Genomic DNA, 57,671 nt, shown 5'->3' with positions numbered 1-57,671 from the left:
TTGATCCGGTCCAGCGGTTCGGTGGTCCGGGCGTCGATGGTGGTGACGGCGTCCATCGGCCGGCTGTTGTTGCCGTGATAGGTCAGTCCGATGTCGTACGAGAGGACGTCGTATCCGGGGTTGCCGAGATGAGGGAAGAGCCGGTCGCCGATGCCGAGCGGCACGGGCGACGGGAGGGCGGCAGCGACGAGGGCGGCCGACGCGGCGGCCAGCAGAGCGGCCCGCGCACGGCGGGAGATGAACGGCATGGACTACCGCTATCAGCGACGTCCGGGCGAGCAGGCGCGGCACGCGCCGCACCACTCGAACGAGGTCTCCGCGGCGCGGCGCAGGAATCAGACGGCGCCCGCGGGGTGCCGGGCGCGGCTCACGTCGTACACCCCCGCTACGTCGCGCATCGCGCGCATCAGCGCCGGAAGTCCGGCGGCGTCGGGGAGTTCGAGCGTGTAGGTGTGCCGGACGCGCTGCTCGCTGGGGGGTTCCACGGTGGCGGACACGACGGCTGCCCCCGCCGTCGCGATCGCCTCGGTGAGGTCGGCGAGCAGCCGGGGGCGCCCGAACGACTCGGCGACCAGCGTGACCCGGCACGCGGCCGCCTCGCCCCAGCGGACGCCGACCGGTGTCCGGCCGGTGGACCGCATCCGGGCCGCCCCGGGGCACTCCCGCCGGTGCACGGTGACCGTGCCGCCGCGGACGACGAAGCCGGTGACGTCGTCGGGGGGCACGGGCGTGCAGCAGCCCGCGAGGCGCACGGTGGCGTCCGGCCGGTCCACCACGGCGCCCGCGGTCGCAGGGGTCTCCTGGGGCTGCGGTTCGGGCCTGGGCCCGGACGACCGGCCGCCGTGCGGTCCCTGGGGAGGCTCGGGGTGGGCTTCCAGCCAGCCGGTGATGGCGATCCGGGCCGCGGGGGTCCGGGCATGGCCGAGCCAGGCGCGCGAGGGGCCGGAACCGGCGTCCTCGGCGAGCAGCGGCTGCACCGTGTCGCCGTCGCTCAGCACGGTGCCGAGGGTGGCGAGCCGGCCGTTGACCCGGGCACCGACGCAGTTGTGCGCCCGGTCCCCGTACTGCGCGTAGGCGGCGTCGACGCAGCTGGCTCCGGCGGGCAGTCCGAGCGTGCCACCGTCGGTGCGGAAGACCGTGATCTCCCGGTCCTGGGCGAGGTCGGCGCGGAGCGTGGTCCAGAACGTGTCGGGGTCCGGTGCCGACTGCTGCCATTGCAGGAGCCTGGACAGCCAGCCGGGCCGGGTCGGGTCGGCGCGTTCCCCGTCCGCGGGTTCGGCGGCCTGGGGTCCGGAGCCGCCGTCCGCCGCGTACGGGTTGCCGAGGGCGATGACGCCGGCTTCGGCCACCTTGTGCATCCGATGCGTGCGGATGAGGACTTCGGCGACCGCGCCCTCGGGGCCGACGACCGCGGTATGCAGCGACTGGTAGAGGTTGAACTTGGGCGCGGCGACGAAGTCCTTGAACTCGGAGATCACCGGGGTGAAGCAGGTGTGCAGTTCGCCGAGCACGGCGTAGCAGTCGGCGTCCTCGCCGACGAGGACCAGCAGGCGTCCGAAGTCGGTACCGCTCAGTTCGCCGCGTTTGATCCTGACCCGGTGCACGGAGAAGTGGTGGCGCGGTCTGATGAGGACCTCGGCGGGGATGCCCGCCTCCCGCAGCACCGCCGCGACGTTCTCGGCGATCGGCGCGAGCGGGTCGGGTCCGGCGGCGGCGATCAGCTCCCGGGTCCGTTCGTACTCCTCGGGGTGGAGGATCGCGAAGACGAGGTCTTCGAGTTCGGTCTTGAGCACCTGCACGCCGAGCCGTTCGGCGAGCGGGATCAGCACGTCACGGGTGACCCGGGCGATCCTGGCCTGCTTCTCCGGGCGCATCACGCCGAGGGTCCGCATGTTGTGGAGCCGGTCGGCGAGCTTGATCGACATCACCCGGACGTCGTCGCCGGTGGCCACGAGCATCTTGCGGAAGGTCTCGGGTTCGGCCGCCGCGCCGTAGTCGACCTTCTCCAGTTTGGTGACGCCGTCGACGAGGTAGCAGACCTCCTTGCCGAACTGCTCCCGCACCTGATCGAGCGTCACTTCGGTGTCCTCGACGGTGTCGTGGAGCAGTGAGGCGGTCAGTGTCGTGGTCTCGGCGCCGAGTTCGGCGAGGATCAGGGTGACGGCGAGGGGGTGCGTGATGTACGGCTCGCCGCTCTTGCGCATCTGTCCGCGGTGCGAGGACTCCGCGAGCAGATAGGCGCGGTGCAGGATGGAGAGGTCGGCATCGGGGTGATGGGCGCGGTGCGCCTCGGCGACATGGCCGATCGCGTCGGGCAGTCGGTCACGCGGAACGGAGCCGAGGAGCGCGACGCGGCCGAGCCTGCGGAGGTCGATCCGGGGGCGGCCCCGCCTGCGGATGGGAGTACCAGGGTTGGCGGCCTCTGCGCTCATGGGGGGTACCTCCGGCGACGTCGACCGGCAGGGGGAAGGCGCGGTCGCACCTCCGGGCCGGTGCTTGATGCTACCGAGCCCACCACGTGGCGGAGTCCCCCTCTTGCCCAGCGTGAAACGGATCACCCATTCGAGCGAAGCCTTGGGCCTTGCCGTTCCGGGTCATGTCAGGCATCGCCCGTACGCGACCACCCGGCCGGTGCGGGGCGGTGGCGCCCGCTCGGGCCGCTACGCGGGCCGGGCGGCGAGCCAAGCCGGATCGATGACGCCCTCGGCGACGATCACGGCGGGGCCGGTCATCTCGATCTCGCCGTCCGGGTGCTCGGTGATGACGAGGGTGCCGCCGGGCAGGTCGACCGTGTACGTGACCGGGGTGCCGGTCCGCGCGGGGTCGACGCCGTCCCTGCGGGCCGTGGCGACGGCGACGGCGCAGGCGCCCGTGCCGCAGGAGCGGGTCTCCCCCGAGCCGCGCTCGTGGACCCGCATGGCCACATGGCGGGGACCCCGGTCGACGACGAACTCGATGTTGACGCCGTCGGGGTAGACGGCCGCGGGGCTGTAGGACGGGGTGGCCAGCAGGGTGCCGGCGTGCTCCAGTTCGTCGACGAAGACGACGGCGTGCGGATTGCCCATGTTCACGTTGCGGGCGTCCCAGCCGCGGCCGTCCACGGTGACCGTGACCCCGTCCTCCGGCAGGGTCGCGCGTCCCATGGAGACGGTGATGTCGCCCTCCTTGGCGATGTGCACCTTCTTGACGCCGCCCCGGGTGGCTACGGCGAGGTCGCCCGCCTCGACGTGTCCGGCGCGCTGCAGATAACGGGCGAAGACGCGTACGCCGTTGCCGCACATCTCGGCGACGGAGCCGTCGGCATTGCGGTAGTCCATGAACCACTCGGCCTCGTCCGCCATGGCACGCGCCTCGGGATGCGCGGCGGACCGTACGACGTGCAGCAGCCCGTCCCCGCCGATACCGGCCCGGCGGTCGCACAGCCGGGCGACGACCGCGGGGGGCAGGTCCACGGCGTCGTCCGGGTCGGGAACGATCACGAAGTCGTTCTCGGTGCCGTGGCCCTTGAGGAAGGTGATCTGCGAGGTGCTCACAGGGCAACTGTACGAGGCGGCGGCGAGGCCCGCCGAAACCGGGCCGGGCGGAGCGCCGGGGTGGGGCGGGCACGGGACGCGGCCGGTCGCCGGGCACGCCGTCGGGCAGCGCCGGAGGGGCCGTCGGAGCAGGTCAGCGGAGCCGGGCCACGCGCCCGACGGCCAGGGCGACCAGGACGAGGCAGACGGCGACGTACAGGGCGACCACCCGCCAGTCGGGCCGCTCGCCCGTACCCCGCTGCGGCAGTCCGGGCCAGGTGTAGCCGACGCGGCGGGCGGCCATCATGCCCCAGCCCGCGGCACAGCCGCTGATCAGCAGGCCCAGCATGGCGACGACCGCGCCGCCGTCTCCGAACTCGAAGGCGAGCGGGAAGGCGAACATCAGCGAGCCCACGGCGGCGAGCGCGACGATCGGCGCGAGCTGCCAGATGCGCATCCGCCGGGCGGGCCGCAGCTCGACCTCGACCTCGGCGGGCACGTCGAGTTCGTCGGGCCCGTCGGGGCTCAGACGCCCCGGTTCGTGGCCCGTCCCATGCGCCGTCGCGCGACCCTCGTCGTGCGCGGGCGCGTGTCGCGTGTCCGGTGCGTCGTCTTCCGTGTCGCGAGGGCCGGCCTCCATCGCCACGCGCCCTCCCAACTCGGACTCCACTGATCGATCGATGCTCGATGATGGCACGCCCCGAGGCACCGGAATGACGGGCGGGGCGTCCCGATGCCATCACGTGATCAGGCTGTGACCGCTCGTTCGACCAACGCCAGAGCCCGGTGCGGGAGTTCCCCGCGGTCCTCGGCGGCACCGCTCAGCCAGTGGACCCGCGGGTCGCGGCGGAACCACGAGTCCTGACGGCGCGCGAATCGTTTGGTGGCGCGGATCGTCTCGGCGCGCGCCTCCTCCTCAGTGCATTCCCCGGCCAGCGCGGCCAGCACCTGCTGGTAGCCGAGCGCCCGGGAGGCGGTCAGTCCGTCGCGCAGACCTCGTGCCTCCAGATCGCGCACCTCGTCGACGAGTCCGGCCTCCCACATCCGGTCCACCCGCAGGGCGATGCGTTCGTCGAGTTCGGGCCGGGCCACGTCGACGCCGATCTGGACGGTGTCGTACACCGCATCGTTACCCGGAAGGTTGGCGGTGAAGGGTCTGCCGGTGATCTCGATGACTTCGAGGGCCCGGACGATCCTCCGGCCGTTGCTCGGCAGGATGGCCCGGCCCGCCTCCGGGTCGGCGGCGGCGAGCCGGGCGTGCAGCGCCCCGGGGCCGCGCTCGGTCAGCTCCTCCTCCAGCCTGGCCCGCACCTCCGGGTCCGTGCCGGGGAACTCCAGTGCGTCGATGGCGCCCTTCACGTAGAGGCCGGAGCCGCCGACCAGGACGGGGGTGCGCCCCGCCGCGAGCAGTCGGTCGATCTCCCCGCGGGCCAGTCGCTGGTACTCGGCGACGCTGGCGGTCTCCGTGACGTCCCAGATGTCCAGCAGGTGGTGCGGCACGTCCCCGCGCTCGGGGAGCGTCAGCTTCGCGGTGCCGATGTCCATGCCCCGGTAGAGCTGCATGGAGTCGGCGTTGACCACTTCGCCGTCGAGCCGCTGAGCGAGGAACACCCCCAGATCGGACTTTCCGGCAGCGGTGGGGCCGACGACGGTGATGACCCGCGGTGCGGGAGCTGAGCTTGTCACCGCCCCAGTCTCGCAAACCTTCCGCCCTGTTCCCGAACGAGTACGGCGGCCCGGGGCGGGCGCCGGTCCTGCGACGCCGAGCGGAGCGAATCCTCGCTCAAACCAGTAGAATTTATACGTGAATACGGGCGTTTTTCACGGTTTGGAATGCGACTGCGAAGCCGGTGGGCGAAGCGGTCGGCGGCCGGACCGGACAGGACGCCCGGCCATGGTTTCTTCCAGCAGGGAAGGTGCCCGATGGGCTTCCTGGACACTTTGAAGGCCAAGCTGAGCCCCGCCAGGGAAAAGGTCGGCGAACTCGCGCATCAGCACGGGGACAGGATCGACCACGGCCTCGACAAGGCGGCACGGACGGTCGACGAAAAGACCAAGGGCAAGTACAGCGAGAAGATCGAGTCCGGCACGAGAAAGGCCAAGGAAGCGGTCGAACGCCTGTCCCACAAGCACGAGGACGGTGCGCCCGAGCGCGGGGACGACACGCCGCCGAGCGCGCCACCGCCCGCTTCGTGACACTCGGCCGCTCGGTGGCGTCACGCCGACCGGGACGTCCGGCGGAACGGGAGAACCGCGCCGACGGGCGGCCGCGCAGTGCGAAGACCGCACGGCCGCCCGCCGTACGCGTGTCTCCGTGCGGTGCCCTCCCGGTACGGCTCCCGGGGCCTGGCGGACGGCTCCCGTACGGGTCTCAGGACCAGGCGGCGACCATGTAGCCGACGCCGTACGGGGCGTCGTCGTAGAGCAGCCGTCCGCGCAGGTCGGCCCCTTCGGCCGCGCCCGCGAGGACCTGCCAGGGCGCGCGGCCGGCCGCCTTCAGTTCGTGTGCGAGCGACGCGTCCAATGCGACCAGGGCACCGGGATCGGCCGCGCCCAGGGCGCGCGCGGCGGCGGCGTCGAACGCTTCTGCACGCTCGTCCAGGTAGCCGGGGGCCTTGAGCGTGCGGCAGGCGCTGCCGTCGCCCATCACCAGCAGCGCCACCCGGTCCGCCCGGGCGGCCAGGTCCCGCCCCGAGCTCACGCAGCGTTCGGTCTCCAGGGGCTCCCCCACGCCGAGACCTTCGACGGGTGCATCCGACCAGCCTGCATCGGCGAGCAGCCAGGCGCCCACGGCCAGGGACGGCGGCAGCGGACGGTCCGCCACCCGTCCCAGGTCGCGCCCGAGCCGTACGCCGAGGTCGACGCCGAAGCCCCGGAACGTGGCGGTGGCACCCTCGGAGTGCGGTCCCCGGCCCGCTCGGGCGGCGGGCCCGACCACGATCAACAGGTCGGGCCGGGCGGTGGCGAGCACGTCCACGGCATCAGTGCACGCCTTCCGCAGCGCGTCGAGCTCGGGCGCGGCACCGGCGGCGACCTCGGGTACCAGCAGGGGCGGACAGGGGCAGACAGCGGCGGCGACAAGCATGGTCGGCAGCGTACTGCGTGAGCACACGACTCCGGCCGACCGTTACCGCCCCGCGGCCGGTCCGCCGTCATCGCCGGAGCGGGCGGGCGCCGGGCTCAGAGCCTGTCGGGTGGCCTTCGACCGGAAAGCGGACGCGACATGGTGCGTGCGGTTCCAAGGCGCCGGGATGTCCGCGCAGTGGAGTTGCGTGGACATTTCGGCAACGCCGGAAGCGTGCGTGCCAGGGCATGACCGCCCGGTCGGAGGTCGCCCGACAGGCTCTCAGTCGCAGCCGCAGCCGGGGGCCGCCGCGGCCGGCAGCGGGGCCGGGGCGCCGATGCCGGGCAGCCCCAGCATCACTCCGGCCGGCTTGGCCGCCTCGGCGGCGTTGCGCTTCTCCCAGGCGTCCCCGGCCCGGGTCCGCCGCACGCCCACCGCGGGTCCCTCGGCGAGCAGGTGGTGCGGGGCCGCGTACGTGACCTCCACCGTCACCACGTCGCCCGGACGCACCTCCTCGTCGGGCTTGGTGAAGTGGACCAGGCGGTTGTCGGGGGCGCGGCCGGAGAGGCGGTGCGTAGCGCCGTCCTTGCGGCCCTCGCCCTCCGCGACCATGATCTCCAGCGTCCGGCCGACCTGCTTCTTGTTCTCCTCCCAGGAGATCTCCTCCTGAAGGGCGGACAGGCGCATGTAGCGCTCCTGGACCACCTCCTTGGGGATCTGCCCCTCCATCTCGGCGGCCGGGGTCCCGGGGCGCTTGGAGTACTGGAAAGTGAAGGCGTTGGCGAAACGCGCCTCGCGGACCACGTGCAGGGTCTGCTCGAAGTCCTCCTCGGTCTCGCCGGGGAAGCCCACGATGATGTCGGTGGAGATGGCGGCGTCCGGCATCGCGTCGCGCACCTTCTCGATGATGCCGAGGAAGCGCTCCTGGCGGTACGAGCGGCGCATCGCCCTGAGCACGGTGTCCGAGCCGGACTGCAGCGGCATGTGCAGCTGGGGCATCACGTTGGGCGTCTCGGCCATGGCCGCGATCACGTCGTCCGTGAAGTCGCGCGGGTGCGGGGAGGTGAAGCGGACCCGTTCCAGGCCCTCGATCGTCCCGCAGGCGCGCAGCAGCTTGGAGAACGCCTCCCGGTCGCCGATGTCCGAGCCGTACGCGTTCACGTTCTGGCCGAGCAGGGTGATCTCCGAGACGCCCTCGGCGACCAGTGCCTCGATCTCGGCGAGGATGTCGCCGGTGCGGCGGTCCTTCTCCTTGCCGCGCAGCGCCGGGACGATGCAGAAGGTGCAGGTGTTGTTGCAGCCGACGGAGATGGAGACCCACGCCGCGTAGGCGGACTCGCGCCGCGTGGGCAGGGTGGAGGGAAACGCCTCCAGGGACTCGGCGATCTCGATCTGGGCCTCCTCCTGGACGCGGGCGCGCTCCAGCAGCACCGGCAGCTTGCCGATGTTGTGCGTGCCGAAGACGACGTCCACCCAGGGGGCCCGCTCGACGATCGTGGCCCGGTCCTTCTGCGCCAGGCAGCCGCCGACGGCGATCTGCATGCCAGGGCGCCTGGCCTTCATCGGGGCGAGCCTGCCGAGGTTGCCGTAGAGCTTGTTGTCGGCGTTCTCCCGCACCGCGCACGTGTTGAAGACGACCACGTCGGCGTCCCCGTCGGAGCCCTCGGCGGCCCGCACGTAACCCGCGCCCTCCAGCAGACCGGACAACCGCTCGGAGTCGTGGACGTTCATCTGGCACCCGTAGGTGCGGATTTCGTAGCTCTTGGGTGCTTGGACGTCCACTGCGAGGCTCCGGTCGCTGCTGCTGGTCATCCCTCAAGGGTAGGCGGTCCCGGGAGCGCCTCCCGCTCCGGAGCCCCGGCCCTGGTCATCGCGGGGACGGGCTGGCAGGATCGCCGCCATGCTCCAGGCGCTCTCCCGTATCGGCCGCCGGCGCGCCCTCCGGGTGGGTGCCGTCCTCGTCGTCGTGCTCGGGCTGTTGCTGTGGTGGCTGCTGCCGCTCGGGAAGCCGGCGCCGAGCGGGACGCTGACGTTCAGCACCGGGGTGCGCAGCGGGGTCTACCAGCGCTACGGCGAGCGGCTGATGGGCGACCTCGCCAGGGACCTGCCGCAGGTGTCGATCCGGCTGCGGACCAGTGAGGGTTCCCAGCAGAACATCGCGCGGGTGGCGACCGGGAAGGCCGACTTCACCATCGCCACCGCCGACGCCCTCGCCACCTATCTGCACGACCGCGGTCCGGGCGCCGACCGGCTGCGGGGCTGCGTGCGGCTGTACGACGACTACATCCAGCTGGTGGTGCCCCGGGGCTCGCCGGTGCGCCAGGTCTCCGACCTGCGCGGCCTGCGCATCGGGGTGGGGCAGCCGGGATCGGGGGTGCGGCTGGTCGCCGACCGCGTGATGGAGGCCGCCGGACTGGACCCGAACGACGACGTGACACCGGTGCCCGACGGCATCGACACCATGCCGAGGCAGCTGGAGACCGGTCGGCTCGACGCCTTCTTCTGGTCGGGCGGACTGCCCACCTCCGCCGTGCAGGAGCTGTCGGACCGGTTCGCGGTACGGCTGGTGCCGATGGAGGCGTCGCTGGTCAAGGAGCTTCAGGCGGTGGGCGGGGCCGCCCGCCACTACCGGTCGGCCGTGATGCCCGCCGACGCCTACCGCAACGCGCAGCAGGGTCAGGCGGTGCCGACATTGGCGATCGCCAATGTCCTGGTGACCACCGACCGCACGGATCCGTCGATGACCGCGGCGTTCACCCGGACCGTGATCGACAGCCGGGACCGGATCGGACGCGAGGTGCACGCGGCCCAACTGGTGGACCTGCGGACGGCGATCTACACCGATCCGTTGCCGTTGCACGAGGGTGCCAAGCGGTACTACCGCTCGGTCAAGCCATGACCGGTGATGCACAGGGCGTGGTCCGTGGTCCGTGCCCCTCGGTCCGTGACGCGCGCCGGCCCGTACACGGGTCCCGCCCGGCGGCGACCCGGTCGTACCCGGCCGCCCGGCCGGGCCGTGACCGCGCACGCGGTACGGCCGCTCAGCCCTGCGGGCCGTTGCGCGGCACCGTCACCGTCACGCGCAGCCCGTGCGGTTCGTTGGCCGTGTAGTCGAGGGAGCCGCCGCCCGCGGCCAGGAGGGCCTTGGAGATGGAGAGTCCGAGACCCGATCCCTTCACGTTCTGGTGCTGCGCGCTGCGCCAGAACCGGTCCCCGACGCGTTCCAGCTCCTGCGGGGTGAGGCCGGGGCCGTGGTCGGCGACGACCACCGTGACGTCGTCGCGTCCGGAACCGACCATAACCAGGACCTCCTCCCCGGCGGGGGTGAACTTGAGGGCGTTGTCGATGACGGCGTCGAGGGCGCTCGACAGCGCGATGGGGTCCGTCCAGGCCGTCACCGCGGTCGGTCCGTCCGACCGGAGCCGTACCCCCTTGTCGTCGGCGACCGGGCGCCAGGAGGCGACGCGTTCCTCGGTGAGCGCGCCGATGTCCGTGAGTCGCAGGTCGGCCGCGGCGTGCTCGGCGAGCGCCAGGTCGAGCAGGTCGTCCAGGACCTGCGCGAGGCGCTTGCCCTCCGTGCGCACGGAAGCGATCTCCTCGTTGCCCTCGGGGAGTTCGAGCGCGAGGAGCTCGATCCGCAGCAACAACGCGGAGAGAGGGTTGCGCAGTTGGTGCGAGGCGTCGGCGACGAAGGCGCGCTGCTGCTCCAGCACGTTCTCGACGTTGTCGGCCATCTCGTTGAACGAGCGGGCCAGACGTCTGAGTTCGGGCGGGCCGCCGGAGGCCGCGACCCTCGATCTCATCCGGCCGCTGGCGATGTCGTGGGTGGCCGCGTCCAGGGTCCGTACCGGCAGCAGCACCCAGCCGGTGAGTCTGATCGCGGCTCCGACCGCCACCAGCATGGCGATCGCCTCGCCCGCGGCGATCAGCAGCCAGCCGCGCAGCGTGCGCGCGCGCATCCCGGACGTGGGCGAGTCGATGACCACGACGGCGACGACATCGCCGTCCCGCACGACGGGCGAGGCGATGACGATCCTGCCCCGTTGCCAGGGCCAGACCTGCTGCGGATCGTGGCTGCGGCGCCCGAGGAGCGCCTCCTGGAACGCCTCCCGCCCCTCCCCGTCCAAGGGCAGCTGCCAGTCCGCCGGGGCCTTGGCCATGGCGCTGTCGTCGCGGTAGAGGACGCCGGCGTGGATGCCGTACACCGAGTCGTAGGTGTCGAGTTCGCCCCTCAGGGTGTCGCGTCGCTCCTCGTAGCCGGGAGTGCGTTCGGCGACGAACTGGGCGAGCGCGGCGAACCGCGCGGCGTCGTCGATGCGGTCGATGACGACACGCTGCTGCTCGGCGTTGGCCACGCTCACGGCCAGCGGGAAGCCGAGGGCGAGCAGCACGCTCGCCATGAGCACGATAAGAAGGGGAAGCAGCCGGGTGCGCACCTGGGACGTATGCCTCTGTTCGTCTCCGCCGCCGCTACGCGGCCGGGTCGACGAGACGGTAGCCGACCCCGCGCACCGTCTCGATCAGTGCGGGCAGCCGCAGCTTGGAACGCAGGGACGCGACGTGCACTTCGAGCGTGCGGCCCGTGCCCTCCCAACTCGTGCGCCACACCTCGCTGATGATCTGCTCCCTGCGGAAGACCACACCGGGCCGCTGGGCCAGCAGCGCGAGCAGGTCGAACTCCTTGCGGGTGAGCTGGATCTCCGAACCGTCCACACTGACCCGGCGGGTCGGCAGCTCGATCCGGACGTTCCCCAGGCGGAGCGCGGCGACCGGTGTGGACACGGTGTCCTCGCCGGCCGACGTGCGCCGGCTGACGGCGTGGATGCGGGCGAGGAGTTCGCCGGTGTCGTACGGCTTCACCACGTAGTCGTCTGCCCCGAGGTTGAGGCCGTGGATCCGCGAACGGACATCGGCGCGGGCGGTCACCATGATGACCGGTGTGGACGTGCGCTTGCGGATCTTCCCGCACACCTCGTAGCCGTCCTGGTCGGGCAGGCCGAGGTCGAGGAGCACGACGCCGAAGGGTTCCGTGTCCGCGGGCAACAGCGCCTGGAGCGCGTCCTCGCCGGTGCGTGCGTGCACGACCTGGAAGCCGTGCCGGGCGAGTATCGCGGAGAGCGCGGCCGCGACGTGGTTGTCGTCCTCGACGAGCAGCAGTCTCATGCGCCCTCCTTCCGTGGTGCGATGGTGCGGTGCCGGTCGCCGCGGGCTGCCCGCGGCCAGGGGGTCCGCGCGGCGCGCGTGCGAAAGCCCGTGCCGCTCCCGGTGTCGTGTTTCGTACGCCTCTGGTCACTTCCCCGTACGGAGGTGTTTCGCGTGATGGCGTACCAGGGCATCCACTCCGATGAGCGGTACGCCAGTCAAGAGCCCGCCCGTCGCATCGGGCCATCTGTTATCCACCCGGTACGCCCGGGGTGTCCCGTCCGCATCCCCGGTCACAGGGCGTGTCCGGGCGCCACCGGATCGTTATCCTCAATTCTCGCTCAGATGTGATGACGCTGGTCGCACCGCAACCCTAGGGTCCTTCCCAACCGAGGAGGACGGAGCAAGAAGCCGATGAGCGGAGTTTCAGTGACCAAGGGCGCCGAGGACGCCGCACCCGCGGCGAACGACCTTGTCGTACTGAGCAACGTCAACAAGCACTTCGGCGCGCTGCATGTGCTCCAGGACATCGACCTGACCATCGCCCGCGGCGAGGTCGTGGTCGTCATCGGACCCTCCGGGTCCGGGAAGTCCACGCTGTGCCGCACGATCAACCGCTTGGAGACGATCGACTCGGGCGACATCTCGATCGACGGCAAGCCGCTGCCGCCGGAGGGCCGGGAGCTGGCACGGCTGCGCGCCGATGTCGGGATGGTTTTCCAGTCGTTCAATCTCTTCGCGCACAAGACGGTGCTCGAAAATGTGATGCTGGGTCAGATCAAGGTCCGCAAGACCGACAAAAAGGCCGCCGAGGACAAGGCCCGTTCGCTGCTGGAGCGGGTGGGAGTCGCGACGCAGGCCGACAAGTACCCGGCCCAGCTCTCCGGCGGTCAGCAGCAACGCGTGGCCATCGCCCGGGCGTTGGCGATGGATCCCAAGGTGATCCTCTTCGACGAGCCGACCTCCGCGCTCGACCCGGAGATGATCAACGAGGTGCTGGACGTCATGCAGCAGCTCGCCCGGGAGGGCATGACGATGGTCGTGGTCACGCACGAGATGGGCTTCGCGCGTTCGGCCGCGAACCGGGTCGTCTTCATGGCGGACGGGAAAATCGTCGAAGAGGCCGCGCCCGACCAGTTCTTCAGCAACCCGCGCAGCGACCGGGCCAAGGACTTCCTCTCGAAGATCCTTCACCACTGATCGGAACCGATCGACCGGAATCGATCGGCCCGAGCCGATCGATTCCTCACCGCCGGTCCGTGAACCGGTCGGTCTCCCGCATCGCGTCAACTCTAGGGAATGTCATCATGCAGCTTCGTAAGGTCACCGCCGCCTCGGCCGCCGTGCTCGCTCTCGCCCTGACCGCCACCGCCTGTGGTTCCGACAAGAAGGACGGCGGTTCGGACGGTTCGGGCAGCGGCAAGATCACCATCGGCATCAAGATCGACCAGCCCGGTCTGGGGCTGAAGACGCCGGACGGCAAGTTCACCGGCTTCGATGTCGACGTCGCCACGTACGTCGCCAAGGAACTCGGCTACGACGCCAAGGACATCGTCTTCAAGGAGACCAAGAGCGCCGACCGCGAGACGGCGATCGAGCGCGGCGACGTGAAGTTCATCGCCGCTTCCTACTCGATCAACGACGAGCGGCTGCAGAAGGTCGACTTCGCGGGCCCGTACCTGCTGGCGCACCAGGACATCCTGGTCCGCGCCGACGACGACTCCATCAAGTCGCCGGAGGACCTGAACAGCAAGAAGCTGTGTTCGGTCGCCGGTTCCACCTCGGCGCAGAACGTCAAGGACAAGCTGGCCCCGAAGGCGCAGCTCCAGACCTACGGTGGCTACTCGGAGTGCCTGACCGGCCTGGAGAACAAGGTCATCGACGCCCTGACCACCGATGACGACATTCTTGCGGGCTACGCCTCGCAGAAGGAGTTCCAGGGGAAGTTCAAGCTGGCCGGCTTCAAGATGACCAACGAGAACTACGGCATCGGCCTGAAGAAGGGCGACGCCGACCTCAAGAAGAAGATCAACGACGCTCTCACCAAGATGGTCTCGGACGGTTCCTGGGACAAGGCCGTGAAGGACAACTTCGGCCCGGCGAACTACAAGAACGAGCCCGCCCCGAAGATCGGCAACGTCGTCAAGTGAAGCAGGGCTGACCGGGCGCGCCGTCCATGAACGGCGGCGCGCCGTGCCCTCCCTCCGACACGCGGAAGCGCGGGAGATCGTGTTCGACTTTCTTGAAGGTTACGACCTGCTGGGGGCCTTCTGGGTGACGGTGCAGCTCACCGTCTACTCCGCCCTCGGCTCCCTCATATGGGGAACGCTACTGGCCGGCATGAGGGTCAGCCCGGTCCCCCTGATGCGCGGCTTCGCCACCGCGTACGTCAATGTGGTCCGGAACATTCCGCTGACCGTGATCATCGTGTTCTCGTCGCTGGGTCTGTACCAGACGCTGGGCATCATGCTCGGTGCCGAGGTCATCGACGACATCAACTTCCGTCTGGCGGTGCTCGCCCTGGTCGCCTACACCGCGGCCTTCGTGTGCGAGGCGCTGCGCTCCGGCATCAACACGGTGCCGGTCGGCCAGGCCGAGGCGGCGCGTGCGCTCGGGCTGAGCTTCACGCAGGTGCTGCGGCTGATCATCCTTCCCCAGGCGTTCCGTGCGGTGGTCAACCCGTTGTCCAACGTGCTGATCGCGCTGACGAAGAACACCACGGTCGCCTCCGCGATCGGTGTCATCGAGGCCTCGTACCTGATGAAGGACATGATCGAGGCCGAGGCCCAGCTGATCCTGATCGCGCTGGTCTTCGCGTTCGGCTTCGTCGTCCTGACCCTCCCGACCGGCCTGATCCTCGGCTGGGTGAGCAAGAAGGTGGCGGTGAAGCGATGAGTTCCTCGGTCCTCTACGACGCCCAGGGACCGCGCGCCAAGCAGCGGAACATCCTGTACACGGTGTTGTTCGTCCTGGGCGCCGCGGCCGTGGTGTGGTGGGTGTACGACGGCCTGGCCGAGAAGCACCAGCTCGACTGGATCAAGTGGGAGCCCTTCTTCACCAGCATCCAGCCATGGGAGACGTACATCTGGCCGGGTCTCCAGAACACGCTCAAGGCGGCGTTCTTCGCCCTGATCATCGCGCTGCCGCTGGGTGCCCTGTTCGGTATCGGCAGAATGTCGGACCACCGCTGGGTGCGGATGCCGGCCGGTTTCGTCGTGGAGCTCTTCCGCGCCGTCCCCGTGCTGATCCTGATGATCACCGCGAACGCGGTGTACGCGGAGTACACCACCATCGACACCGATGTGCGTCCGCTGTACGCCGTGGTGACCGGTCTGGTGCTGTACAACTTCTCGGTGCTCGCCGAGATCGTGCGGGCCGGCATCGAGTCCCTGCCGAAGGGCCAGGCGGAGGCGGCCAAGGCGCTCGGCATGCGCAAGAGCCAGGTCATGGTGTTCGTACTGCTGCCGCAGGCGGTGACGGCCATGCTGCCGGCGATCGTCAGCCAGCTCGTCGTCATCGTGAAGGACACCGCGCTCGGCGGCGCCATGATGACCTTCCCCGAACTGCTGGCGTCGGTCCGTCCGATGAGCGCCAACTACGGCGCCAACACCATCGCGTGCTTCACCGTCATTGCCGTGATCTTCGTGGCGCTGAACTTCGCGCTCACCTCGTTCGCGAGCTGGCTGGAGCGGTGGCTGCGGCGCAACAAGAAGAGCAAGGGAACCACGCCGGGGGGCGCACCGGAGACCGTCGGTGAGCCGGCGCTCGTCGTCGACGACGGGCGCGCCGTCTGACGGTTCGTCGCATCGTGTGCCCGAGGGGCGGTGGCTGATCAGCCACCGCCCCTCGCCGTCGCCCGGCGTCGCTTGACGCGGGCACCGGCAGTAGGTTGCATACGTTCTGTGATCGCGCCCCCTGCACCCTTCGCCGCCACACCTCCTCCAGGCCCTGTCACAGTGCCGGGCCGTGCCTTTCTGCCGCCCGTGTCCGCACCGAGCGCCCCGGTCCGAGGAGTTGCCCCGTGGACCCGGTGATCGTCGTCGGCGCGGGACCGGTCGGTCTGGCGCTGTCGCTCGCCCTCGCCGCCCAGGGTGTGCCCTCCGTCCTCCTCGACGAGGACCAGGGCCGGGACGAGACGCGCCCCGCTCGGACCGTGATCCTGCGCGAGGACACCGCTGACCTGGTCGAACGGCTGGGCTGCACGGCGCTTGGGCACGAGGGCGCGCGGTGGTCCGGGTGGCGGTCCATGCGGCGCAGGCAACTGGTGCGTGAACTGCCCCTGAGCACGGGCGAAGGCCGGGGCCGGGACGAGGACGCAGTCGACGGCGATCCGCCGCCGCCCTCCCCCGTCCACCTGCCGCAGCACACCCTGACCCGCGGACTGCGGGACGCGGTCGCCACGCAGGAACTCGTACGGGTGGTGCCGTACAGCCGGGTCGACCGGCTGGAGCAGGACACCACCGGCGTCACGGTGCACACCAGGGAGCCGAACGCCACGTGGTGGCGCGGGAGTTACGTGGTGGGGTGCGACGGCGCCCGGTCCACCGTGCGCAAGCTCCTCGACATCCGCTTCCCGGGACGCACGGCGGTGGAGCGCCATGCCGTCGCCGCGTTGCGCACCGAACTCCCCTGGCCGGGGCAGGCCGTGCTGCACCGGCTGCCACCGTGGCGCGCCGGCGGCGCCGAGGTGACCGCGCGTCCGCTCCCGGACGGCGTCTGGCGGCTGGACTGGCTGCTGCCGCCGCGCGGCGAACTGGTCACCCCGGACGCTCTGATCACCCGGATCCGGGACACCCTGGCCGGCTGGTGCGGCGAGACGCCGCCGTACGAACTGCTGGACACCGGCGTGTACACGCTGCACCATCGGCTCGCCCTGCGCTGGCGGGCCGACCGGGCCTTCCTGGCCGGGGACGCCGCCCATCTACTGGGCGCGCTGGGCACCCAGGGGCTCGACGAGGGGGTGCGGGACGCCGAGAACCTCGCCTGGAAGCTGGCGCACGCCTGGCACCAGGGCGCCTCGGACGTACTGCTCGACAGCTATCAGGCGGAGCGGCGGGCCGCGGTGGCCGCGCGGCTGCGGGCCGCGGACCAGTCGCTGCCGGTCCTGCGCGGCGGTGGGGGGCTGCGGACCCTGGTCCCGGGGAGCGCACGGGGGCACGACTCCTTGCTCATGGACGGGCATCTGGGCCGGGGCCCCCTCGGCGCGCCCCCTTCGTACTCGCATTCGCCCCTTGCGCCCGCGCATGCCGAGGCGCACACCTCCGTGGGTACGCCCCCCGGTGCGCCGGTCATCGATGTGCGGGTGACGGCGCCCGACGGCACGACCGTACGGCTGCGCGAGCGGCTGGGGCTGGGGAACCTGCTGGTGCTCCTGGTGGCGCCCGGCACCGGGGTGTGGGACCGGCGGCACTGGATGACCGCGGGGGTCATGCCCCGACTCGCCACGGCGGTCGACGCGCTGCCGGTGCGGAGCGAGCTTCTGGTGACGGAGAGCTATCCGGGGGCGTCGGCGCACACCGTCCTGCTGATCAGGCCCGACGGTCATCTCGTGGCGTCGTTCGGCGGGGTGCGGCCCCGGGAGCTCCACGCGGCGGCGGACGCGGTACGCGGCGGGGCGGTACACACCACCGAGCGCTCCGACCGCGACCGGACGGTGGACGTCAATTGACCGCTGCCGGTCCGCGTGGTGTACTCCGGAACGTGACCGACACCGATGTGCGCCTGTGGCGGAGGGTCCATATGGACCTCTTCCGCTATGCGGGCTGCGTGTGTCGCCCGTCCTGCTGACTCGCCCCTCCCTGCCGCGCCGTGCGCTCTTCCGTACGGCGCGCGCCCGCGCGAACCTTCAGGACGGCTCTCCTTGTCTGCTCCTTCCTCATCCTCCGCACCCCTGCCCGCCTCCGCCGGTACCGAGTCCGTTTCCGGCTCGTCGGACCGTACGGGTGCCGTTACGACGGCCACCGGTCCAGGTGCCGTCTCCGGGCCGACGGCCGGTTCCGGTCCGTCGTCCGCCGAACTGCTCGACTTCGTCCGCCGGGTGGCCGCCGACCCCCGCATCGTCGCCTCGCTCCCCCTCGACCCCGAAGGGCGCACCTGGCTCCCGCTCGACGGCCCCGGCGGCAGTGAGGCGTGGCTGATCGGCTGGCCACCGGGCAGCGGCACCGGCTGGCACGACCACGCCGACTCGATCGGCGCCTTCACCACCGCGACCGGCACCCTCAAGGAGTACTCGCTCGCCGCCCGGCTGCCCACCGACGGCTGGAAGACCCTGGAGCTCACCGACGGCATCGACCGTTCCCGCGTGCTGACCGCCGGTCGGGGCAGAGCCTTCGGCCATCACCACGTCCACGAGGTGCTGAACGAGTCCACCACGGAGCATGCCGTCTCCGTCCACGCCTACTTCCCACCGCTGCCCCGGATCCGGCGCTACAGCCGAACCGGTTCCGTGCTCCGCCTCGAACAGGTGGAACGGCCGGAGGACTGGCAGTGAGCGACAGGTGCGCGGCCGGATCCGAACCGGTCGGCCGCGCGAGCGGGTCGGAACCGGTCGATCGCACGAGCGGGTCGGGACCCGTCGGCATCGACGAACTGCTGGAACGTGTCCGGTCCGGGTTCGTCAGGGTCGGTCCGCGGGAGGCCGCCGCCGCGGCCGAGGACGGGGCACTGCTCGTCGACATCCGCTACGCGCAACTGCGGGAGCGGGACGGGCTGATCCCCGGAGCACTGGTCGTCGAACGCAATGAACTGGAGTGGCGGCTGGACCCGTGGGGAAGCCACCGGCTGCCGGAGGCGGTGGGCCACGACCTTCGGATCGTGGTGGTCTGCGACGAGGGCTACGCGTCGAGTCTCGCCGTCGCGTCCCTGCGGCAGCTCGGGCTGCACCGGGCGACGGACCTGATCGGCGGCTTCCAGGCCTGGCGCGCGGCGGGACTTCCCGTGGACGTGTGACGGGCAGGGGCAACGCGGACCGGCACACGGGGGGGCGGAATCACGATCGCCACCGGCGCCGTGTACGTGCGCCGCGTGGGTACGGAACCGTCCGAATCGTCCCGGCCCACGCGCCGCGGGCGGCAGCTCCGTATCCCTCGTCCGTCCCTCGAATCCGTCGCGACACACCCGAACGCCGCACTCCGGTGGAGCGATCTCCGCTCACGGCGGACATTCGGCTCAACGCCGAGAACGACGTGACGGAGGCACCGCGCCCATGCCGACCCCCTTCCCCACCACCCCCGCACCCGCCCTGACCCCCGATCTGCTCGATGCCCAGGTCGTTCGCCTGTACGACACCGAGGCATGGCGGCAGATCGTCTCCGGCTGGGATCTCACGGCTTCCGAGCCGGTGCCCCTGCCCTCCCCCGGGGCTGCGGAGCAGGCGCCGGGACCTGGACCGACGGACTGGCGCGCCCTGCTGTCCGTACCGGTCGACCGGCTCATCAGCGAATCCGTCCGGGCCCTGCCCGCCACCGCGCCGCGCGAGCGGCCCCTTCCCGGGCGGCTGGGCGCGATCCTCCCCGACCGGCTGCACTCCTGGCGCCGCATCGGACAGCCTGATGTGCGGCCCTCCACGCATCTCGCCCACGCGCGAAGGATCCTGACCGAGTGGGGCTGGCAGAACACGCCCTACAAACTTCGCAACGCCCGCGGGGCACGGTGCGTCTGCGGCGCCCTCCTCACCGCACACCGTCTGGGCTACGGCTCCCTGGACACTGTGGACCGGGCGGGCGCCTGGCTCGTCACCGAGCTCCGCTCCCGGGGCTGGACCGGTCTGATCGGTCCGTGGAACCGCCACCCCGACCGTACCGCCGAGGAGGCACTCGCCCTGGTCGACGCCACCATCGCCCGCGCCGTCCGCGCCGGTCAGTGAAGGCGCCCGGTCCACGACGCCGGCCCGGGACACGGAGCCGTGTCCCGGCACAGCCGCTGCGTCACACCCCGGTGCCGCCCGTGGCGAGCAGGGCGTCGACCACGTCGCGCAGCGGGTCTCCGAGGTCTTTCTCGGTGGCCGACGCGAGCGGTTCCAGGCCGCGGGAGGCGCGCAGCACCGTGATGCCGAAGGCCACGGACAGCACCAGTTGCGCGCGCAGGAGCAGTTGGTCGCCGCCGGGGGCGTCGGGCCGCCATCCGGCCGCCGAGGCGAGCCGCTCGCTGAACGTTCGCAGCAGGCCGGTGCGCATCCGCTCGGTGCGCTCGTCACCGGAGGAACGCAGCAGCAGGAGGAGCGCGTCCCTGGGAGCGTCCGAGGCGGGCACACCCGCGGTGTGACCGCTGATGACCTCCGGGATCTGTTCCAGGTCGGCGACCGTGCCCGCCTCGCGGGAGAGTTCGCCGATGACCGCCTTCAGACAGGCTTCGAAGAGACCTTCCTTGGACCGGAAGTAGCGGTTGATGAGCGCGACGTTGACACCGGCGTCGTCGGCGATGTCGCGCACGGTGGTGGCCGCGTATCCGTCGTGCGCGAAGCGGCGACGGGCCGATTCGAGCAGGAGCGCACGGGTCCTGGCGCCGGTGCCCCGCCGGGCCGTCTGCGGCGCACCGGCCGTCGCAGCCAGGGGCGTGGTGCCGGCCGACGACGTGGGACCGGTGGTCGCCGCGGACGGCGCGGGACCGGTCGTCGACGACTCGGGCGAGGGGTCGTCTGGGGAACTGCTGGCTCTCATTGCTGTCCTCTCTCCACCCGAACGGTACGTCCACCGCCATGTAAACAAATGTTGACCGCACGCCCGGGCCTGCTCTAGCGTCCATGTAAGCAGATGTTTACTTATGGCCCCGGCGAGGGAACCGAGCCCGGCGGCCCCTCACTTCCTGGAGTCCCGAATGGACGCCCCCCAGCCCACGGCCCGCACCGGTGGTGTGGTCGCCACGCTGGCCCTCGCCGGCATCACCGCCGCGGTCATGCAGACCCTGGTCACACCGCTCATCGCGGAGCTGCCCGAGATCCTGCACACCACGTCGTCGAACGCGGCATGGGTGATCACCGTCACCCTGCTGGCGGGAGCGATCTGCGTACCGATCTCCGGACGGCTCGGCGACCTGATCGGCAAGCGCCGCATGCTCCTCGCGTGCTCCGTACCGCTGGCGGTCGGCTCACTGGTGTGCGCCCTCGCCGCCTCCGTCGTGCCGATGATCATCGGACGCGGGCTGCAGGGGATGGGCATGGGCATGGTGCCGCTCGGCATCGCCCTGCTGCGCGACGTGGTCCCCGCGGAGAAGCTCAGCTCCGCCATCGCGCTGGTGAGCGCCTCCATGGGGATCGGCGGCGGGCTCGGTCTGCCGATCGCGGCGGCGGTGGCCCAGTACGCCGACTGGCGGGTGCTGTTCTGGGGCTCCACCGTCCTGGCCGTACTGATCGGCGCGGCAATCTGGTTCCTCATCCCCGAGGTCCCCGCCGGGGCCAGGGGTCAGCGCTTCGACGTCCCCGGGGCGGTCGGGCTCGCCGCCGGACTGGTCTGCCTGCTGCTCGCCGTGTCGAAGGGCGCCGATTGGGGCTGGACCTCCGCGACCACCCTCGGGCTGTTCGCCGCGGCCGTCGTGGTCCTGCCCGCCTGGGGCGCCTGGGAGCTGCGCACCAGGGATCCGCTGGTCGACCTGCGCACCACGGCCCGCCCGCGTGTGCTGCTCACCAACGTCGCCTCCGTCTTCGTCGGCTTCGGCATGTACGCGAGCATGCTGGTCGTGCCGCAGCTGCTCCAGTTCCCGGAGGCCACCGGCTACGGACTGGGCCAGTCGATGCTCGCCGCCGGTCTGTGGATGGCGCCCGGAGGCATCATGATGATGATCGTCTCGCCGTTCGGCGGGAAGCTCACCGACGCCCGCGGCCCGAAGTTCACCCTGATCTGCGGCGTTCTGGTACTGGCCGTCGGGTACGGCCTGTCGCTCGTGCTCATGAGCTCCGCATGGGGCCTCATGCTCGCCCTCGTGGTCATCAACAGCGGAGTGGGGCTCGCGTACGGCTCGATGCCCGCACTGATCATGAGCTCGGTCCCGCTCGCCGAGACCGCCGCCGCCAACGGCTTCAACGCCCTCATGCGTTCACTGGGCACCTCGGTCGGCGCCGCCGTGATGGGCGTGGTCCTCTCGCAAATGACCGTCACCATCGGCGGCCACACCTTCACCTCCGAGAGCGGCTTCCGTTCCGGCCTGGTCATCGGCTGCGGCATCGCGCTCGTCGCCGCGCTCATCGCCGGTGTCATCCCGGCCGCCCGTGCCGTCCCCCGCACCGGAGGCGAAGCCACACCCGCCGCACCCGAGCACACCGCCCCCGGGCAGGCCGCAACCGGGCACGCCACAGCCACACGGACCGCACCGCTCCCCCAGGACGCGCAGAGCGCCCAGGTCACGCGGGCCGAGGTCTGACGGGACGACCTCCTCCCGTTCGGCAACCGCCGCGCCGTGGTGCCGACACGCCGGAGCGCCGCAGTGGCCACACGCCTCTTCCGGTGCCCCGCTGTCGGCACCCTGCACGCCTCAACCGCCGACTGCCGTCACATGCGGACCTCTCGGAACCCCACATCACCCACCACCGTCCGGCGCCGATCAGAACGGCTCGTCCAGCCCCTCCGTGTCCTCCCCCTCCTCCTCCAGCGCCTGACGCACCACGCGCAGCGCCATGCCCTCCCCGTACCCCTTGCGAGCGAGCATGCCCGCGAGGCGACGCAGCCGTCTGTCACGGTCCAGCCCGCGAGTCGAACGCAGTTTGCGCGCCACCAGTTCACGGGCCGTCGCCTCCTCCCGCTCCGCGTCGAGCTGCCCGACCGCCTCGTCGATCACGGCCGAGTCCACCCCCTTGGTGCGCAGCTCACGGACGAGCGCCCGGCGGGCGAGCCCCCGGCCGTGGTGCCGGGACTCCACCCAGGCATCCGCGAAGGCGGCGTCGTCGATCAGACCCACGTCCTCGAAGCGGGACAGCACCTGCTCGGCCGCCTCGTCCGGGATCTCCCGCTTGCGCAAGGCATCCGCGAGCTGCTTCCGGGTGCGTGGGGTCCCGGTGAGCAACCGCAGGCATATGTTGCGGGCCTGCTCGACCGGATCTCGCGGTTCCCCCTTCTCGGCCCTCGACGAGGAGGGGGAACCGCTGCTTCTGGAACGGGAGCGGACACGACGCGCCGCCCCCTCGCCGGAACCCGAGGCCGAACCGGGTCCCGGGCCCGGACCATGGCTGCCCCCAGCCTCCGGCCCGTACGTTTCCTCGTACCCGTACGCGCTTTCGTACCCGTGCTCGTCCTCGCACCCGGCGAGATGCCCGACGGCGAACCCGGAACCGGGGTCGGCGCCCGGCTCCGTGGCGCCGACCGGCCACTCCGTACGACGCGTCATGGGTCAGCTCTTGGCCGCCGCGGCCTTGGCAGGCTTGGTCTTGCCGGCCGGAGCAGGCACCGCCTTCGCGCTCTCCGCCGGAGCCGCGGCGCCGCCTCCCGAGCCGGTCTCGGCGACGTTGTCCTCCGCCCTGACGCCGACACCCAGCTTCTCGAGGATCTTCTTCTCGATCTCATTGGCGAGGTCGGGGTTGTCCTTGAGGAAGTTACGAGCGTTCTCCTTGCCCTGGCCGAGCTGGTCGCCCTCGTAGGTGTACCAGGCACCGGCCTTGCGGACGAAGCCGTGTTCCACACCCATGTCGATCAGACCGCCCTCGCGACTGATGCCCTGCCCGTAGAGGATGTCGAACTCGGCCTGCTTGAAGGGCGGCGAGACCTTGTTCTTCACGACCTTGACGCGGGTGCGGTTGCCGACGGCCTCGGTGCCGTCCTTCAGCGTCTCGATCCTGCGGATGTCGAGGCGCACCGAGGCGTAGAACTTCAGCGCCCGGCCACCGGTCGTGGTCTCGGGGGAGCCGAACATCACACCGATCTTCTCGCGCAGCTGGTTGATGAAGATCGCCGTGGTCTTGGACTGGTTGAGCGCGCTGGTGATCTTGCGGAGCGCCTGGCTCATCAGGCGGGCCTGGAGACCCACGTGCGAGTCGCCCATCTCGCCCTCGATCTCGGCGCGTGGCACGAGCGCGGCGACGGAGTCGATGACGATCAGGTCGAGAGCGCCGGAGCGGACCAGCATGTCCACGATCTCGAGGGCCTGCTCACCGTTGTCCGGCTGGGACAGGATGAGGTTGTCGATGTCGACGCCGAGCTTCTTCGCGTACTCGGGGTCGAGGGCGTGCTCCGCGTCGATGAAGGCCACCGAGCCGCCCTGCTTCTGCGCGTTCGCCACGGCGTGCAGTGTCAGCGTCGTCTTGCCGGAGGACTCCGGCCCGTACACCTCCACCACACGGCCGCGCGGCAGACCACCGACGCCAAGGGCCACGTCGAGAGCAGTGGACCCGGTGGGGATCACCTCGACGGGCTCGTTCGGCCGCTCGCCGAGGCGCATGACCGCGCCCTTGCCGAATTGCCGTTCAATCTGTGCGAGCGCGGCGTCCAGCGCCTTCTCGCGGTCGGTTCCTGCCATGGGTTCCACCCGATTTGCTTGTGTCGATCGCTTCACGTCAAAGACGCTAACCCCTGCCACTGACAATGGGCCTCGACGTCCTCCCGGCCTGTGGATAACTCCACGGTCGGGCCCGGGAAAACGCGGCCGGAATCCCATAAGAATGGATGTTCGATTTCAGTGTCAAGCGCACCGCGCCGGACCGGGCCACCTCCTGTGACGACCTCTGTCGTCGTGCCCCGTCCCCTGCCGTCGAGGGCCGATCGCGGACGTTCGCGATGCCCCCACCGGCCAGGACGCGAGTTCGTCTTCCTGACACGACGTCCGTGACCTCCGGTGATCCGGGTGCCGGTCTCCGGCTCCGGCCCGGAGGCTCGCGCAGCCGGGAAGGCGTGATCGGTCCGCGCAGCGGCAACGTGCCCGGCCGGGACCGCCGGGCGCCCGCGCGGCCGCGCCGTCACGCACCCCGGGGCACTTCCGGGCCTCCCGGCGCCCCCTTCCCCGGTCAGGCGCCCTCCGGACTCTCCGCCTCCCCGGCACCGGCCCGGGCGTCGTGGCCCGTGTCGTTCTCGTCCGTCCGCCAGAAGCGGCGCAGCCGGGTGAACGGCGCCTCACCGCGTCGCCGACGGGAGCCGTGCACCCGGGGGTCGTCCGTCACGTCGTACCGCTTCACATACGCGCCGAGGAACGCCTGGAGGGTGGCGACGGCCGGGATCGCGATCAACGCGCCCACAGCGCCCATCAGCGCGGTACCCGCGATGACCGATCCGAACGCGACGGCCGGATGAATGTCGACGGTCTTGGAGGTGAGCTTGGGCTGCAGGCCGTAGTTCTCGAACTGCTGGTAGACCACGACGAAGCCGAGCACCCACACCGCGTACCAGGGGTCCACGGTGAACGCGATCAGCATCGGCAGGGCTCCCGCCAGATAGGTGCCGATCGTGGGTATGAACTGGGAGACCAGGCCGACCCAGATGGCGAGCGCCGGCGCGTAGGGAACGCCGAGGATCACCAGCACGATGTAGTGCGCGATTCCGGAGACGAGTGCCATCAGGCCGCGCGAGTAGAGGTAACCGCCCGTCTTGTCGACCGCGATCTCCCAGGCCCGCAGGACCTCCGCCTGTCTGGCGGGCGGCAGGACCGAGCACAGGGCGCGCCGCAGCCTGGGGCCGTCGGCGGCGAAGTAGAACGAGAACAGGAAGACCGTCAGGAGGCGGAAGAGCCCGCCGAGCACGGTGGTGGAGACGTCGAGCACTCCGCTCGCGCTGTTCTGGACGTACTTCTGCAACCAGTCGGAGTGCAGCAGGCTGTCCTGGACCTCGACCCGGGACAGCTCGGTGTGGAAGTTCTGGTTGACCCAGTTGATCACCGAGTCCAGGTACTTCGGGAACTCCTCGACCATGTCGACGATCTGGCCGGCGAGCATCGAGCCGAGCAGCACGACGAAGCCGGTGGAGGCTATCAGCACGGCGAGGAAGACCAGGAAGGTGGCGACGCCGCGGCGCATTCCACGTGCGGACATGCGACTCACCGCGGGCTCGATGGCGAGCGCCAGGAAGAACGCGATCAGTACGTTGATCAGCAGCCCGACGAGTTGGTCGAACGCCCAGCTGCCGAGCCGGAAGCAGGCGTAGAGCGCCAGGGCGAGCACCATGGCGCGCGGCAGCCACACAGGCATACGGGTCGTCGGTCGGTGGCCGGCCGACGCCACCGACGGGTCCGACGGAGCGGTCCGGGTGTGGGGCGCCGCCTGGGGCTGAGCCGTCGGGCCTGTGGCGACTGTCTGGGTTGTCTGGGCTGTCTCGTCTGCAGATGGCACCGCTCCAGTCTCACCCACCACGGTGACAAACGGCGGTCCGCCCCGCGCAACGGCCACAGGTCCGGCGCCTGATGGGGAGGAATCAGCGCTTGTCGGCGGGGATGCCGACCGCCGCGCAGACCCCTCGCCAGACGTCCTTCGCCTCCCAGCCGGCGGCCAGCGCCTGGTGCACCGTCTGCCCGTCGAGTTCGGACATCACATGATCGCGTGCGAAGGAGTCGGCGTACCCCGCGCCGAAGTGGTCCGCCATCCGTTCCCAGAAAATCGTCAACCGCATGACCTCAGTATCCCGCTCCTGAGGGTGCAGCCCGACCGCTACGGCTTGCCGAGAGCGCTTACCGCCCTACGGTCGGTCCATGGCTGGAACCGGAACAAGTCCCCTCAACCGTGCCGAGCAGTTCATCTGGCTCACGGCCCGTGTCCTGGAACAGCGGCGGTTCGCCCATCACTTCCTGGGAGGAAGCGCCGACGCCGTGGAGACCGCGCTCACCGCCTACCTGAACGAGGACGGCGGATACGGGCACGCGCTCGAACCGGATCTGCGCGGACCCGTCAGTCAGCCGCTGCACATCGCGCACGCCCTCAACGTCCTCGACTCGGTCGGCCGCTGCGGCGGGCCACGGGTGGAACGGATCTGCCGTTTCCTGACCGATGTGTCGACCAAGGAGGGGGCGTTGCCCGCCCTGCTGCCGACACAGCGCGGCTACCCGGCCGCGCCGTTCATCCCGATCGTCGACGATCCGCCCGCGGAGCTGCTGGCCACCGGCCCCGTGGTCGGGCTCCTGCACCGCAACGCGGTGTGGCACGCCTGGCTGTTCCGGGCCACCGATTTCTGCTGGTCGGCGGTCGAGGCCCTGGACCGGTCGCATCCGTACGAGATCGAGGCGGCGCTCGCCTTCCTGGACGGCGCTCCGGACCGGGCCCGTGCCGAGGCGGCGGCCGACCGGCTGGGGCGGCTGGTGCGGGAACAGCGGCTCGTCGTGCTGAATCCGGAGCGGCGTGCGGACTACCCGGTGGCGGCCGGGTACGCGCCGGGCGAGCAGCACTTCCCGTACGACTACGCCCGGACGCCCGATTCGCTGGCGCGGGCCTGGTTCACCGACGAGGAGCTGGAACGCTCGCTCGACCATCTCGCGGCCGAGCAGCAGACGGACGGCGGTTGGCCGGTGAACTGGCGCCGGTGGGCCCCGGGGACGGCCCTGGAGGGGCGGCCCCTCGTGACCCTCAAGGCACTCCTGACCCTGCGGGCCCACGGGCGCGACATCGGCTGAGAACGCCCGGGTGTCGCCGCGGTGCACCCCACGCAGGACGCCACGCGGGACGCCACGCGGCCCGGCGCACCCCGACCACCGCTCATGGCCCACCCGTCACTCGTGGTTCGACCGTCGCGCATGTCCCAGCCATCGCTCATGACCCGACCGTCGCTCCGGCCCGTCCGTCGCTCACGAGTGGCCCGTCGGTCGGGTCGTCGCCCGCGCGGCTGTCACCCGAGTGCCGGGGCGAGGGCGCGTACCAGCGCCGTGACGGCCACGGCGGTGCCCACCACCACGAGAAAGGGAGCGCGCAGCGCCAGGGCGAGCGCCGCTGCCGCGAGCCCCGCGCCCCTGGCGTCCAGGGTCAGGCCCCGGCCGTCGCCGAACGTCTGCTGTGCGGTGAGGGCGGCCAGGAGCGCCACGGGCAGGAGTGCGGCGAGCCGCCGGGTGAGCGGGCGTTCCAGCACCCCTGCGGGCACCAGCAGGCCGAGCAGTTTGGCGAGGTAGCAGCCGACGGCGGTCAGCGCGATGGCGATCCAGACGTTCACCGGCTCGCCTCCGTCATGGCCGTACCCCGGGTCGTGCCCTTGCCGCGTCCCTGGGAGGGCCCTCCCTTCCCGCGTCCGCGCAGGAAGAGGACCACGGGTGCGGCGAGCGCGGACAGCAGGACGGGGACGCCTGCGGGCAGTACGGGCAGCAGCCCGAGCGCGAGCAGGACCGCGAGCGCGGCGGTGACGCGCTCCGTCGTGCTCTTCAGCATCGGCGCGAGAAGGGCGAGGAAGACCGCCGGTGATGCCGCGTCCAGCCCCCAGGCATCGGTGTCTCCCAGTGCCTCGGCGCCGAGGGCGCCCAGCAGTGTCGTCAGGTTCCACAGCACGTAGAGGCTGAGCCCGGTGACGGCGAAGCCGATCCTCGCGGCCCGCCGGGTGGGCTGCGACAGGGTCACGGCGGTCGTCTCGTCGATGACCCACTGGGCGGCGAAGGGCCGCAACGCACGCGGGAGCGCGAGGAGCTGCGACAACCGCAGGCCGTAGAACGAGTTGCGTACGCCGAGGAAGAAGGCTCCGGCGGCCGCGGTGTACGGATTGCCTCCCGCCGCGAGGGCTCCCACGAGGGCGAACTGCGAGGCGCCGGTGAAGACGGCGAGACTGAGCGCGCAGGTCTGCAGCAGGCTCAGCCCGGAACCGGCCGCGGTCACGCCGAAGGCGAAACCGGAGAGCCCGACCGCCGTCCCGACACCGAGCGCGTCACGTACGACGGCCGCGTCCGGCTTCGGTCCGGTCACGTCCGTCGACGAACCGGCCGCATTCGACCTCGAACCGGTCACATCCGGGCTCGGACCGACCGGGTCCGCCTCCGGACCGGCCGCATCCGCCCTCATGCCAACGGCATCCGTCTCCGACCCGGTCGTGCGCGCCCTCGGATCGGGCGCATGGGTGCTCGTCCCGGCCGCTTCGCCGTGGCCTTCTGGGAGTGCTATCTGTTCTGCCACGTCCGGAACGCTACGTGCCCGGATCGGGACCGGTCTTGTACGTTCCTGCACGTTCGCGCTGGTACGCGCCCGGGGGCACTCCCACGATCCGGGTGAAATGACGGTTGAGGTGCGGCTGATCGGTGAAGCCCACCTCGGCGGCCACCTCCGCGGGCGGTCGCCCCGCGTCCAGCAACCGGCGCGCGGCCCGCACCCGGGCATCGGTGAGCCAGGCGTGGGGCGGCATCCCGTACTGCTTCTTGAAGGCCCTCAGCAGCGCGAACGGACCGGTGCCGAGTTCCGCGGCCAGCGCGTCCAGCGTGGGCGGGCGGATCATCCGGTCCTCCAGCACGGCCCGGGCACGCGTCGCGTGAAGCGCACCGGCCGAGCGGGGCGCGCGCGTCGGCAGCACGCCGCCGTGCCGGCCGAGCAGCCGCGCGACCATGACGCGCAGCACGGTGTCCGCGGCGAGCGCGTTGCCCTCCTCGGCCGCGCGGTGCACCTCGCCGATCAGCCGGGCCGCGTACGGATCCACGACGCCTGTCTCGGTGAAGCCGACGGTGCCGCGCAGACTCGTCCTCTCGGCCGCGATGTCGTTGATCACCTGCGCGGACGGGTACAGCGTGGCGTACACCCAGCCCTCCGGGACACCCGCCCGGGCGGTGTGCGGCACCTCCGGGTTGATCATGACGACGACGCCGGGACCCGCGTGTACGGTGCCGCCCGGCAGCCCCACGTCCTCCACTCCGTGGGTGATGGTGCCGAAGACGTAGCCCTCGTGGCTGTGTCGCGGAAAGGCATGGCGCACGTACCGGGCGCGCAGCAGATCGAGGTCGGGCAGCTCCGCGTACTGCCAGTGCCTCGCCCACTCCCCCGCTCCCGGCTCCGGTATCTCACCCATGGACGAATTCTCGCAGGTGGCGGCGTGGTCGTCGGCGGTCGACCGTCCGGTGCCCGGAACGGTCGCGGGCTGCCGGGCACGGTCGGCCACGGCCGTCACGGCCCGTTGTCAGTGGTGGGGTGCACGATGGGGGACATGGCCGGTTCCGTGCTCGATTCGTTCTCCCCCGCGACCCGCGGCTGGTTCACGGGAGCCTTCAGCGCGCCCACAGCCGCGCAGGAGGGCGCCTGGCGCGCGATCGCCGAGGGGTCGGACGTGCTGGTCGTCGCGCCGACCGGCTCCGGCAAGACCCTGGCGGCGTTCCTCGCCGCCCTGGACGGGCTGGCGTCCGTCCCGCCGCCGGCCGACGCGAAGAAGCGCTGCCGTGTGCTCTACGTGTCCCCCCTGAAGGCCCTCGCGGTCGACGTCGAGCGCAATCTGCGCTCACCGCTGACCGGCATCCGCCAGGAGTCGGTGCGGCTCGGGCTGCCCGAGCCCGAGGTCCGGGTGGGCATCCGCTCGGGCGACACCCCGCCCGCCGAGCGCCGCTCCATGGCGACCCGACCGCCGGACATCCTGATCACCACGCCGGAATCGCTGTTCCTGATGCTGACGTCGTCGGCCCGCGAGGCGCTCTCAGGTGTCGAGACGGTCATCCTCGACGAGGTGCACGCCGTGGCGGGCACGAAGCGGGGCGCCCATCTCGCTCTCTCCCTGGAGCGGCTCGACGAACTGCTGCCCGCGCCCGCGCGGCGGATCGGCCTGTCGGCCACGGTCCGGCCGGTCGACGAGGTGGCGCGTTTCCTCTCGCCCGGGCGGAGGGTCGAGATCGTCCAGCCGCCCTCCGCCAAGCGGTTCGATCTGTCGGTGGTCGTTCCGGTCGAGGACCTGGGCGAGCTCGGCGGCTCCCCCGTGTCCGACGCGGACGGGGCGGCTCGGGCGGACAAGCCGTCGATCTGGCCCCATGTCGAGGAACGCATCGTCGATCTCGTCCAGGAACACCGGTCCACGATCGTCTTCGCCAACTCCCGCCGTCTGGCGGAACGCCTGTGCAACCGGCTCAACGAGATCGCGTACGAGCGGGCCACCGGCACCGTCCTCGTGGCCCCCGGCGCCCCGCCCGGGGAGGGCGGTTCCGTACGGCGGCTGCCGGAGGCGCACTCCCCCGCCGAGATCATGGCCCAGTCCGGCGCGGCGAAGGGTGCTCCCGCGCTGCTGGCCCGCGCCCACCACGGTTCGGTCTCCAAGGAACAGCGCGCCCAGGTCGAGGAAGACCTCAAGGCGGGACGGCTGCCGGCCGTGGTCGCCACCTCCAGTCTGGAGCTGGGCATCGACATGGGGGCGGTCGACCTGGTGATCCAGGTGGAGTCGCCGCCGTCGGTCGCCTCCGGGCTGCAGCGCGTCGGCCGGGCCGGACATCAGGTCGGCGCGGTCTCCACCGGGGTGGTCTTCCCCAAGTACCGGGGCGATCTGGTGCAGGCGGCCGTGGTCACCGAGCGGATGCGCGAGGGCGCCATCGAGGCACTCCGGATCCCCTCCAACCCCCTGGACGTGCTGGCCCAGCAGCTCGTCGCGATGGTCTCGCTGGACAGCTGGCAGGTGGACGACCTGCTGGCCGTGATCCGCCGTGCCGCGCCCTTCGCCTCGCTGCCGGAGTCGGCCTTCACGGCGGTGCTGGACATGCTCGCCGGCCGCTATCCGTCCGACGCCTTCGCCGAGCTGCGTCCCCGTGTGGTCTGGGACCGGATCGCCGGTACGGTCACGGGCCGCCCGGGTGCCCAGCGGCTGGCCGTGACCTCCGGGGGGACCATTCCCGACCGCGGGCTGTTCGGGGTCTTCCTCGCGGGGGCCGACCCCAAGAAGGGCGGTGGCCGGGTCGGTGAGCTGGACGAGGAGATGGTGTACGAGTCCCGGGTCGGCGACGTCTTCACGCTGGGCACCACCTCCTGGCGGATCGAGGACATCACCCGCGACCGGGTCCTCGTGTCGCCCGCCCCCGGGGTTCCCGGCAGGCTGCCGTTCTGGAAGGGCGACCAGCTGGGCCGCCCGCTGGAGCTGGGACGGGCGCTGGGCGCGTTCCTCCGGGAGATCGGCGGGATGCCGCCCAAGGACGCCCGGCTGCGCCTGCTCGCCGCCGGGCTCGACGCCTGGGCCGCGGACAACACCCTGTCGTACATCGAGGAACAGCGTCGCGCCTGTGGTCACGTCCCCGACGACCGGACCATCCTCGTCGAGCGGTTCCGCGACGAGCTGGGCGACTGGCGGGTCGTCGTCCACTCCCCGTTCGGCGCGCAGGTGCATGCCCCGTGGGCGCTGGCGCTGGGCGCCCGCCTCGCCGAGCGGTACGGCATGGACGCCCAGGTGATGCATGCCGATGACGGCATCGTGCTGCGGCTGCCCGACGCCGATCTGATGGGTCTGGACCTCCTCGGCCTCGACACCGCCCAGGACCCGTCCGGCTCCCCGTCCCCGTCCCCGTTGCCAGGCCTGTCGTACGACAGCGAGCAACCACCCGTCGGAGCCGGTGATGTGACGTTCGATCAGGGCGAGATCGGCCAGATCGTCACGGACCAGGTCGGCGGTTCGGCCCTCTTCGCGTCGCGGTTCCGCGAGTGCGCGGCCCGTGCCCTGCTGCTGCCTCGCCGTAGCCCCGGCAAGCGCACCCCGCTCTGGCAACAGCGCCAGCGTGCCGCACAACTGCTCCAGGTCGCCTCGGAGTTCGGCTCGTTCCCGATCGTCCTGGAAGCGGTCCGCGAATGCCTCCAGGACGTCTTCGACGTTCCGGGGCTGACGGAACTGATGGGCGACCTCGAAGCACGCCGGGTCCGGCTGGTCGAGGTGACCACGCCGGAGCCCTCTCCGTTCGCCCGCTCGCTCCTGTTCGGTTACGTCGCCCAGTTCCTGTACGAGGGCGACTCGCCGCTCGCCGAACGGCGGGCCGCGGCCCTCTCCCTCGACTCCCATCTGCTGGCGGAGCTCCTCGGCCAGGCGGAGCTGCGCGAGTTGCTCGACGCGGACGTCCTGACCGAGCTGGAGCGGGAGCTCCAGTGGCTGTCCGACGACCGCCGGGTCAAGGATGTCGAAGGGGTCGCCGACGCCCTCCGCGTCCTCGGGCCGCTCACCGACGCCGAGTTGACCGAGCGGGGTGCCGGGCCGGGGTGGGCCGCGGAGCTGTCGGCCGCGCGCCGGGCCATCCGGGTCAGGATCGGCGGAGCGGACCACTGGGCGGCGATCGAGGACGCCGGACGCCTGCGCGACGCCCTGGGCACCGCCCTTCCGGTCGGCGTCCCGGAGGCGTTCACCGAGCCGGTCAAGGATCCCCTCGGCGACCTCCTCGCCCGATACGCCCGTACGCGCGGCCCGTTCACCTCCGCCGGGGCAGCCGCCCGCCTCGGTCTCGGCGCCGCCGTCACGGACGGCGCCCTCCAGCGGCTGGCCGCCACCGGCCGGATCGTCCAGGGCGAGTTCCACCCCGCCGGAATCGGCCAGGAGTGGTGTGACGCCACCGTTCTGCGCCGATTGCGCCGACGCTCGCTCGCCGCGCTCCGCCACGAATTGGAACCCGTCCCGCCCGCCGCGCTCGCCGGTTTCCTTCCGCTATGGCAGCACCTGGGCGACAACAGCCTGCGCGGGATCGACGGACTGGTCCGCGCCGTCGAGCAGTTGCAGGGTGCGCCCGTTCCGGCGTCAGCCCTGGAGAAACTGATCCTCCCGAGCCGGGTGAGCGGCTACACCCCGGCGCTGCTGGACGAGCTGACGACCACCGGCGAGGTCCTCTGGGCCGGCGCGGGGGCACTGCCCGGCAAGGACGGCTGGCTGTCGCTCTACCTCGCCGACAGCGCACCCCTGCTCCTCCCGCCGGCGCATCCTCTCGAACTCACCGCGCTGCACGAATCGGTTCTGACGGCGCTGAGCGGCGGGTACGGCCTGTTCTTCCGGCAGATCGCCGACCAGGTCCGCGCCACCACCCATCCGGACTGCACCGATCCGCAACTGGCCGACGCCGTCTGGGACCTGGCCTGGTCGGGCCGGCTCACCAACGACACGCTCGCCCCGCTGCGCTCGCTCCTCGGCTCCGGCCGCACGGCGGGATCGACCGCCCACCGTGCAAGACGGAACGTCCCGCGCGGGCGTTACGGCTCACTCACGGCCGCTGCCCGCCCCGTTTCCCGCACCGGACCACCCACGGTCTCGGGCCGCTGGTCCCTGCTGCCCGCCGCCGAGCCCGACCCCACCCACCGCGCTCACGCCCTGGCCCGCACGCTCCTCGACCGCCACGGCGTGGTGACCCGCGGGGCCGTGCAGGCCGAGGGGGTCGAGGGCGGGTTCTCCGCCGCGTACCGCGTGCTCTCCGCGTTCGAGGACAACGGGCAGGCCCGGCGCGGCTATGTGGTCGAAGGACTGGGGGCGGCCCAGTTCGCAATGGACGGCGCGGTCGACCGGCTGCGCACGGTGTCCACCGCGCGCGACCGGGCCGAGCCCGGCGTGACACCCCACGCCGTGGTGCTCGCCGCGGCGGACCCGGCCAACGCGTACGGCGCGGCCCTGCCGTGGCCGGAGTCGCCGGACGGGGCCGGACACAAGCCGGGCCGCAAGGCGGGTTCCCTGGTGGTGCTGGTCGACGGCGAACTGGCGATGTACATGGAGCGTGGCGGCAAGTCGCTGCTGGCCTGGCCCACCGATCCGGAGGATCCGGTACTCGTCGCGGCAGCGGATGCGCTGGCGGAAGCCGCCCGCGCGGGGGCGCTCGGCACGGTCACGGTGGAGCGCACCAACGGCGCCTCGTCGCTGACGTCCCCGCTCGGCCGCGTCCTGGAGGCGGCCGGATTCCTGGCCACCCCCAGGGGGCTCCGCCTCCGTGCCTGACATCCTGCCCACGCCCTCACTGCCCCCGCCCCTCGCCCCCAGCCATCGCGCCGTGCACCGTGCCGCCCCTCACTCCATACGCGGCACCACGCCGTCGCGGCCCGTGCACCGACCGGAACTCCCGCCCGGCTCGGTCCGGACCGAGCCGGGCGCGCCCGCGGGCCGCACCATGGAGACATGCCCGAAGGAGACACCGTCCTGCAGACCGCACGGCGTCTGCACGCCGCCCTCGCCGACCGGGTCCTCACCCGCTCCGACCTGCGCGTCCCCCGGTTCGCCACCGCCGACCTCACCGGCCGGACGGTGCTGGACGTCATCTCGCGCGGCAAGCACCTCCTCACCCGCATCGAGGGCGGCCTCACCCTCCACAGTCATCTGCGGATGGACGGTTCCTGGCAGGTCTACGCACCGGGCGAGCGCTGGCGCGGCGGGCCCGCCCACCAGATCCGTGGGGTGCTCGCCAACGCGGACCACACGGCCGTCGGCTATCGGCTGCCGGTCCTGGAACTCCTCCGCACCAGGGAGGAGGAGCGAGCGGTCGGTCACCTCGGCCCCGACCTCCTGGGCCCCGACTGGGATCCCGACACCGCCCTGCGCAATCTGCTGACCGACTCGTCCCGCCCGCTCGGCGAGGCCCTGCTGGACCAGCGCAACCTGGCGGGAATCGGCAACGTCTACAAGGCCGAGCTCTGCTTCCTCGCCAGCGCCACCCCGTGGCTGCCCATCGGCGAACTGCCCGCCGCCACCGCCTCGCGCCTCGTCACCACGGCCAAGCAACTCCTCGAAGCCAACCGCGACCGCCCCGTACGCACGACGACCACGACGACCACGAGCACACGCACAGGAGTCGTGGCCCGCCCCCACGGCTCGAAGGTACGGCTCTGGGTCTACGGCAGGACCAACCGCCCCTGTCTGCGCTGCGGCACACCGATCCGCATGGCCGAGCAGGGCGCCCGCCCCACCTACTGGTGCCCGCACTGCCAGGCGGGCCCCACGGCCTGACTCCCCACATGCCCAGCCTTCCTCCCACACCGCAGCCGCTCCTCCCCGCGTGGCGCTCCGCCGACCGGGCTCCCGCTCGCGCGCACCGAACGGCACCCCTCCCGGAGGGCATTTCCCCTCGCGCAATCCACGTACTAACCAAGAGAGTTGACGGTACGTCAGATTCAGTCGTAACGTCCGCTGCATGAGCTTCGCCGGGTACGACCTCACGGGCCGCTCCGCGTTCGTCACCGGAGCGGCGAGCGGCATCGGCAGGGCGAGTGCCGTCCTGCTCGCGTCGGCGGGCGCCATCGTGCACTGCGCGGACCGTGACGAGAACGGGCTGTCGGAGACCCGGAACCTGGTCACCGAAGCGGGCGGGTCCTGCCATGTCCACCTGCTCGATGTCACCGATCGCGACGCGGTCAGGGCGGCAGTGACCGCCGCGGGCGGCCTCGACATCCTGGCCGCGGTGGCCGGGATCATGCACACCAGCAGCGTTCTGGAGACCTCGGACGACGATCTCGACCGCGTCCTCGCGGTCAACTTCAAGGGCGTCCTCTACGCCTGCCAGGAAGTGGCCCGGGGCATGATCGCGCGCGGCGCCCCCGGTTCGCTGGTCACGATGGCCTCGGGAGCGGTCGACGCCGCAAGCCCCGGACTGCTGTGCTACAGCGTGGCCAAAGCGGCGGTCGTCCAGCTGACGAGGACCCTCGCGACCGAGCTGGGACCCCACTCCATCCGCGTCAACGCCGTCGCCCCGGGCTGGATCCGTACTCCCATGACCGCCCGCCACGACGCGGAACGGCAGCACCGGGCCGAGATCACGATGGCGAGGATGTCACCGCTGGGCCGGGTCGGAGAGCCCGAGGACGTCGCCCACACCGTGCTCCACCTCGCATCCGATGCGTCGTCCTTCATGACCGGCCAGATCCTTCGCCCGAACGGCGGCGCGACCATGCCCTGGTAATCCGCCGGACCCGGACCAGGCGGCGCAGACCTGCACGCGACCAGTGCCCGACTCGACGTGTCCCGGCACACGACCACCGCCTCGCACACCGTGCCGCGACGGCCCGCCGCCGAACCACACACGGCCGCCCGGTCCCGGACCACCAGCTCACCCAGCGCGCCCGGACACGGCACCACCCGTCCGGACACCACGCCGCCATCCCGCTCGCTCCACCCACGCACCACGCCCGGATCCGGGACGACCATGCCGTGCCCCCGCTCCCATCGGCGGCGTCCGCACTCGTACACCCTTCCGGCGTACTCGCCCCCACCCGCCCCGTCGTCGCGGCCGCGTGCACGGGCAACAGACTCAGTCCCCATCCGCCCGCCACCACCGCGCCCTCGACGAGCCCCGCATGAGCCGGTTCCAGCGCGAGCCGCAGCACGGCCCACCACCACGCCCCGCCGAGAACGAGCGCCGGCACCCGTCGCCGCACCATAGCTGCCTCCTCCGGCCGAACCTAGTTCGGCGCGCTCGCCCGGCGCGAGGGCGCACCGAAGCGCCACCGGCGCGCGGTCTGCGGGCCGTAGCGCGTTGTGCGCTCTCGCCTGGAGTTCCCCGAGCGTGCTGTGCGGATTCGTGTACGTGGGCCGCCCGGCCGGAGGCCCCTCCGGTACCGGTCCCGGCCGCGCCAACCATGCTCCTGTCCGGCAGGTCGCGCCTGGCGTGCGACGCGACGGGCCAAAAAACGGTCCGGGGGCGCCCTCACCGCCCGACGCCCTCTCCCCGAAGTCTGGCGCGCCGAAGCCCCGACCGCATCCAGAGCGACGGCAGGCCCCACCCGAAGCGCCCCACCGGGAGCGGCGGCGCCCGGTGGGGCCACCGAATGACTCCGGGAGCGGTGTTTCCGCCGCCCCCGGAGCAGCGCCCCGGCCGTTCACGCGCCCCAGCCGTTCCACACGCCCGCGGAGACATCAGGGCAAGGCAGAGAGCCCCCACCATCCCGGACAGGCTTCGGCGGGGGCTCGGAGGCGGCTCGGCAGGCATGGCTGGGCTTGGCACGGAGGTTCGCCGCAGAGGACTGACGCAACGCCGTCGCCCCGAAGGGGCCGGCCGTCCGCGTCGATCACCGCGTCAGCCGGCTACGTCAGGCGCTCGCCTCACGCACGCGCACGGAGCTCTTCGCATCGCGCATCCGCACCACAACAGACGCACGTCAGGCGTTCGCCGCCTGGAACATCCACGCGTGCTTCTCGAGGTCGCCGGTCAGACCGATGAGCAGGTCCTGGCTGACCGGGTCGGGGCCGCCGGTCTTCTCGATCCGCTCCCGCATGCGCCCGATCACCACACCGAGAGCACTCACCAGGGCCTCCACCGCATGCCCGTCCGTGACCCAGCCCTCGGGCACGGACGCGATGGCCGTGGTCCTCGCGATCGTCCCCGACCGCCCGTCCGGATTGACTCCGAGGGCGGAGGCGCGTTCCGCGACCGAGTCGGAGTGCCGACGGGCGGTGTCGACGACCTCGTCGAGCTGGAGATGCACGGACCGGAATCGCGGCCCGACCACGTTCCAGTGCACCTGCTTGGCCACCAGAGAAAGATCGATCAGGTCCACGAGGGCGCCCTGCAACGCGTCCCCCACGACCTGGAGGTCGGACTCGGAAAGCGGGCTTTTCACCACGGACATGCGCATCTCCGATCTGCTTCTGTTCCGTTCGACATCACGCGCAACTTCATGCACAACATCACCCACGATTGCACATACAGACAGAAACGGGTCATTCATGAAGGAAGAGAGCAAAGGTTTCAGACCTCAGACGCCCGGGCCAACGACGCCCGGACCGAACCGTCCCGGGACCACCGCGGTCAGGCAGACGCACGGAAGATGTGGAAGGCATGGACGACACGGACAGACACACGGAAGCCGCAGGCAGACGCACGAAAGCCCCGGCCCCATGAGGGACCAGGGCTTCCCCTGTACACCGGACCGCGCGGTCAGGCGGCGACGACATCCACCGCTTCCGTGGGCGCCTTGATGGTCACCCGCCCCGTCGGCACACCCGCCACCGACGTCACGGAGACGGAGTTGAGCACCGGACGCACCGGCACGGGCACCGGATCGCTGGCTGCTGCCGACTCGGCCAGTTCGGCCAGCGACAGCTCATCGCTCACTTCACGCATGAGCTCGGACATCCGTACGTCAAGCGCGTCGCAAATGGCGGAGAGCAGTTCGGAGGACGCCTCCTTCTGCCCCCGCTCCACCTCGGAGAGATAGCCGAGCGAGACTCGGGCGGACGAGGAGACTTCGCGCAGAGTACGGCCTTGGCGCTGGCGCTGCCGACGCAGCACGTCACCAAGCAGGCGACGGAGCAGAATCATCGGTGGCTCCCTCCTCGGACCGCGTAGCCGCATCCTTCACGCCCCACCGTACCGCCTTGCGCCGCGGCCGTGCGGGGAGCGATGTCGTGTTCACTCAGGGCTGCAAACATCAATTCCCCCCGTTCTGTTCCGTATCCTGTGCGCCTGCATTCTTGCCGAGTTTGTCGGAAAGCAGTGTGAGAACGATCCGTACGCTCTCTCTACGGATGTCCGCACGGCTGCCGTTCAACCGCAGCGCGGCCACATTCTCCGCACCGTCCGGCCCGGACACCGCGACGAAGACCGTGCCGACGGGCTTTTCGTCCTGCGGGTCGGGGCCCGCGACGCCGGTGGTCGCCACTCCCCAGTCTGCACCGAGAACGCGCCGCACACCTGTCGCCATCTGCCGCGCCACGTCCGCGTCGACCGCGCCACGCTCCGCCAGGAGGGCACCGTCCACACCGAGCAGTTCCCGCTTCAGGGGCGTCGCGTAGGCCGTCACGGATCCCCGGAAGGAACGCGAGGCGCCCGGTACGGACGTCAGCTCCGCCGCGACCAGACCACCGGTCAGGGACTCGGCGACGGCGAGCGTCTCGCCGCGCTGCGCGAGCAGTTCCAGGGCCCGGGCCGCGGCCGTCACCGCTCCGCTCCCGCGGAACCGCGGTCGCCCGACTCCCCCGAAGTCCCGGACACCCCGGCCGGACGGCTCGAAGCCGCGGCAGCGGCCCGTTCGGACGCGAGCCCCCTGCGCCGCAGCACGACGGCCTGCCGTACGTAGTCGAGCCCGGTGGCGACCGTCAGCGCGACGGCCAGCGCCATCACCCAGAAGCGCAGGGTGGCGAGCGGGCCCGTCAGCGCCAGCACGTACATGCCGACCGCCACGCCCTGGGCCAGCGTCTTCATCTTCCCGCCGCGACTGGCCGGAATCACCCCGTGCCGGATCACCCAGAACCGCAGCAGCGTGATGCCTATCTCGCGGAAGAGGATCACGCCCGTGACCCACCAGGGAAGGTCGCCCAGATACGACAGGCAGATCAGCGCCGAGCCCATGATCGCCTTGTCCGCGATCGGGTCGGCGATCTTCCCGAAATCGGTTACCAGGTTGTACGTGCGTGCGAGGTGGCCGTCGAACAGGTCGGTGATCATGGCGATGGCGAACGCCGCCCAGGCGAACGACCGCCAGGCCGGGTCGTAGCCGCCGTTGTGCAGCAGCAACAGCACGAAGCCGGGCACCAGCACCAGCCGGAGCATGGTGAGCAGATTGGCGATGTTCCACAGACTGGCCTGGTTGACGGCCGCGGAACCCAGCTTGCCGCCGCGGACCGGCTTCGCGCCGGAGCCGCCTGCCGCGGATGCCGGGACTTCCGTCATCTGGCCGCCTCCACGAGCTCGGAACACTCGGCCACCAGGTCCACTCCTTCGGTACCGACGACCTTTGCCTCGACCATACGGCCGGGCACGAGGCCCTCGCGTGTCGTGAGGAGCACCTGGCCGTCCGTCTCGGGCGCCTGGTGCGCCGCGCGCCCCACCGCGCCGTCCTCGTCGTCCACGGACTCGACGAGCACCTGGAGGGTCTCGCCGAGGCGCTCCTCGGCCCGCTGCGAGGTCAGTTCCTCGGCCAGCCGGGAGATGTGCGCGAGCCGTTCCGCGACGACGTCGGCGTCCAGCTTGTTCTCGTAGCCGGCCGCCTCGGTGCCCTCCTCGTCCGAGTAGCCGAAGACGCCGATGGCGTCGAGCCGGGCACCGGTGAGGAAGCGTTCCAGCTCCGCCAGGTCGGCCTCGGTCTCGCCGGGGAAGCCGACGATGAAGTTGGAGCGGGCACCGGCCTGCGGGGCCTTGCCGCGGATGGTGTCCAGGAGTTCCAGGAAGCGGTCGGTGTCACCGAAGCGGCGCATCGCCCGCAGCACGCCGGGGGCCGAGTGCTGGAAGGACAGGTCGAAGTACGGGGCGACCTTCGGGGTGGAGGTCAGTACGTCGATGAGGCCCGGCCGCATCTCCGCAGGCTGCAGATAGCTGACCCGGATCCGTTCGATCCCGTCCACCTCGGCGAGTTCCGGCAGGAGCGTCTCCAGCAGCCGGATGTCACCGAGGTCCTTGCCGTACGAAGTGTTGTTCTCGGAGACCAGCATGACCTCCTTCACACCCTGCTCGGCCAGCCAGCGGGTCTCCCCCAGGACGTCCGACGGGCGCCGCGAGATAAAGGAGCCGCGGAAGGACGGGATGGCGCAGAAGGAGCAGCGGCGGTCGCAGCCGGAGGCGAGCTTCACCGAGGCGACGGGGCTGGCGCCCAGCCTCCGGCGCAGCGGCGCTCGCGGGCCGGAGACGGGTGCGACGCCCTCGGGCAGGTCCGCCGGTACCGGCGCGGGCGCGGCCGTCTGCGCGTGGCCGGGCAGGGCCACAGCGGCGTCCTGCCGCTCCGCCGGGCTGATCGGCAGGAGCTTGCGGCGGTCACGAGGGGTGTGCGATGCGTGGATGCCGCCGCTCAGAATGGTCTGGAGGCGGTCGGAGATGTCGGCGTAGTCGTCGAACCCGAGGACGCCGTCCGCCTCGGGCAGGGCCTCGGCGAGGTCCTTTCCGTAGCGTTCGGCCATGCAGCCGACGGCGACCACGGCCTGGGTCCTGCCGTGGTCCTTGAGGTCATTGGCTTCGAGCAGGGCGTCGACGGAGTCCTTCTTGGCGGCCTCGACGAATCCGCAGGTGTTGACGACGGCGACGTCCGCGTCGGAGGCGTCCTCGACGAGCTCCCAGCCGTCCGCTGCCAAGCGGCCTGCGAGCTCCTCCGAGTCCACCTCGTTACGGGCGCAGCCGAGAGTGACAAGGGCGACGGTACGGCGTTCGGGCATGGGCTCAAGACTACTTTGTCCCGGCACACGCCCTGCCGCGCAGGGTTCCCTCGTCGTTCCCTCGTCACGTCCGGTGACGAAAGCGGCGGGTGCCCGGCGCACTCGCCGGGCACCCGCCGCCTCCGTGGAGCCGTCCGGGGCCGTACGTCAGCCGACCGCCGGGTCGCCCTTCGTGTACGAGAGCCGCTCGACCTGGCCCGGCTGGAACTTGTCCTCGACCTTCTTGCCGTTCACGTAGAGCTCGATGGACCCGGCGTCACCGAGGACGAGGTCGACCCGCTCCTGATCCTGGAAGGTCTTGGACTGGCCCTGGAGCAGCAGGCCGTCGAAGAGCAGCCGCCCGTTGTGGTCCTTGGCGGAGATCCAGCTCTTGCCCTGGCTGGCGCTGAGCTTCACCGTCACCTTGTCCCGGGGGGCCGCGGCGATGGCGCTGTCGGAGGTCTCCGGCTTGGGGTCCGCGGACTTGCCGGTCTTGGGCCGGGGGCTCTCCGTGTTGGCGGTCGCCCCCTCCGCGACCTGCGTGGTCGTGGGCCTGTCGTTGTTGCCGCCCTTGACGACCGTGAAGCCGACGAAGCCGACCACGACGACGATCGCGGCCACCATGGCGGCCGTCCAGTTGGGGCGGCGGGGCTCGGACCGGATGCGCTCGGCCTCGAACAGCGGGGCCGCTGACGTGGGTGCCGGGCGGCCGCCGTGCTCGTCGTCGTACTGCGCGACCAGTGGTTCCGGATCGATGTGGACGGCGCGTGCCAGCACACGGATGTGGCCGCGCGCATACACGTCGCCGCCGCAGCGGGAGAAGTCGTCCTCTTCGATCGCGTGCACGATGGGGATGCGCACCCGCGTGGACGTACTGATTTCTTCGACCGTGAGACCTGCGGCGATACGAGCCTGCTGAAGCACTCGACCGATCGAAGGCCGGTCGTCTTCGGGAGAGTTGCCGATGGACACGGGGGCGCCTTTCGAGCGTGAGCCACCTGCTGGATGTTCAGTCTAGGGGGGGTACGAAAGAGTGGAGCAACCGGGAGGAAGGACTTTGTACGCCATCGGACTCGAACGCGGTCCGACGCGCCGGGCCGCCCCGGGGAGAACCATCCTGCCGCCCCTTCCCTCAACTTGACGTACGACCCGGCGAAACGGTTGCCCGTACTTCACCTACGAGGCGGGTTCCCCGCGGATCAGCGCCAACACCCCGTCCAGCTCGTCGGGTTTCACCAGGACGTCGCGGGCCTTGGAACCCTCGCTCGGGCCCACGATGTTCCGCGACTCCATCAGGTCCATGAGCCGGCCCGCCTTGGCGAAGCCGACCCTCAGCTTGCGCTGGAGCATCGAGGTGGACCCGAACTGGGTGGACACCACCAGCTCGGCGGCCTGGCAGAGCAGGTCCAGGTCGTCGCCGATGTCCTCGTCGATCTCCTTCTTCTTGCCGGTGCCGACCACCACGTCCTCGCGGAAGACCGGCGCCATCTGATCCTTGCAGTGCCGGACGACCGCAGCGACCTCGTCCTCGGTGACGAAGGCCCCCTGCATCCGGGTGGGCTTGTTGGCCCCCATCGGCAGGAACAGCCCGTCGCCCTTCCCGATGAGCTTCTCGGCGCCGGGCTGGTCGAGGATGACGCGGCTGTCGGCCAGCGACGACGTCGCGAAGGCGAGCCGCGAGGGCACGTTCGCCTTGATCAGACCCGTGACGACGTCGACCGAGGGCCGCTGGGTGGCGAGCACCAGATGGATCCCCGCGGCGCGGGCCAGTTGGGTGATGCGGACGATGGCGTCCTCCACGTCGCGGGGGGCGACCATCATCAGGTCGGCGAGCTCGTCGACGATCACCAGCAGGTACGGGTAGGGCGAGAGCTCGCGCTCGCTGCCCTCCGGAGGCTTGACCTTGCCGTCGCGCACGGCCTGGTTGAAGTCGTCGATGTGCCGGTAACCGAAGGCGGCGAGGTCGTCGTACCGGAGGTCCATCTCCCGCACGACCCATTGGAGGGCCTCGGCGGCCCGCTTGGGGTTGGTGATGATCGGCGTGATCAGGTGCGGGATACCCTCGTACGCGGTCAGCTCGACGCGCTTGGGGTCGACCAGCACCATGCGGACGTCCTCCGGGGTCGCCCGCACCATGACCGAGGTGATCAGACAGTTGATGCAGGACGACTTGCCGGACCCGGTGGCACCGGCCACCAGCACGTGCGGCATCTTCGCCAGGTTGGCCATCACATAGCCGCCCTCGACGTCCTTGCCGAGCGCGACCAGCATCGGGTGGTCGTCCTCGGCGGCGTCGGCGAGGCGCAGCACGTCGCCGAGGTTGACCATCTCGCGGTCGCTGTTGGGGATCTCGATGCCCACGGCCGACTTCCCCGGGATCGGGGAGATGATCCGGACGTCCGGGCTGGCGACGGCGTACGCGATGTTCTTGGCGAGGGCGGTGATCCGCTCGACCTTCACGGCGGGGCCGAGCTCCACCTCGTAGCGGGTGACCGTCGGGCCCCGGGTGAAGCCGGTGACCGCGGCGTCGACCTTGAACTCGGTGAAGACGTTCGTCAGGGCCGCGACGATCGCGTCGTTGGCGGCGCTGCGGGTCTTGCCGGGCCCGCCGCGTTCCAGCAGGTCGAGCGAGGGCAGCGCGTAGGTGATGTCGCCGGACAGCTGGAGCTGCTCGGCGCGGGCCGGCAGCGGTTCGGACTGCGACCGGTCGGGCGCGGGCTTCGTCAGGTCGGGCACGCTGCCCGACGACACCGGGGACTTCGCCTGCTTCCCTCCCCCGGCGGCGGGCTCGCTCTCCCGGGCGCCCGGGACCGGCGGCGCCGGGCGTTCACGGTCGACGGAGACGCCCTGGGTGAGGTCGGCGACGATCAGCGAGGGCGGCATGCCGTTGAGCACGGCCCCGTCGAGCGCGGCGGCGGCCGCCGCGGCGACGTCCACCGCGTCCATGGTGCGGTTCATCGCGGGCTGTGCGGAGGGCCTGCGGGAGCCGCGGCGCCGGGAGAGCGCCTCGGCCTCCGCCTGCTCGGGGTCGTACTCCCCGGAGGTCTCGGAACGGCGCGCGGAGGAACGTCGGGAGCGGGCGGGCAGGGCCTCGCGCCACTGCTCCTCGTAGCGCTCGTCGTCGTTCTCCTCGTCCTCCGCGGGATCGTACGGCGGATCCAGGACGCCCAGCTTGGTGCCGAGCAGACGCAGCCGTTGCGGAATGGCGTTGACCGGGGTGGCGGTGACGACGAGCAGCCCGAAGACGGTGAGGAGGAGCAGCAGCGGTACGGCGAGGACCTCGCCCATGGTGTAGATCAACGGCTTGGAGGCGGCCCAGCCGATCAGCCCGCCCGCGTCCTGCATCGCCGTCGTGCCGTCGCCCCGGCCGGGCGATCCGCACGCGATGTGGACCTGTCCCAGCACGCCGACGACCAGGACGGAGAGTCCGATGACGATACGGCCGTTGGCCTCGGGCCGCTCGGGGTAGCGGATCAGCCGCACGGCGATGGTGCCGAGCAGTATCGGCACGAGCAGATCGAGCCGCCCGAAGGCCCCGGTGACGAGCATCTCGACGAGGTCGCCGACGGGACCGCGCAGGTTGGACCAGGTGCCCGCGGCGACGACGAGCGCCAGGCCGAGCAGGAGCAGGGCGATGCCGTCCTTGCGATGCGCGGGATCGAGTCCCTTGGCGCCGCGTCCTATGCCGCGGAACATCGCGCCGACGGCGTGCGCGGCACCGAGCCAGACGGCGCGCGCCAGGCGGTACACGCCGCTGGTGGGCGACGGTGCCGGGCGCGGTGCGGCCGGCCTCCTCGCCGTCTTCTTGGCGGGTGCCTTCTTCGCAGGCGCCTTCTTCGAGGGCGCGCTCTTCTTCGCTGCGGGCTTCTTGGCGGGCGCGGCTTTCTTGGCCGGCGCGGCCTTCTTGACGGGCCCCGCGGTACGGCCGACGCGCTTCGCGGTGCCCGCCGTGCCCTGGGAACCCTTGCCGGACGTACGTGAGGCCATGATGCCGAGGTTACCGGTGCCGACGGCGGTGAACACGTGCGCCTGCCGCTTCACCCGACCGTGTCGCCGGGCGGAGGCCGGAAACTGACACGTCCTCACGCCACCGCGCGAGGGGACGCCTTTGGTGACGGGCCGTCGGGCAGGTGGAAGAGAGCGGCGGTTGGACGAACGTCCGGACCATCGCCCCTGTCCCGGCCGGGAATCGACCCGTGCCCGGCTTCCCCGGAGTCGAGGAGACGTGTGTCCGGACGCCGGCCCCGCATGTCCGCGCACCGCGTTCGCACGCCGCCGGGTCCCGGCGCGACGGCGTAACCGCTCCCGCCCGGGCGTGCGGAGGCGCTTGCCCTACGACGTGGGCATGCTCCCCACGCCCCGTCGGGGCCGGAACGCTACGAGGGAAGGGCGGCCGTTCCGCTGCCGGTACCCGGTTCCAGCGCGTCGAGCGCCCGGCGCAGACCGGTCAGTTTGCGTTCCAGATGGGCGGCGGTGGCCACGGCCGCGGCGTCCGCCGACTCGTCGTCGAGCTGCTTGGAGAGCGCTTCGGCCTGCTCCTCCACGGCGGCGAGCCGCGCCGAGAGCTCGGCCAGCAGTCCGGCGGGCTCCCCGTCCTGGCCGACGCCTCCCTCGGCGTCGCCCTCCAGCTGGAGCCGCAGCAGCGCCGCCTGCTCGCGCAGCTTGCAGTTCTTCGTGTACAGCTCGACGAAGACCGAGACCTTCGCCCGGAGCACCCATGGGTCGAACGGCTTCGAGATGTAGTCCACCGCGCCCGCCGCGTAACCTCTGAAGGTGTGATGCGGTCCGTGATTGATCGCGGTGAGGAAGATGATCGGGATGTCCCGGGTCCGTTCCCGCCGCTTGATGTGCGCCGCGGTTTCGAAACCGTCCATCCCAGGCATCTGGACGTCCAGCAGAATGACCGCGAAGTCGTCCGTGAGCAGCGCTTTGAGCGCTTCCTCCCCTGACGATGCCCGTACCAGTGTCTGATCGAGCGCAGAGAGGATGGCCTCCAGCGCCAGCAGATTCTCCGGCCGGTCATCGACCAGGAGGATCTTGGCCTTCTGCACCATGGCCCGTCCTCCTCGCCCCGGAATTGCACCGGGCGCCGCCCCAGGGGACGACTCCCTTACGCCGTCCGTCCTTGTGCCGGTCATGGTAGCCGCACCCTGCCCGTCACCACACCCTGTCACCGCGATGTCACTGTGCACGCAGCGAAAACGCGGCGGGCGGCGGGAAGGTTCCCGCCGTGCCCCCCTCCCCGCGCCACGAGCAGAGTCGATCTTGAAAACGCGGCAATTCACTCCGCTGGGTGATCACTCTCCGAGCATCCACTGTTCCATTACGGAAAGGAGATGATCAGGATCAACCGGCTTGGTGACATAGTCGGAAGCACCGGATTCGATCGCCTTTTCCCGGTCGCCCTTCATCGCCTTCGCGGTCAGCGCGACGATCGGCAGCCCGGCGAACTGCGGCATCCGGCGGATCGCCGCCGTCGTGGCATAGCCGTCCATCTCCGGCATCATGATGTCCATCAGCACGACCGTCACATCGTCGTGCTGCTCCAGGACTTCGATGCCGACACGGCCGTTCTCGGCGTACAGCACCGACAGACCGTGCTGCTCCAGCACGCTGGTGAGCGCGAAGACGTTGCGGATGTCGTCGTCGACGATCAGCACCTTCTCGCCGTGGAACCGGAACGTCCTGCGGACCTCCGCCTCCTCCTGGACGCCGGGAGCCCACGACTCCTGGCCGGTGGCCGCGGCCGAGGCGCGGGACGGCAGCGCGGGCCGCTGCCCCGCACCCCCCAGCGCCTTGCGAGGGTGCCGGACCGGTCCGGCGGCCCCCGGAGCGGCCTGGACAACGCCGGAACCGGCCGGATCGTGCTCGGCGGTCATCGGCTCGGCACCCGGTGCGCCCTCCGCGAGCGGCGCCTCCTCGGCCGCCGCTCCCTGCGCCTCGACATCCTCCGAACCGACCTGCGGGAAACCCTGCGGCGGCAACTCGCTCGGGTGCAGCGGCAGGTACAGCGTGAACGTCGAGCCGCGGCCCGGCTCGCTCGCCGCATGGATCTCGCCGCCCAGCAGCCGGGCGATCTCCCGGCTGATGGACAGCCCCAGCCCCGTGCCGCCGTACTTGCGGCTGGTCGTGCCGTCCGCCTGCTTGAACGCCTCGAAGATCACCAGCATCTTGCTCGCCGCGATCCCGATGCCGGTGTCGGTGACCGAGAAGGCGATCAGGTCGGCATCGGCGTCGCGCAGCGAACCGGCCTCCAGCAGCTGCTCGCGGATGGCGTGCGGCACGTCGTCGGCGGCGAGCCGGATGACCAGTTCGACCGCCCCGCTGTCGGTGAACTTCACCGCGTTGGAAAGGAGGTTGCGCAGGACCTGGAGCAGGCGTTGTTCGTCCGTGTGCAGCGTCGCGGGCAGTTCCGGGGAGACCCGTACGGAGAAATCGAGCCCCTTCTCCGCGGTGAGCGGCCGGAACGTCGCCTCCACGTAGTCGACCAGCTGGACCAGCGCGATCCGGGTCGGGCTGACGTCCATCTTGCCCGCCTCGACCTTCGTGAGATCGAGGATGTCGTTGATCAGCTGAAGCAGATCGGAACCGGCTCCGTGGATCGTCTCGGCGAACTCCACCTGCTTCGGCGAGAGATTGCCCTCCGCGTTGTCCGCGAGCAACTTGGCGAGAATGAGCAGCGAGTTGAGCGGAGTGCGCAGCTCGTGCGACATGTTCGCCAGGAACTCGGACTTGTAGCGCATGGAGACCGCGAGCTGTTCGGCGCGTTCCTCCAGGACCTGCCGGGCGTCCTCGATCTCGGTGTTCTTGACCTCGATGTCGCGGTTCTGCTGGGCCAACAGCTCGGCCTTTTCCTCCAGTTCGGTATTGGACGCCTCAAGGGCCTCCTGACGGTTCTCCAACTCCTTGGAACGGTCCCGCAATTGCTGGGCCAATTCCTGCGACTGCTCGAGGAGCTTCTCGGTCTTCGTGTTGACGCTGATGGTGTTGACGCTCGTCGCGATCATTTCGGCGAGCTGGTTCAGGAAGTCCCGCTGGATCTGTGTGAACGGCTGGAACGAGGCCAGCTCGATCACGCCGAGGACCTTGCCCTCGAAAAGCACCGGCAGCACGATCACATGCGCGGGAGGTGCCTCGCCGAGCCCGGAGGAAATCTTCAGATACCCCGGCGGAACGTTGTCCACCTGAATGGTCCGCTTCTCCTCCGCCGCCGTCCCGATCAGCGTCTCACCAGGACGGAACGAGGTCGGCATCGTCCCGGCCGAGTACCCGTAGCTGCCTCTCATGCGCAGCTCGTACGAACCGTCCTGGTCGCTGTCCACCCCCACCGTGTCGGTGTCCCCGGTCGGCATGGCCAGGAAGAACGCGCCGTGCTGCGCGGAGACCACCGGCGTCAGCTCGCTCATGATCAGCGAGGCCACGTCGTCCAGGTCGCGCCGGCCCTGCATCAGGCCGGAGATCCGCGCGAGGTTGCCCTTGAGCCAGTCCTGTTCCTTGTTGGTGGCCGTGGTGTCGCGCAGGTTGGCGATCATCGTGTTGATGTTGTCCTGCAGCGCCTGGATCTCACCGGCCGCGTCCACGTCGACCTTGAGGTTGAGATCGCCCCGGGTCACGGCGGTGGCGACCGCCGCGATGGCCCGGACCTGGCGGGTGAGGTTTCCGGCCATCTCGTTCACCGACTCGGTGAGATCGCGCCAGGTGCCGTCGACGTCCCGGACGCGCGCCTGACCGCCCAGCTGGCCCTCCGTGCCCACCTCGCGGGCCACTCGGGTCACCTGCTCGGCGAACGAGGACAGCTGGTCGACCATCGTGTTGATGGTGTCCTTGAGCTCCAGGATCTCGCCGCGGGCATCGATGTCGATCTTCTTCGTGAGGTCGCCCTTGGCGATGGCCGTGGTCACCGCGGCGATCTGGCGCACCTGGCCGGTCAGGTTGGACGCCATGGAGTTCACCGACTCGGTGAGGTCCTTCCACGTACCGGACACCCCCGGCACGCGCGCCTGGCCGCCCAGCTCGCCCTCCGTGCCCACCTCGCGGGCCACCCGCGTCACCTCGTCGGCGAACGAGGACAGCGTCGTCACCATCGTGTTGACGGTGTCGGCGAGTTCGGCGACCTCGCCGCGCGCCTCCACGGTGACCTTCTTCGTCAGGTCCCCGTTGGCGACCGCGGACGACACCCGGGAGATGTTCCGCACCTGGCTGGTCAGATTGTTGGCCATCAGGTTGACGTTGTCGCTGAGGTCCTTCCAGATGCCGGTGGCGCCGCGCACCCGCGCCTGCCCGCCGAGGATGCCCTCCGTGCCCACCTCCCGGGCCACCCTGGTCACCTCGTCGGCGAAGTTGAGCAGCTGGTCGACCATGGTGTTGACGGTCGTGACCAGTTCGAGGATCTCGCCCTTGGCGTCGACCGTGATCTTCTTGGAGAGATCGCCGTTGGCGACCGCGGTGGTGACCTCGGCGATGTTGCGAACCTGGAGGGTCAGGTTGTTCGCCATGCCGTTGACGGACTGGGTGAGGTCCTTCCACGTACCGGACACGCCCTGCACCTCGGCCTGACCGCCGAGCATGCCCTCCGTACCCACCTCTCGGGCCACCCGCGTCACCTGCTCGGCGAAGTTCGAGAGCTGGTCCACCATCGTGTTCAGGGTGTTCTTCAGCTCCAGGATCTCGCCGCGCGCGTCCACGTCGATCTTCTGCGACAGGTCGCCGCGCGCGACCGCCGTGGCAACCTGGGCGATGCTGCGGACCTGGTCGGTGAGATTGCCTGCCATGCCGTTCACCGAGTCGGTCAGATCGCGCCACACACCAGCCACCCCGGGCACCTGGGCCTGCCCGCCGAGCCGCCCGTCCGTGCCCACCTCGCGGGCCACCCTGGTCACCTGGTCGGCGAAGGCGGAGAGCTGGTCGACCATCGTGTTGATGGTGTTCTTCAGCTCCAGGATCTCGCCGCGCGCGTCCACGTCGATCTTCTGCGACAGGTCGCCCCGCGCCACCGCAGTCGTCACCTGGGCGATCTCACGGACCTGGGACGTCAGGTTCCCGGCCATGAAGTTGACGGAGTCCGTGAGCTCCTTCCAGGTGCCGGAGACGCCGTCGACCCGCGCCTGACCGCCCAGCCGGCCCTCCGTGCCCACGTCCCGCGCCATCCGCGTGACCTGGTCGGCGAAGGACGAGAGCTGCGCCACCATCGTGTTGACGGTGTTCTTCAGCTCCAGCATCTCTCCCGCGACGTCGACCGTGACCTTCTGCGACAGGTCCCCGTTCGCGACCGCGGTCGTCACCTGCGCGATGTCCCGCACCTGACCCGTCAGGTTCCGGAACGCGGTGTTCACCGAGTCGGTGAGGTCCTTCCACGTGCCCGCCGCGCCCGGCACCTCTGCCTGGCCGCCCAGCCGGCCCTCGACGCCGACCTCCCGCGCCACCCGCGTCACTTCCGAACCGAAGGACTGCAGCTGGTCGACCATCGTGTTGACGGTGTTCTTCAGCTCCAGCATCTCGCCGGCCACGTCGACCGTGACCTTCTGCGACAGGTCGCCGCTGGCCACCGCCGTGGTCACCTGCGCGATGTCCCGCACCTGCGTCGTCAGGTTGCGGAAGACCGTGTTCACCGAATCGGTGAGGTCCTTCCAGGTGCCGGCTGCCCCCGGCACCTGCGCCTGCCCGCCGAGCAGCCCCTCGCCGCCGATCTCGCTCGCCACCCGGGTCACTTCGTCCGCGAAGGTCCGCAGCGTCTCGGTCATCTGGTTGATGGTCTCGGCCAGTTGCGCGACCTCGCCGCGCGCGCTCACCCTCACCTTCTGCGACAGGTCGCCGTTGGCGACGGCCATGGTCACCTCGGCGATCCCCCGCACCTGGGAGGTCAGGTTCCCCGCCATCGTGTTGACGGAGTCGGTGAGGTCCTTCCACACACCGGCGACGCCGGGCACCTGCGCTTGCCCGCCCAGCTCGCCCTCCGTGCCCACCTCGCGGGCGACCCGCGTCACCTCGGAGGAGAACGACGACAGTTGGTCGACCATCGTGTTCACGGTGTTCTTCAGCTGGAGCATCTCACCGGCCACGTGGACGGTGACCTTCCGCGACAGATCCCCCTTGGCGACCGCCGTCGTGACCAGGGCGATGTCCCGCACCTGGGCGGTCAGCCGGTACGCCATGGTGTTCACGGAGTCCGTGAGGTCCTTCCACGACCCGGACATCCCGCGCACCTGGGCCTGCCCGCCCAGCTTGCCCTCGGTCCCCACCTCGACCGCGACCCTGGTGACCTGCTCGGTGAACGCCGAGAGCTGGTCGACCAGGTTGTTGACCGTACGGGCGACCTTCAGGAACTCGCCGCGCAGCGGCCGTACCGCCCCGTCGGCCGTGTACGACCGCAGCTCCATCCGCTGTTCGAGATCGCCGTCGGCCACCGCCGCCAGCACCCGCCCGACCTCCGAGACCGGGCGGGCCAGATCGTCGACCAGTTCGTTGGAGGCGTCGATGGCGGCGGCCCAGGACCCCTCGCAGGCGCCCGTCTCCAGCCGCTCGGTGAGCTTCCCCTCCCGCCCGACCACGCGCCGCACCCGGGCCAGCTCCCCGGTGAGATGGAGATTGCGGTCGGCGACCTCGTTGAACAGCGCCGCGATCTCCGCCATCACGCCGTCCCCGGAGACCGTCAGGCGTCGGCGGAAGTTCCCGTCGCGCATCGCCACCAGTCCGGCCAGCAGTCTGTTGAGTGCCGCCGCGTCGACCTCGATGGTGCCGTTGCGCTGTTTCTTCACGGACTGTCCGCCTTGTGTGCGCGTTCCTGATCCCCGCGCCGCCACGCCAGACTCCACCGTGTCCCTCCCGCAGGGGTTGACCGTTTCGCTCGGGTCCTGTCTGGGAGCTTGCCCAGATCCTCTTTGGCTCACCGCCACTGCCCACCGTCGACGGGTGACCATGCGGACGTCAAATCGTTGAAACGTACCAGGCCCGACCTGATCGGAGTGCGACCTCCACCGGTTGTCGCCACGGCCCTGCCGAGAAGTCCGGACTTGTCCACCTACTTGCCCGATCCTGGCCGTTCCTGCGCGAAGTCGGACCTCGTGTACCGGGCACCGAGACCGAGCGTCTAGCCTGGCTAGTGCTGTGGCCGGGAGGATTCGCCGGACGCCACGTACCGGTGGGCCTTCCCGGTCACAGCGCGACGACAGGTCCTAGGCGAATCGAAGCGGCGAGAAACGGGCACAGGACTCGGGGAAGCGACGAGACACCACATGGGGAGTGCTGTGATCACCGCGCGCGCGGCAGCCACCTTCGACCCGGTCGGGCGGTCGGTCGCTGCGGCCCGCGCCTTCGTCCGGGACACCCTCCAGGGCTGGGGGTACACGGACGTCGTCGACGACGCGGTCGTCCTCACCAGCGAACTCGTGACGAACGCCGTGGTCCACGCCGGCACCGCCGCGGACGTGCTCTGCCTGCGCACGGAGGACGGCGTCCGGATCGAGGTCTCCGACCACTATCCGGAACGGGAGGTCCCACTCAGGCACCCGGGCCCGGATCACATGGGCCCGGACCGTGAGAACGGCCGGGGACTGGTGCTCTGCGCGGCACTGGCCGACCGGTGGGGCGTCGAATACTCCCCCACCCACAAGCACGTCTGGTTCCAGCTGGACCTGCCCGAGCGCCCGGTGGGCATCCGCTGCGCCGGCCCGCAACTCCCGGTCGGCCTGCTCCCGGTCGCCGACGAACGGGTACGGGTGGCCGTCGTCCAGACCGACAGCGCCGGTTGCGTCACCGCCTGGAACGAGGACGCCACGTTCCTCTTCGGCTACACCCCCGACCAGGTCCTCGGCAAACAGCTCACCGACTTCACGGCGTGGCCGCAGACTCCGGGCACCAACACCGGCATCGCCGAGGCCCTGCGGCTGTCGCACTGGGAGGGCAGCTACGGCATCCGGGGCGCCGACGGCCGCACCATCCCCGTCTACGCCTCCCACCTGCGGGTCCGCGATCCGCACGGCGAACCGTCCACCGTCTGTCTGCTGGTGCGCGACTACGAACGCGCCGTCCTCCAGTCCCCGCCCCGCACCCCGGTCTCCGACGCGAACTCCGAGAACCGCAAGGCGGACCCGTTCGAGATCTTCATCGGCTCCCCGGCCCCCGACGACCTCGACGGCCTGCTCCAGCGCACGGTCGAGCGGGCACGCGACATGCTCGACGCCGATTCGGCGTTCCTGCTGCTCGCGACGGACGACGAGACGGAACTGGAGGTGCGGGCCACGACGGGCCTGCCCTCCGCCCGCCAGCGTTTCGCCCGCGTTCCGGTGGAGGCCGGAACGGGACGTTACGGCTCCGCCCGGATGCCCGCCGTCCACGAGGACCTGGACACGGTCCCCGGGGCCGTCCCGCTGCTCGCGAGCACGGGCATGCGCTCGGTCGTCACCGTGCCGCTCAAGGTCGAGGGGCGTCTGACGGGCTCGTTGGGCGTCGCCGCCGAGACTGCGGGCCGGTACACCAACGAGGAGGCGCTGCGTCTCCAGTTCGCCGCGGACCGCATCGCGCTGGCCGTCGAGTCGGCCCGGCTGGGCGAGCTGGAGCGCCTGCGCCGCGGTTCGCTGTCCTTCCTCGTCGAGGCGTCCGACCTGCTCGCGGGCACCCTGGACCGGGACCAGACCCTGGCGCTGATGGCACAGATGACGGTCCCCACCCTGGCCACCTGGTGCGCCGTCTACACGATCGCCGACCAGTCCTCGGACCCGTACCTCTCCTATGTGCTGCACGAGGACGAGGAACGCATCGACGGGCTCAAGGCCCTGCTCTCCAGGATCGCCCCGCCGGACCCCGTGCCGACCCCCGGCGCCCGCATCTGGCACGCCCCGTCCGAAGCGGCCCATCAGGCGGCCCTGCGCACCTCGATGCGCACGCTCGGCCTGTCCGAACCCGGCGGTCCGGGCCCCGGCATCGGTACGACGCTCGCCACCGCGGCGGCGGTGGGCGGCGAGACCGTGGTCCTGCCGCTCGTCGCCCGGAACCGCGTCATCGGGATGCTCACGCTCGGAAAGGCCGCGGACGACCACTTCCGCCAGGAGAGCCTGGAACTGGCCGAGGACCTGTCCCGGCGCGCCGCGCTCGCCCTGGACAACGCCCGCCTCTACTCGGAACGCATGGCGATCAGCCAGTCGCTCCAGCGGAGTCTGCTGCCGCCGGAACTGCCGGAGGTCCCCAATGTCGAGATCGAGGTCATCTACCGCGCGGCGGGCGAGGGCAACGAGGTCGGCGGCGACTTCTACGACGTGTTCCCCATCCGCGACGGCGCCTACGGCTTCGCCATCGGCGATGTCTGCGGTACGGGCCCGCAGGCCGCGGCCGTCACGGGCCTCGCCCGTCACGCCCTGCGCCTCCTCGCCCGCGAGGGCTTCGGCGGCCCGGCCGTCCTGGAGCGCCTCAACGCCGCGATCCTGGACGAGGGCGCCCGCAGCCGCTTCCTGACGCTCCTTTACGGCGAGCTGTGGCCCCAGGAGGACGGCAGCGCTCTCCTGAAGGTGGTCTGCGCGGGCCACCCTCTGCCGCTGCGCCTGCGCCAGGACGGCTCCGTCGAGGCCGCGGCCGAACCACAGCCGCTGCTGGGCGTCATGGAGGACCTCGACCTGTACGAGCAGACGGTGACGCTCGCTCCGGGCGATGTCCTGCTGTGCGTGACGGACGGCGTCACGGAACGCCGTGAGGGCACCCGCATGCTCGGCGACGACGGTCTGGCCGACGTTCTCGCCACGTGTACGGGCCTGACGGCCGGCGCGGTGGCGGCACGCATCCTGCGGGCCGTCGAGCGTTTCGCCGCCGAACCGGCCTCCGACGACATGGCCATCCTCGCCATGCGCGTCCCCGAACCACCCACGGCCTGAACGCACTCCACGGTCCGGGCACTTCAAGCGGGTGGGTTCGGCCGCGGGGCCGCGCCGGCGCCGCGAGAGTCCCTGCGCGCCCCGTCAGCGACGCCGACGGACGTTGAGCCGGGCGGCCTGACGCGTCAGGTGATCGCGCTCGGCGAGGTCGGCAGCCTCGCGGGCCGCCTCGGCGTACAGACGCGCCGCTGTGGCCAGGTCGCCGTCGCGCTCATGGAGGTACGCCGCCGCCGCGGAGTGGCGGGGCAGTGAATCGTCCAGCGCCGCGAGCGCCGCCAGGCCGGCGCGCGGTCCGTCGGCCTCACCGACGGCCACCGCGCGATTGAGCCGGACGACGGGACTGTCGGTCAGGCGCGCGAGCTCGTCGTACCACTCGACGATCTGCACCCAGTCGGTCTCCGCGGCGCTGGGCGCGTCGGCGTGGAGGGCCGCGATCGCGGCCTGGGCCTGATACTCGCCCAGCCGGTCACGGGCGAGGGCCGTCTGAAGGATCCCGATGCCCTCGGCGATCGTTCCGGTGTCCCACCGGCCTCGGTCCTGCTCGGCGAGCGGCACCAGGCTCCCGTCGGACGCGGTCCGGGCAGCGCGCCGGGCGTGGTGGAGCAGCATGAGGGCGAGCAGCCCCGCCACCTCGGGGTGGTCGACCTGGGCCGCGAGCTGCCGGGTCAGCCGGATGGCCTCGGCGGCGAGGTCGACGTCGCCGGAGTAGCCCTCGTTGAAGACCAGGTAGAGGACGCGCAGCACGGTGGCGACGTCACCGGGCTGATCGAACCGCACGGCGGAGACGGCGCGTTTGGCCCGGCTGATGCGCTGCGCCATGGTCGCCTCGGGCACCAGGTAGGCCCGGGCGATCTGACGGGTGGTCAGCCCGCCGACGGCGCGCAGGGTGAGCGCGACCGCGGACGACGGCGTCAGCGACGGGTGGGCGCACAGGAAATAGAGCTGGAGCGTGTCGTCCACCGCGGGCGCGGGCCCGGGCGTCGGCTCCTCGTCGACGACGTTCTCACGCCGACGGCGGGCGACGTCCGCCCGGGTCGCGTCGAGGAACCGGCGCCAGGCAACGGTGACCAGCCAGCCCTTCGGGTCCCGAGGTGGGTCGGCCGGCCAGACGCGGACCGCCTCGACCAGGGCGTCCTGTACGGCGTCCTCGGCCGCCGCGAAGTCGGCTCCGCGGCGGACGAGAATCCCGAGCACGCTCGGCGTGAGGCTCCGGAGCAGGCTCTCGTTCATCCGGAGGTCACTCCGTGATGGTGGGCGGCGCGGCCAGGAACGGCCGCACCTCCAGCCATTCGTGAATCGGCGTCCCGCCAGCTCCGGGAGCGGCCGACAGTTCCCCCGCCAGCTCGATGGCGCGCTCGTAGCTGTCGACGTCGATCACCATCCAGCCGGCGATGAGGTCCTTCGTCTCGGCGAACGGGCCGTCGGTGACCGGCGGGCGCCCCTCGCCGTCGTACCGGACGAACGTCCCCTCGGGGGCGAGCGCCTGGCCGTCGACGAACTCGCCGGTCGCTTCGAGCCGGGCCGCGAAGTCCTCCATGTACTGCACGTGGGCCGAGATCTCCTCCGGCGTCCACTGGTCCATGGGCACGTCGTTGATCGCAGCCGGGGCGCCTCGGTAGTGCTTGAGCAGCAGGTACTTGGCCATCGTGTCTCTCCTCGGTGCTGATGCGACCCATTGTGGCCGCGTTCATCAGGAAGACGGAGCCGGTCACGGGTTCTCGACGTCCCTGCCCAAACTTTTTTGGCCCGGGGACGAACCCGGGCATGCCGCGGCGAGCGGCACGTCGCCCCCGTCCCTCGGTGAGTGAACCCGGTATCGAACATGCAAAAGGCCCTCACCGAATGGTGAGGGCCTTTCTTCCTGAGCCCCAATGCGGAATCGAACCGCAGACCTTCTCCTTACCATGGAGACGCTCTACCGACTGAGCTATTGGGGCCTGCTGCGCTGTGGCAACGATGTAATCATACCCTGAACTCAGGGGTGCTCAGAACCACTGACGACAGAAGAATCTGACGGCTTCTCACCCCCTTCACCCTCCTGCCGGAGGATCCGTGTCCCCCTGCCTTCAGCCCGCGCCGACTCCTCCGGCTGCGGTGCCGTGGGGGCCCGAACGAGGAGGACCGAGCAGGCCGGTTGCTGAATCTGCCGTGAACGCGAGAAAGCCCCGCACCACAAGGGTGCAGGGCTTCCCCACAAAAACTGTTCGGCGGCGACCTACTCTCCCACAGGGTCCCCCCTGCAGTACCATCGGCGCTGAAAGGCTTAGCTTCCGGGTTC

Annotated in this window: 45 protein-coding genes, 1 tRNA gene, 1 rRNA gene and 1 pseudogene (1 of these 48 running past the window's edge); 17 read left to right on the top strand and 31 right to left on the bottom strand. The window is 71.1% G+C overall.

Going from position 1 to position 57,671, the window contains the following annotated elements:
* From ACFYY6_RS25460 to miaA, 5 genes are all read right to left on the bottom strand, one after another.
* Window positions 1–248, bottom strand: partial view of a M1 family metallopeptidase gene (locus tag ACFYY6_RS25460; protein WP_351516262.1) — the beginning only. Its footprint begins 1,204 nt before the window's first position; only the first 248 of its 1,452 coding nucleotides appear in the window; its start codon is at window positions 246–248; its stop codon lies off the left edge, out of view.
* An 87-nt stretch (window positions 249–335) separates the two neighbouring features.
* Window positions 336–2,432: an HD domain-containing protein gene (locus ACFYY6_RS25455; protein WP_351623943.1), complete on the bottom strand. Its 2,097-nt coding sequence runs from the start codon at window positions 2,430–2,432 to the stop codon at window positions 336–338.
* Window positions 2,433–2,660: 228 nt separating this feature from the next.
* Entirely contained in the window at window positions 2,661–3,533 is an 873-nt protein-coding gene (dapF, locus tag ACFYY6_RS25450) for a diaminopimelate epimerase (RefSeq protein WP_389195312.1), read from the bottom strand.
* A gap of 133 nt (window positions 3,534–3,666) precedes the next feature.
* Complete coding sequence (locus tag ACFYY6_RS25445) at window positions 3,667–4,152, bottom strand: hypothetical protein (protein ID WP_351516399.1); 486 nt, start codon at window positions 4,150–4,152, stop codon at window positions 3,667–3,669.
* A 107-nt stretch (window positions 4,153–4,259) separates the two neighbouring features.
* The gene (miaA, locus tag ACFYY6_RS25440) at window positions 4,260–5,198 is read right to left on the bottom strand and encodes a tRNA (adenosine(37)-N6)-dimethylallyltransferase MiaA (protein ID WP_351516259.1); all 939 of its coding nucleotides are present in this window, start codon (window positions 5,196–5,198) and stop codon (window positions 4,260–4,262) included.
* Between the two features lie 237 nt (window positions 5,199–5,435).
* Here miaA and ACFYY6_RS25435 point away from each other — a divergent pair, with 237 nt between their 5' ends.
* Window positions 5,436–5,708 (top strand): antitoxin, encoded by a 273-nt coding sequence (locus ACFYY6_RS25435; RefSeq protein ID WP_351516258.1) that lies wholly within the window; start codon window positions 5,436–5,438, stop codon window positions 5,706–5,708.
* A gap of 175 nt (window positions 5,709–5,883) precedes the next feature.
* On the opposite strand, the gene ACFYY6_RS25430 is transcribed toward ACFYY6_RS25435, so the two are convergent.
* On the bottom strand, window positions 5,884–6,597 hold the full coding sequence (locus tag ACFYY6_RS25430) for a class III extradiol dioxygenase subunit B-like domain-containing protein (protein WP_386607573.1): 714 nt from the start codon (window positions 6,595–6,597) through the stop codon (window positions 5,884–5,886).
* A 261-nt stretch (window positions 6,598–6,858) separates the two neighbouring features.
* The gene (gene miaB, locus ACFYY6_RS25425; RefSeq protein WP_386607575.1) at window positions 6,859–8,388 is read right to left on the bottom strand and encodes a tRNA (N6-isopentenyl adenosine(37)-C2)-methylthiotransferase MiaB; all 1,530 of its coding nucleotides are present in this window, start codon (window positions 8,386–8,388) and stop codon (window positions 6,859–6,861) included.
* An 88-nt stretch (window positions 8,389–8,476) separates the two neighbouring features.
* Between miaB and ACFYY6_RS25420 the strand changes: the two genes are divergently transcribed.
* Window positions 8,477–9,475, top strand: coding sequence for a TAXI family TRAP transporter solute-binding subunit (locus tag ACFYY6_RS25420; RefSeq protein WP_351516254.1), 999 nt, complete (start codon window positions 8,477–8,479; stop codon window positions 9,473–9,475).
* A gap of 142 nt (window positions 9,476–9,617) precedes the next feature.
* On the opposite strand, the gene ACFYY6_RS25415 is transcribed toward ACFYY6_RS25420, so the two are convergent.
* A complete protein-coding gene (locus tag ACFYY6_RS25415; protein WP_389195308.1) occupies window positions 9,618–11,012 on the bottom strand; it encodes an ATP-binding protein in 1,395 nt (464 codons plus the stop codon).
* Between the two features lie 34 nt (window positions 11,013–11,046).
* Entirely contained in the window at window positions 11,047–11,739 is a 693-nt protein-coding gene (locus tag ACFYY6_RS25410; RefSeq protein WP_351516251.1) for a response regulator transcription factor, read from the bottom strand.
* A gap of 393 nt (window positions 11,740–12,132) precedes the next feature.
* On the opposite strand from ACFYY6_RS25410, the gene ACFYY6_RS25405 reads away from it, so the two are divergent.
* From ACFYY6_RS25405 to ACFYY6_RS25365, 9 genes are all read left to right on the top strand, one after another.
* On the top strand, window positions 12,133–12,918 hold the full coding sequence (locus ACFYY6_RS25405; protein ID WP_351516250.1) for an amino acid ABC transporter ATP-binding protein: 786 nt from the start codon (window positions 12,133–12,135) through the stop codon (window positions 12,916–12,918).
* Between the two features lie 107 nt (window positions 12,919–13,025).
* A complete protein-coding gene (locus ACFYY6_RS25400; protein ID WP_351516249.1) occupies window positions 13,026–13,868 on the top strand; it encodes a glutamate ABC transporter substrate-binding protein in 843 nt (280 codons plus the stop codon).
* 79 nt (window positions 13,869–13,947) lie between these two features.
* Window positions 13,948–14,613, top strand: coding sequence for an amino acid ABC transporter permease (locus tag ACFYY6_RS25395; protein WP_351516247.1), 666 nt, complete (start codon window positions 13,948–13,950; stop codon window positions 14,611–14,613).
* A complete protein-coding gene (locus ACFYY6_RS25390) occupies window positions 14,610–15,512 on the top strand; it encodes an amino acid ABC transporter permease (protein WP_351516246.1) in 903 nt (300 codons plus the stop codon). Before ACFYY6_RS25395 ends, ACFYY6_RS25390 begins: the two co-directional genes overlap by 4 nt.
* Window positions 15,513–15,739: 227 nt before the next feature.
* Entirely contained in the window at window positions 15,740–17,386 is a 1,647-nt protein-coding gene (locus ACFYY6_RS25385; RefSeq protein WP_389195305.1) for an FAD-dependent monooxygenase, read from the top strand.
* Between the two features lie 32 nt (window positions 17,387–17,418).
* Window positions 17,419–17,505, top strand: a complete 87-nt coding sequence (locus ACFYY6_RS25380) for a putative leader peptide (protein ID WP_351516398.1) — start codon at window positions 17,419–17,421, stop codon at window positions 17,503–17,505.
* Window positions 17,506–17,734: 229 nt separating this feature from the next.
* Window positions 17,735–18,208 carry a cysteine dioxygenase gene (locus tag ACFYY6_RS25375; RefSeq protein WP_351623998.1) on the top strand — a complete coding sequence of 158 codons (474 nt, stop codon included), beginning with the start codon at window positions 17,735–17,737 and terminating at the stop codon, window positions 18,206–18,208.
* An 89-nt stretch (window positions 18,209–18,297) separates the two neighbouring features.
* Window positions 18,298–18,666 (top strand): rhodanese-like domain-containing protein, encoded by a 369-nt coding sequence (locus tag ACFYY6_RS25370; protein WP_351624000.1) that lies wholly within the window; start codon window positions 18,298–18,300, stop codon window positions 18,664–18,666.
* A 256-nt stretch (window positions 18,667–18,922) separates the two neighbouring features.
* Window positions 18,923–19,582 (top strand): hypothetical protein, encoded by a 660-nt coding sequence (locus tag ACFYY6_RS25365; RefSeq protein WP_351516242.1) that lies wholly within the window; start codon window positions 18,923–18,925, stop codon window positions 19,580–19,582.
* A gap of 61 nt (window positions 19,583–19,643) precedes the next feature.
* Here the strand turns inward: ACFYY6_RS25365 and ACFYY6_RS25360 are convergent, their stop codons facing one another.
* Window positions 19,644–20,375 carry a TetR family transcriptional regulator gene (locus tag ACFYY6_RS25360; protein WP_351516241.1) on the bottom strand — a complete coding sequence of 244 codons (732 nt, stop codon included), beginning with the start codon at window positions 20,373–20,375 and terminating at the stop codon, window positions 19,644–19,646.
* Between the two features lie 157 nt (window positions 20,376–20,532).
* Here ACFYY6_RS25360 and ACFYY6_RS25355 point away from each other — a divergent pair, with 157 nt between their 5' ends.
* A complete protein-coding gene (locus ACFYY6_RS25355; protein WP_389195302.1) occupies window positions 20,533–22,071 on the top strand; it encodes an MFS transporter in 1,539 nt (512 codons plus the stop codon).
* Window positions 22,072–22,251: 180 nt separating this feature from the next.
* Here the strand turns inward: ACFYY6_RS25355 and recX are convergent, their stop codons facing one another.
* The 4 genes from recX to ACFYY6_RS25335 form a co-directional block, all read right to left on the bottom strand.
* Complete coding sequence (gene recX / locus ACFYY6_RS25350; protein WP_389195299.1) at window positions 22,252–23,031, bottom strand: recombination regulator RecX; 780 nt, start codon at window positions 23,029–23,031, stop codon at window positions 22,252–22,254.
* 3 nt (window positions 23,032–23,034) lie between these two features.
* Window positions 23,035–24,156 carry a recombinase RecA gene (recA, locus tag ACFYY6_RS25345; protein WP_351516236.1) on the bottom strand — a complete coding sequence of 374 codons (1,122 nt, stop codon included), beginning with the start codon at window positions 24,154–24,156 and terminating at the stop codon, window positions 23,035–23,037.
* 484 nt (window positions 24,157–24,640) lie between these two features.
* Window positions 24,641–25,813, bottom strand: a complete 1,173-nt coding sequence (locus ACFYY6_RS25340; protein ID WP_351623956.1) for an AI-2E family transporter — start codon at window positions 25,811–25,813, stop codon at window positions 24,641–24,643.
* A 223-nt stretch (window positions 25,814–26,036) separates the two neighbouring features.
* Window positions 26,037–26,231, bottom strand: coding sequence for a DUF3046 domain-containing protein (locus tag ACFYY6_RS25335; protein WP_351516234.1), 195 nt, complete (start codon window positions 26,229–26,231; stop codon window positions 26,037–26,039).
* Between the two features lie 79 nt (window positions 26,232–26,310).
* Here ACFYY6_RS25335 and ACFYY6_RS25330 point away from each other — a divergent pair, with 79 nt between their 5' ends.
* Window positions 26,311–27,225, top strand: coding sequence for a hypothetical protein (locus tag ACFYY6_RS25330; RefSeq protein WP_351516232.1), 915 nt, complete (start codon window positions 26,311–26,313; stop codon window positions 27,223–27,225).
* A 212-nt stretch (window positions 27,226–27,437) separates the two neighbouring features.
* Here the strand turns inward: ACFYY6_RS25330 and ACFYY6_RS25325 are convergent, their stop codons facing one another.
* The 3 genes from ACFYY6_RS25325 to ACFYY6_RS25315 form a co-directional block, all read right to left on the bottom strand.
* A complete protein-coding gene (locus tag ACFYY6_RS25325; protein WP_351516230.1) occupies window positions 27,438–27,755 on the bottom strand; it encodes an AzlD domain-containing protein in 318 nt (105 codons plus the stop codon).
* Window positions 27,752–28,588 (bottom strand): AzlC family ABC transporter permease, encoded by an 837-nt coding sequence (locus ACFYY6_RS25320; RefSeq protein WP_389195296.1) that lies wholly within the window; start codon window positions 28,586–28,588, stop codon window positions 27,752–27,754. Before ACFYY6_RS25320 ends, ACFYY6_RS25325 begins: the two co-directional genes overlap by 4 nt.
* Before the next feature lie 121 nt (window positions 28,589–28,709).
* Window positions 28,710–29,579 (bottom strand): AraC family transcriptional regulator, encoded by an 870-nt coding sequence (locus ACFYY6_RS25315; protein WP_360112979.1) that lies wholly within the window; start codon window positions 29,577–29,579, stop codon window positions 28,710–28,712.
* 135 nt (window positions 29,580–29,714) lie between these two features.
* Between ACFYY6_RS25315 and ACFYY6_RS25310 the strand changes: the two genes are divergently transcribed.
* From ACFYY6_RS25310 to ACFYY6_RS25300, 3 genes are all read left to right on the top strand, one after another.
* The gene (locus ACFYY6_RS25310) at window positions 29,715–34,424 is read left to right on the top strand and encodes a DEAD/DEAH box helicase (RefSeq protein ID WP_351623960.1); all 4,710 of its coding nucleotides are present in this window, start codon (window positions 29,715–29,717) and stop codon (window positions 34,422–34,424) included.
* A 177-nt stretch (window positions 34,425–34,601) separates the two neighbouring features.
* Complete coding sequence (locus tag ACFYY6_RS25305) at window positions 34,602–35,426, top strand: DNA-formamidopyrimidine glycosylase family protein (RefSeq protein ID WP_389195293.1); 825 nt, start codon at window positions 34,602–34,604, stop codon at window positions 35,424–35,426.
* A 184-nt stretch (window positions 35,427–35,610) separates the two neighbouring features.
* The gene (locus ACFYY6_RS25300) at window positions 35,611–36,375 is read left to right on the top strand and encodes an SDR family NAD(P)-dependent oxidoreductase (RefSeq protein WP_389195290.1); all 765 of its coding nucleotides are present in this window, start codon (window positions 35,611–35,613) and stop codon (window positions 36,373–36,375) included.
* Between the two features lie 220 nt (window positions 36,376–36,595).
* Here the strand turns inward: ACFYY6_RS25300 and ACFYY6_RS25295 are convergent.
* The 10 genes and pseudogenes from ACFYY6_RS25295 to ACFYY6_RS25250 form a co-directional block, all read right to left on the bottom strand.
* A pseudogene (locus tag ACFYY6_RS25295) lies at window positions 36,596–36,853 on the bottom strand (hypothetical protein); the annotation flags it as partial.
* A gap of 717 nt (window positions 36,854–37,570) precedes the next feature.
* Window positions 37,571–38,041, bottom strand: a complete 471-nt coding sequence (locus ACFYY6_RS25290) for a DNA starvation/stationary phase protection protein (protein WP_351516221.1) — start codon at window positions 38,039–38,041, stop codon at window positions 37,571–37,573.
* Between the two features lie 308 nt (window positions 38,042–38,349).
* Entirely contained in the window at window positions 38,350–38,733 is a 384-nt protein-coding gene (locus tag ACFYY6_RS25285) for a helix-turn-helix transcriptional regulator (RefSeq protein ID WP_351516220.1), read from the bottom strand.
* Between the two features lie 109 nt (window positions 38,734–38,842).
* Window positions 38,843–39,352: a CinA family protein gene (locus ACFYY6_RS25280; RefSeq protein WP_351516218.1), complete on the bottom strand. Its 510-nt coding sequence runs from the start codon at window positions 39,350–39,352 to the stop codon at window positions 38,843–38,845.
* On the bottom strand, window positions 39,349–40,083 hold the full coding sequence (gene pgsA, locus ACFYY6_RS25275; protein WP_351516216.1) for a CDP-diacylglycerol--glycerol-3-phosphate 3-phosphatidyltransferase: 735 nt from the start codon (window positions 40,081–40,083) through the stop codon (window positions 39,349–39,351). The genes ACFYY6_RS25280 and pgsA overlap by 4 nt, the downstream gene beginning before the upstream one ends.
* Entirely contained in the window at window positions 40,080–41,555 is a 1,476-nt protein-coding gene (gene rimO / locus ACFYY6_RS25270) for a 30S ribosomal protein S12 methylthiotransferase RimO (protein WP_351516215.1), read from the bottom strand. Before rimO ends, pgsA begins: the two co-directional genes overlap by 4 nt.
* 147 nt (window positions 41,556–41,702) lie before the next feature.
* Window positions 41,703–42,506 carry a helix-turn-helix domain-containing protein gene (locus ACFYY6_RS25265; RefSeq protein ID WP_389195287.1) on the bottom strand — a complete coding sequence of 268 codons (804 nt, stop codon included), beginning with the start codon at window positions 42,504–42,506 and terminating at the stop codon, window positions 41,703–41,705.
* A 204-nt stretch (window positions 42,507–42,710) separates the two neighbouring features.
* Entirely contained in the window at window positions 42,711–45,521 is a 2,811-nt protein-coding gene (locus ACFYY6_RS25260; protein ID WP_389195284.1) for a DNA translocase FtsK, read from the bottom strand.
* A gap of 389 nt (window positions 45,522–45,910) precedes the next feature.
* Window positions 45,911–46,588 (bottom strand): response regulator, encoded by a 678-nt coding sequence (locus tag ACFYY6_RS25255; RefSeq protein ID WP_351516211.1) that lies wholly within the window; start codon window positions 46,586–46,588, stop codon window positions 45,911–45,913.
* A 243-nt stretch (window positions 46,589–46,831) separates the two neighbouring features.
* Window positions 46,832–52,288 (bottom strand): HAMP domain-containing protein, encoded by a 5,457-nt coding sequence (locus ACFYY6_RS25250; protein ID WP_389195281.1) that lies wholly within the window; start codon window positions 52,286–52,288, stop codon window positions 46,832–46,834.
* A gap of 477 nt (window positions 52,289–52,765) precedes the next feature.
* On the opposite strand from ACFYY6_RS25250, the gene ACFYY6_RS25245 reads away from it, so the two are divergent.
* Window positions 52,766–55,393: a SpoIIE family protein phosphatase gene (locus ACFYY6_RS25245; RefSeq protein WP_351516208.1), complete on the top strand. Its 2,628-nt coding sequence runs from the start codon at window positions 52,766–52,768 to the stop codon at window positions 55,391–55,393.
* An 84-nt stretch (window positions 55,394–55,477) separates the two neighbouring features.
* Here the strand turns inward: ACFYY6_RS25245 and ACFYY6_RS25240 are convergent, their stop codons facing one another.
* The 4 genes from ACFYY6_RS25240 to rrf all read right to left on the bottom strand — a co-directional run.
* Window positions 55,478–56,623, bottom strand: coding sequence for a DUF6596 domain-containing protein (locus ACFYY6_RS25240; RefSeq protein WP_351516207.1), 1,146 nt, complete (start codon window positions 56,621–56,623; stop codon window positions 55,478–55,480).
* A gap of 7 nt (window positions 56,624–56,630) precedes the next feature.
* Window positions 56,631–57,038 carry a YciI family protein gene (locus tag ACFYY6_RS25235; protein WP_351516206.1) on the bottom strand — a complete coding sequence of 136 codons (408 nt, stop codon included), beginning with the start codon at window positions 57,036–57,038 and terminating at the stop codon, window positions 56,631–56,633.
* 219 nt (window positions 57,039–57,257) lie between these two features.
* A tRNA-Thr gene (locus ACFYY6_RS25230) sits at window positions 57,258–57,330 on the bottom strand.
* 265 nt (window positions 57,331–57,595) lie between these two features.
* Window positions 57,596–57,671 (bottom strand): 5S ribosomal RNA (gene rrf / locus ACFYY6_RS25225); the annotation flags it as partial.

The organism is Streptomyces sp. NPDC001750, assembly GCF_042892615.1.
Lineage (GTDB): Bacteria > Actinomycetota > Actinomycetes > Streptomycetales > Streptomycetaceae > Streptomyces.
The sequence above is the reverse complement of the archived record's forward strand: the minus strand, read 5'-3'. Positions and strand labels throughout refer to the sequence as shown.

Excerpts from the sequence above, each read along its gene's own strand:
- ACFYY6_RS25455 (WP_351623943.1), bottom strand. The coding sequence starts at position 2,432 with ATGAGCGCAGAGGCCGCCAACCCTGGTACTCCCATCCGCAGGCGGGGC.
- ACFYY6_RS25445 (WP_351516399.1), bottom strand. The coding sequence starts at position 4,152 with ATGGAGGCCGGCCCTCGCGACACGGAAGACGACGCACCGGACACGCGA.
- ACFYY6_RS25435 (WP_351516258.1), top strand. The coding sequence starts at position 5,436 with ATGGGCTTCCTGGACACTTTGAAGGCCAAGCTGAGCCCCGCCAGGGAA.
- ACFYY6_RS25430 (WP_386607573.1), bottom strand. The coding sequence starts at position 6,597 with ATGCTTGTCGCCGCCGCTGTCTGCCCCTGTCCGCCCCTGCTGGTACCC.
- miaB (WP_386607575.1), bottom strand. The coding sequence starts at position 8,388 with ATGACCAGCAGCAGCGACCGGAGCCTCGCAGTGGACGTCCAAGCACCC.
- ACFYY6_RS25420 (WP_351516254.1), top strand. The coding sequence starts at position 8,477 with ATGCTCCAGGCGCTCTCCCGTATCGGCCGCCGGCGCGCCCTCCGGGTG.
- ACFYY6_RS25410 (WP_351516251.1), bottom strand. The coding sequence starts at position 11,739 with ATGAGACTGCTGCTCGTCGAGGACGACAACCACGTCGCGGCCGCGCTC.
- ACFYY6_RS25405 (WP_351516250.1), top strand. The coding sequence starts at position 12,133 with ATGAGCGGAGTTTCAGTGACCAAGGGCGCCGAGGACGCCGCACCCGCG.
- ACFYY6_RS25400 (WP_351516249.1), top strand. The coding sequence starts at position 13,026 with ATGCAGCTTCGTAAGGTCACCGCCGCCTCGGCCGCCGTGCTCGCTCTC.
- ACFYY6_RS25390 (WP_351516246.1), top strand. The coding sequence starts at position 14,610 with ATGAGTTCCTCGGTCCTCTACGACGCCCAGGGACCGCGCGCCAAGCAG.
- ACFYY6_RS25365 (WP_351516242.1), top strand. The coding sequence starts at position 18,923 with ATGCCGACCCCCTTCCCCACCACCCCCGCACCCGCCCTGACCCCCGAT.
- ACFYY6_RS25360 (WP_351516241.1), bottom strand. The coding sequence starts at position 20,375 with ATGAGAGCCAGCAGTTCCCCAGACGACCCCTCGCCCGAGTCGTCGACG.
- ACFYY6_RS25355 (WP_389195302.1), top strand. The coding sequence starts at position 20,533 with ATGGACGCCCCCCAGCCCACGGCCCGCACCGGTGGTGTGGTCGCCACG.
- recX (WP_389195299.1), bottom strand. The coding sequence starts at position 23,031 with ATGACGCGTCGTACGGAGTGGCCGGTCGGCGCCACGGAGCCGGGCGCC.
- recA (WP_351516236.1), bottom strand. The coding sequence starts at position 24,156 with ATGGCAGGAACCGACCGCGAGAAGGCGCTGGACGCCGCGCTCGCACAG.
- ACFYY6_RS25340 (WP_351623956.1), bottom strand. The coding sequence starts at position 25,813 with ATGCCTGTGTGGCTGCCGCGCGCCATGGTGCTCGCCCTGGCGCTCTAC.
- ACFYY6_RS25335 (WP_351516234.1), bottom strand. The coding sequence starts at position 26,231 with ATGCGGTTGACGATTTTCTGGGAACGGATGGCGGACCACTTCGGCGCG.
- ACFYY6_RS25330 (WP_351516232.1), top strand. The coding sequence starts at position 26,311 with ATGGCTGGAACCGGAACAAGTCCCCTCAACCGTGCCGAGCAGTTCATC.
- ACFYY6_RS25320 (WP_389195296.1), bottom strand. The coding sequence starts at position 28,588 with ATGAGGGCGGATGCGGCCGGTCCGGAGGCGGACCCGGTCGGTCCGAGC.
- ACFYY6_RS25315 (WP_360112979.1), bottom strand. The coding sequence starts at position 29,579 with ATGGGTGAGATACCGGAGCCGGGAGCGGGGGAGTGGGCGAGGCACTGG.
- ACFYY6_RS25310 (WP_351623960.1), top strand. The coding sequence starts at position 29,715 with ATGGCCGGTTCCGTGCTCGATTCGTTCTCCCCCGCGACCCGCGGCTGG.
- ACFYY6_RS25305 (WP_389195293.1), top strand. The coding sequence starts at position 34,602 with ATGCCCGAAGGAGACACCGTCCTGCAGACCGCACGGCGTCTGCACGCC.
- ACFYY6_RS25300 (WP_389195290.1), top strand. The coding sequence starts at position 35,611 with ATGAGCTTCGCCGGGTACGACCTCACGGGCCGCTCCGCGTTCGTCACC.
- ACFYY6_RS25290 (WP_351516221.1), bottom strand. The coding sequence starts at position 38,041 with ATGTCCGTGGTGAAAAGCCCGCTTTCCGAGTCCGACCTCCAGGTCGTG.
- ACFYY6_RS25285 (WP_351516220.1), bottom strand. The coding sequence starts at position 38,733 with ATGATTCTGCTCCGTCGCCTGCTTGGTGACGTGCTGCGTCGGCAGCGC.
- pgsA (WP_351516216.1), bottom strand. The coding sequence starts at position 40,083 with ATGACGGAAGTCCCGGCATCCGCGGCAGGCGGCTCCGGCGCGAAGCCG.
- rimO (WP_351516215.1), bottom strand. The coding sequence starts at position 41,555 with ATGCCCGAACGCCGTACCGTCGCCCTTGTCACTCTCGGCTGCGCCCGT.
- ACFYY6_RS25260 (WP_389195284.1), bottom strand. The coding sequence starts at position 45,521 with ATGGCCTCACGTACGTCCGGCAAGGGTTCCCAGGGCACGGCGGGCACC.
- ACFYY6_RS25255 (WP_351516211.1), bottom strand. The coding sequence starts at position 46,588 with ATGGTGCAGAAGGCCAAGATCCTCCTGGTCGATGACCGGCCGGAGAAT.
- ACFYY6_RS25245 (WP_351516208.1), top strand. The coding sequence starts at position 52,766 with ATGGGGAGTGCTGTGATCACCGCGCGCGCGGCAGCCACCTTCGACCCG.
- ACFYY6_RS25240 (WP_351516207.1), bottom strand. The coding sequence starts at position 56,623 with ATGAACGAGAGCCTGCTCCGGAGCCTCACGCCGAGCGTGCTCGGGATT.
- ACFYY6_RS25235 (WP_351516206.1), bottom strand. The coding sequence starts at position 57,038 with ATGGCCAAGTACCTGCTGCTCAAGCACTACCGAGGCGCCCCGGCTGCG.